The organism is Streptomyces sp. NPDC048172 (assembly GCF_043202595.1).
Taxonomy (GTDB): Bacteria; Actinomycetota; Actinomycetes; order Streptomycetales; family Streptomycetaceae; genus Streptomyces.
This window is the reverse complement of sequence record NZ_JBIDAT010000001.1, coordinates 558,430-615,771: the sequence shown is the minus strand read 5'-3', so window position 1 is coordinate 615,771 and position 57,342 is coordinate 558,430. Positions and strand designations below refer to the sequence as shown.

Annotated in this window: 47 protein-coding genes (1 of these 47 only partly in view); 22 read left to right on the top strand and 25 right to left on the bottom strand. The window is 73.2% G+C overall.

Annotated elements, in window-relative coordinates; translation table 11 throughout:
- A protein-coding gene (locus ACGF3A_RS02910) for a 4'-phosphopantetheinyl transferase family protein (protein ID WP_393725102.1) crosses the window boundary here: on the top strand, positions 1-537 show its 3' portion. The gene continues 147 nt to the left of window position 1, outside the view; the window shows 537 of its 684 coding nt (coding positions 148-684); its start codon lies off the left edge, out of view; the stop codon is at positions 535-537.
- Here the strand turns inward: ACGF3A_RS02910 and ACGF3A_RS02905 are convergent.
- The 5 genes from ACGF3A_RS02905 to ACGF3A_RS02885 form a co-directional block, all read right to left on the bottom strand.
- Positions 534-1,880 carry an NAD(P)/FAD-dependent oxidoreductase gene (locus tag ACGF3A_RS02905; protein WP_393725100.1) on the bottom strand — a complete coding sequence of 449 codons (1,347 nt, stop codon included), beginning with the start codon at positions 1,878-1,880 and terminating at the stop codon, positions 534-536. The two genes, ACGF3A_RS02910 and ACGF3A_RS02905, sit on opposite strands and share 4 nt — an antisense overlap.
- Before the next feature lie 5 nt (positions 1,881-1,885).
- The gene (locus ACGF3A_RS02900) at positions 1,886-2,158 is read right to left on the bottom strand and encodes an acyl carrier protein (protein ID WP_393725098.1); all 273 of its coding nucleotides are present in this window, start codon (positions 2,156-2,158) and stop codon (positions 1,886-1,888) included.
- Positions 2,159-2,232: 74 nt separating this feature from the next.
- Positions 2,233-3,714 carry an amino acid adenylation domain-containing protein gene (locus ACGF3A_RS02895; RefSeq protein WP_393725097.1) on the bottom strand — a complete coding sequence of 494 codons (1,482 nt, stop codon included), beginning with the start codon at positions 3,712-3,714 and terminating at the stop codon, positions 2,233-2,235.
- A complete protein-coding gene (locus tag ACGF3A_RS02890) occupies positions 3,711-4,874 on the bottom strand; it encodes an acyl-CoA dehydrogenase family protein (RefSeq protein ID WP_393725095.1) in 1,164 nt (387 codons plus the stop codon). Before ACGF3A_RS02890 ends, ACGF3A_RS02895 begins: the two co-directional genes overlap by 4 nt.
- Positions 4,875-5,052: 178 nt before the next feature.
- The gene (locus tag ACGF3A_RS02885; protein ID WP_393725094.1) at positions 5,053-5,838 is read right to left on the bottom strand and encodes a thioesterase II family protein; all 786 of its coding nucleotides are present in this window, start codon (positions 5,836-5,838) and stop codon (positions 5,053-5,055) included.
- A gap of 224 nt (positions 5,839-6,062) precedes the next feature.
- Here ACGF3A_RS02885 and ACGF3A_RS02880 point away from each other — a divergent pair, with 224 nt between their 5' ends.
- A complete protein-coding gene (locus tag ACGF3A_RS02880; protein WP_393725092.1) occupies positions 6,063-8,177 on the top strand; it encodes an acyl-CoA dehydrogenase family protein in 2,115 nt (704 codons plus the stop codon).
- Between the two features lie 143 nt (positions 8,178-8,320).
- On the opposite strand, the gene ACGF3A_RS02875 is transcribed toward ACGF3A_RS02880, so the two are convergent.
- Positions 8,321-9,715 (bottom strand): MFS transporter, encoded by a 1,395-nt coding sequence (locus tag ACGF3A_RS02875; RefSeq protein ID WP_393727114.1) that lies wholly within the window; start codon positions 9,713-9,715, stop codon positions 8,321-8,323.
- 172 nt (positions 9,716-9,887) lie between these two features.
- On the opposite strand from ACGF3A_RS02875, the gene ACGF3A_RS02870 reads away from it, so the two are divergent.
- Positions 9,888-10,586, top strand: a complete 699-nt coding sequence (locus tag ACGF3A_RS02870; RefSeq protein ID WP_393725090.1) for a TetR/AcrR family transcriptional regulator C-terminal domain-containing protein — start codon at positions 9,888-9,890, stop codon at positions 10,584-10,586.
- Positions 10,587-10,635: 49 nt separating this feature from the next.
- On the opposite strand, the gene ACGF3A_RS02865 is transcribed toward ACGF3A_RS02870, so the two are convergent.
- Positions 10,636-11,619, bottom strand: coding sequence for an alpha/beta hydrolase (locus ACGF3A_RS02865; protein ID WP_393725088.1), 984 nt, complete (start codon positions 11,617-11,619; stop codon positions 10,636-10,638).
- A 55-nt stretch (positions 11,620-11,674) separates the two neighbouring features.
- Positions 11,675-14,446, bottom strand: a complete 2,772-nt coding sequence (locus ACGF3A_RS02860; protein ID WP_393725086.1) for an AAA family ATPase — start codon at positions 14,444-14,446, stop codon at positions 11,675-11,677.
- Between the two features lie 1,385 nt (positions 14,447-15,831).
- On the opposite strand from ACGF3A_RS02860, the gene ACGF3A_RS02855 reads away from it, so the two are divergent.
- Together ACGF3A_RS02855 and ACGF3A_RS02850 are read left to right on the top strand one after the other, a co-directional pair.
- Complete coding sequence (locus tag ACGF3A_RS02855) at positions 15,832-17,376, top strand: NAD(P)-binding domain-containing protein (RefSeq protein ID WP_393725084.1); 1,545 nt, start codon at positions 15,832-15,834, stop codon at positions 17,374-17,376.
- Entirely contained in the window at positions 17,369-18,811 is a 1,443-nt protein-coding gene (locus tag ACGF3A_RS02850) for a class I adenylate-forming enzyme family protein (RefSeq protein ID WP_393725082.1), read from the top strand. Before ACGF3A_RS02855 ends, ACGF3A_RS02850 begins: the two co-directional genes overlap by 8 nt.
- A 255-nt stretch (positions 18,812-19,066) precedes the next feature.
- Here the strand turns inward: ACGF3A_RS02850 and ACGF3A_RS02845 are convergent, their stop codons facing one another.
- Genes ACGF3A_RS02845 through ACGF3A_RS02830 form a run of 4 tightly spaced genes read right to left on the bottom strand, consistent with a single transcriptional unit; the run spans position 19,067 to position 24,351 of the window.
- Positions 19,067-20,311 (bottom strand): cation:proton antiporter, encoded by a 1,245-nt coding sequence (locus ACGF3A_RS02845; protein ID WP_393725080.1) that lies wholly within the window; start codon positions 20,309-20,311, stop codon positions 19,067-19,069.
- Positions 20,308-21,699 (bottom strand): cytochrome P450, encoded by a 1,392-nt coding sequence (locus ACGF3A_RS02840; RefSeq protein WP_393725078.1) that lies wholly within the window; start codon positions 21,697-21,699, stop codon positions 20,308-20,310. The genes ACGF3A_RS02845 and ACGF3A_RS02840 overlap by 4 nt, the downstream gene beginning before the upstream one ends.
- 7 nt (positions 21,700-21,706) lie before the next feature.
- The gene (locus ACGF3A_RS02835; RefSeq protein WP_393725077.1) at positions 21,707-22,780 is read right to left on the bottom strand and encodes an alpha-hydroxy acid oxidase; all 1,074 of its coding nucleotides are present in this window, start codon (positions 22,778-22,780) and stop codon (positions 21,707-21,709) included.
- Positions 22,777-24,351 carry an FAD-dependent oxidoreductase gene (locus ACGF3A_RS02830; protein WP_393725075.1) on the bottom strand — a complete coding sequence of 525 codons (1,575 nt, stop codon included), beginning with the start codon at positions 24,349-24,351 and terminating at the stop codon, positions 22,777-22,779. Before ACGF3A_RS02830 ends, ACGF3A_RS02835 begins: the two co-directional genes overlap by 4 nt.
- Before the next feature lie 62 nt (positions 24,352-24,413).
- Between ACGF3A_RS02830 and hutH the strand changes: the two genes are divergently transcribed.
- Positions 24,414-25,985, top strand: a complete 1,572-nt coding sequence (gene hutH, locus ACGF3A_RS02825) for a histidine ammonia-lyase (protein WP_393725073.1) — start codon at positions 24,414-24,416, stop codon at positions 25,983-25,985.
- Here the strand turns inward: hutH and ACGF3A_RS02820 are convergent.
- The 4 genes from ACGF3A_RS02820 to ACGF3A_RS02805 all read right to left on the bottom strand — a co-directional run bounded on the left by ACGF3A_RS02820 (position 25,960) and on the right by ACGF3A_RS02805 (position 29,741).
- Positions 25,960-27,189, bottom strand: a complete 1,230-nt coding sequence (locus tag ACGF3A_RS02820) for a sensor histidine kinase (protein ID WP_393725072.1) — start codon at positions 27,187-27,189, stop codon at positions 25,960-25,962. The two genes, hutH and ACGF3A_RS02820, sit on opposite strands and share 26 nt — an antisense overlap.
- A gap of 62 nt (positions 27,190-27,251) precedes the next feature.
- Positions 27,252-27,932, bottom strand: a complete 681-nt coding sequence (locus tag ACGF3A_RS02815) for a response regulator transcription factor (RefSeq protein ID WP_393725070.1) — start codon at positions 27,930-27,932, stop codon at positions 27,252-27,254.
- Between the two features lie 199 nt (positions 27,933-28,131).
- Entirely contained in the window at positions 28,132-28,725 is a 594-nt protein-coding gene (locus ACGF3A_RS02810; protein ID WP_393725069.1) for a TIGR03086 family metal-binding protein, read from the bottom strand.
- A gap of 59 nt (positions 28,726-28,784) precedes the next feature.
- Entirely contained in the window at positions 28,785-29,741 is a 957-nt protein-coding gene (locus tag ACGF3A_RS02805; protein ID WP_393725067.1) for an SDR family NAD(P)-dependent oxidoreductase, read from the bottom strand.
- 62 nt (positions 29,742-29,803) lie between these two features.
- Between ACGF3A_RS02805 and ACGF3A_RS02800 the strand changes: the two genes are divergently transcribed.
- The 6 genes from ACGF3A_RS02800 (at position 29,804) to ACGF3A_RS02775 (ending at position 36,614) form a co-directional block, all read left to right on the top strand.
- A complete protein-coding gene (locus tag ACGF3A_RS02800) occupies positions 29,804-30,229 on the top strand; it encodes a MerR family transcriptional regulator (RefSeq protein ID WP_393725065.1) in 426 nt (141 codons plus the stop codon).
- 105 nt (positions 30,230-30,334) lie between these two features.
- A complete protein-coding gene (locus ACGF3A_RS02795) occupies positions 30,335-30,940 on the top strand; it encodes a hypothetical protein (RefSeq protein ID WP_393725063.1) in 606 nt (201 codons plus the stop codon).
- 5 nt (positions 30,941-30,945) lie between these two features.
- Complete coding sequence (locus ACGF3A_RS02790) at positions 30,946-31,665, top strand: response regulator transcription factor (RefSeq protein ID WP_393725062.1); 720 nt, start codon at positions 30,946-30,948, stop codon at positions 31,663-31,665.
- Positions 31,666-31,668: 3 nt separating this feature from the next.
- Complete coding sequence (locus ACGF3A_RS02785) at positions 31,669-33,054, top strand: sensor histidine kinase (protein ID WP_393725060.1); 1,386 nt, start codon at positions 31,669-31,671, stop codon at positions 33,052-33,054.
- Positions 33,055-33,125: 71 nt separating this feature from the next.
- Positions 33,126-34,889 carry a sulfatase gene (locus ACGF3A_RS02780; RefSeq protein WP_393725059.1) on the top strand — a complete coding sequence of 588 codons (1,764 nt, stop codon included), beginning with the start codon at positions 33,126-33,128 and terminating at the stop codon, positions 34,887-34,889.
- A 126-nt stretch (positions 34,890-35,015) separates the two neighbouring features.
- Positions 35,016-36,614 carry a BCCT family transporter gene (locus ACGF3A_RS02775; protein ID WP_393725057.1) on the top strand — a complete coding sequence of 533 codons (1,599 nt, stop codon included), beginning with the start codon at positions 35,016-35,018 and terminating at the stop codon, positions 36,612-36,614.
- A gap of 43 nt (positions 36,615-36,657) precedes the next feature.
- Here the strand turns inward: ACGF3A_RS02775 and ACGF3A_RS02770 are convergent, their stop codons facing one another.
- The 3 genes from ACGF3A_RS02770 to ACGF3A_RS02760 form a co-directional block, all read right to left on the bottom strand.
- Positions 36,658-37,113 carry a hypothetical protein gene (locus ACGF3A_RS02770; RefSeq protein WP_393725055.1) on the bottom strand — a complete coding sequence of 152 codons (456 nt, stop codon included), beginning with the start codon at positions 37,111-37,113 and terminating at the stop codon, positions 36,658-36,660.
- Between the two features lie 188 nt (positions 37,114-37,301).
- The gene (locus tag ACGF3A_RS02765) at positions 37,302-38,003 is read right to left on the bottom strand and encodes a response regulator (RefSeq protein WP_393725053.1); all 702 of its coding nucleotides are present in this window, start codon (positions 38,001-38,003) and stop codon (positions 37,302-37,304) included.
- Entirely contained in the window at positions 38,000-39,205 is a 1,206-nt protein-coding gene (locus ACGF3A_RS02760; RefSeq protein WP_393725051.1) for a sensor histidine kinase, read from the bottom strand. The genes ACGF3A_RS02765 and ACGF3A_RS02760 overlap by 4 nt, the downstream gene beginning before the upstream one ends.
- A gap of 78 nt (positions 39,206-39,283) precedes the next feature.
- Here ACGF3A_RS02760 and ACGF3A_RS02755 point away from each other — a divergent pair, with 78 nt between their 5' ends.
- On the top strand, positions 39,284-39,724 hold the full coding sequence (locus ACGF3A_RS02755; protein WP_393725049.1) for an Rrf2 family transcriptional regulator: 441 nt from the start codon (positions 39,284-39,286) through the stop codon (positions 39,722-39,724).
- 5 nt (positions 39,725-39,729) lie between these two features.
- On the top strand, positions 39,730-40,977 hold the full coding sequence (locus tag ACGF3A_RS02750) for an amidohydrolase family protein (protein WP_393725047.1): 1,248 nt from the start codon (positions 39,730-39,732) through the stop codon (positions 40,975-40,977).
- Between the two features lie 62 nt (positions 40,978-41,039).
- Here the strand turns inward: ACGF3A_RS02750 and ACGF3A_RS02745 are convergent, their stop codons facing one another.
- A complete protein-coding gene (locus ACGF3A_RS02745; protein WP_393725046.1) occupies positions 41,040-44,255 on the bottom strand; it encodes a BTAD domain-containing putative transcriptional regulator in 3,216 nt (1,071 codons plus the stop codon).
- Between the two features lie 239 nt (positions 44,256-44,494).
- Between ACGF3A_RS02745 and ACGF3A_RS02740 the strand changes: the two genes are divergently transcribed.
- Positions 44,495-46,018, top strand: a complete 1,524-nt coding sequence (locus ACGF3A_RS02740) for an FMN-binding glutamate synthase family protein (RefSeq protein ID WP_393725044.1) — start codon at positions 44,495-44,497, stop codon at positions 46,016-46,018.
- 28 nt (positions 46,019-46,046) lie between these two features.
- Here ACGF3A_RS02740 and ACGF3A_RS02735 read toward each other — a convergent pair whose 3' ends face one another.
- Positions 46,047-46,901, bottom strand: coding sequence for an NAD-dependent epimerase/dehydratase family protein (locus ACGF3A_RS02735; protein WP_393725042.1), 855 nt, complete (start codon positions 46,899-46,901; stop codon positions 46,047-46,049).
- Positions 46,902-47,028: 127 nt separating this feature from the next.
- On the opposite strand from ACGF3A_RS02735, the gene ACGF3A_RS02730 reads away from it, so the two are divergent.
- From ACGF3A_RS02730 to ACGF3A_RS02710, 5 genes are all read left to right on the top strand, one after another.
- Complete coding sequence (locus tag ACGF3A_RS02730) at positions 47,029-47,859, top strand: helix-turn-helix transcriptional regulator (protein ID WP_393725040.1); 831 nt, start codon at positions 47,029-47,031, stop codon at positions 47,857-47,859.
- Positions 47,860-47,929: 70 nt separating this feature from the next.
- Positions 47,930-48,838: a helix-turn-helix domain-containing protein gene (locus ACGF3A_RS02725; RefSeq protein WP_393725038.1), complete on the top strand. Its 909-nt coding sequence runs from the start codon at positions 47,930-47,932 to the stop codon at positions 48,836-48,838.
- Between the two features lie 94 nt (positions 48,839-48,932).
- Entirely contained in the window at positions 48,933-49,481 is a 549-nt protein-coding gene (locus ACGF3A_RS02720) for a TIGR03086 family metal-binding protein (RefSeq protein ID WP_393725036.1), read from the top strand.
- A gap of 35 nt (positions 49,482-49,516) precedes the next feature.
- Entirely contained in the window at positions 49,517-50,608 is a 1,092-nt protein-coding gene (locus ACGF3A_RS02715) for a hypothetical protein (RefSeq protein WP_393725034.1), read from the top strand.
- Positions 50,609-50,767: 159 nt separating this feature from the next.
- Positions 50,768-51,940, top strand: coding sequence for a PP2C family protein-serine/threonine phosphatase (locus ACGF3A_RS02710; RefSeq protein WP_393725033.1), 1,173 nt, complete (start codon positions 50,768-50,770; stop codon positions 51,938-51,940).
- A 4-nt stretch (positions 51,941-51,944) separates the two neighbouring features.
- Here ACGF3A_RS02710 and ACGF3A_RS02705 read toward each other — a convergent pair whose 3' ends face one another.
- Positions 51,945-53,141 carry a hypothetical protein gene (locus tag ACGF3A_RS02705; protein WP_393725031.1) on the bottom strand — a complete coding sequence of 399 codons (1,197 nt, stop codon included), beginning with the start codon at positions 53,139-53,141 and terminating at the stop codon, positions 51,945-51,947.
- A gap of 96 nt (positions 53,142-53,237) precedes the next feature.
- On the opposite strand from ACGF3A_RS02705, the gene ACGF3A_RS02700 reads away from it, so the two are divergent.
- Positions 53,238-54,425 (top strand): cystathionine gamma-synthase, encoded by a 1,188-nt coding sequence (locus tag ACGF3A_RS02700; protein ID WP_393725029.1) that lies wholly within the window; start codon positions 53,238-53,240, stop codon positions 54,423-54,425.
- A 53-nt stretch (positions 54,426-54,478) separates the two neighbouring features.
- On the opposite strand, the gene ACGF3A_RS02695 is transcribed toward ACGF3A_RS02700, so the two are convergent.
- The 3 genes from ACGF3A_RS02695 to ACGF3A_RS02685 are packed head-to-tail and all read right to left on the bottom strand — an operon-like array spanning position 54,479 to position 55,836.
- Positions 54,479-54,724: a hypothetical protein gene (locus tag ACGF3A_RS02695; RefSeq protein ID WP_393725027.1), complete on the bottom strand. Its 246-nt coding sequence runs from the start codon at positions 54,722-54,724 to the stop codon at positions 54,479-54,481.
- Positions 54,725-54,727: 3 nt separating this feature from the next.
- Positions 54,728-55,216 (bottom strand): sigma factor-like helix-turn-helix DNA-binding protein, encoded by a 489-nt coding sequence (locus ACGF3A_RS02690; RefSeq protein ID WP_393725025.1) that lies wholly within the window; start codon positions 55,214-55,216, stop codon positions 54,728-54,730.
- A gap of 47 nt (positions 55,217-55,263) precedes the next feature.
- Positions 55,264-55,836: a MarR family winged helix-turn-helix transcriptional regulator gene (locus ACGF3A_RS02685; RefSeq protein WP_393725023.1), complete on the bottom strand. Its 573-nt coding sequence runs from the start codon at positions 55,834-55,836 to the stop codon at positions 55,264-55,266.
- 203 nt (positions 55,837-56,039) lie between these two features.
- On the opposite strand from ACGF3A_RS02685, the gene ilvA reads away from it, so the two are divergent.
- Complete coding sequence (gene ilvA, locus ACGF3A_RS02680) at positions 56,040-57,290, top strand: threonine ammonia-lyase (RefSeq protein ID WP_393725021.1); 1,251 nt, start codon at positions 56,040-56,042, stop codon at positions 57,288-57,290.
- Positions 57,291-57,342: the final 52 nt, after the last annotated feature.

Genomic DNA, 57,342 nt, shown 5'->3' with positions numbered 1-57,342 from the left:
ACCTCGTGCCCCCCGGACCGGCAGGTCTGGGAGCGCGACGGCCGGGGGCGCCCGCTCGTCGTCCGCCCCGGCGGTCTCCACGTGAGCCTCAGTCACGCCGGGGCGGCGGTGGCCGCGGCGCTCTCGTGGGACGCGCCGCTCGGCGTCGACGTCGAGCGGCTGCGTCCGCTGGACGATCCCGGCGCCCTGGCCCGCGCGGCCCTGTCCGCCACCGAACAGCGCGCCGTGAAGGCGCTGCCGGAGGCGCTCAGGGACGCGCAGCTCCTCCGCTTCTGGACGCGGAAGGAGGCGGTGGCCAAGGCCCTCGGCACCGGCCTCGCCACGCGGCTCGCCGCCGTCGTCACCACGGTGGACGGCACCGTGGTGTCGCTCCCCGAGGAGTGCGGCGACGCCGCCACGTGGTCACTGGCCGACCTGGCCGCCGGGGACGAGGTGATCGCCTCGGTGGCGGTCCGCGTCCCCGGCGTCAGGGTGGAGACACGGACGTTCACGCTCCCCGCCGACGAGGCGCCCGACCAGGACGAGACGCCCGGCTAGAAGGCCGGTGCGAGGACCGGGGCGCGGAGCGTGCCCAGGTGTGGGTGCCACAGGTGGGAGGGGTCCTCCTCGACGGCCGTCACGGTCTCCCGCATGACGCGCAGCACCTCCGGCTCCGACTCGTCGTAGAGGTCGCCCTGGAGGAGCCGGATGATGTCCAGCCGGTGCTTGGGGTCCGCCACGAACGTGGTGAACAGGATGTTCAGCCGGTAGTAGACCGAGATGAACTCGTACCAGTTGCGGGTGCCGTTGCGGAGCTGCTCCTCGTACCTGGCGAAGCTGCTCCGGGAGAAGTCGCCGGTCTCGGCGGCGGCGACGATGTCGCGGCAGGCCAGCCGCGCGCTGTTGAGCGCGACACTCACGCCGCTGGAGAAGATCGGGTCGACGAAGCGCGCGGCGTCGCCGAGCAGCACGAACCGGTCGCCGCAGATCTCCCGCATCGCGTAGCTGTAGTCGCCCTCGACCTTGAGGGGCGTCACCTGCTCCGTCTTCCGCAGCGCCTCGTACAGGTCCGGGCGGCTCTCCACGAACTCCCAGAAGAACGCGTCCCGGTCCTTGTTGGCCTCGGCGAACCGGTGCTTCTGGGTCACCACCCCGACGCTGGTGACGGTGTCGGTGATGGGGATCTGCCAGACCCAGGTGTCGCTGATCGGCAGGAAGTGGACGTAGATGTAGTCGACCTTCTCCGGGTCGTTCGCGACGGAGGAGCGGTCGAGGCCCTCGAACCAGCCGTGGATGGCGTACTGGTTGAAGACCGGGTCGGCCTCCTTGAGCCCGAGCTGGCGGCCCAGCAGGGTCTGGCGGCCCGAGGCGTCGACGATCATCTTCGCGGTGACGTCCACCGAGGCGGGGCCCATCCGGCAGGTCAGGGTGACCTTCTCCGGGTCGTCGAAGTCCACGGCCATCGCCCGGACCCCCTGGAAGACCTTGGCGCCCAGGCTCTCGGCGTGCTTGAGCAGGATCAGGTCGAACTTGCTGCGGTCGACGTGGAAGGTGTAGTCCCGGTCGACGCCCGGCTGGTCGCGCTCGCTGAACAGGATCTCGGCCGCGCCGAGTTCATGGGTGAGGGTGCTGGCCTGCCCGCCGGTGACGTTACGGGTGTGGGACGAGGTCCAGGCCGCGCCGTACTTGCGGGGGAACCCGGCCGCCTCGACCTTCTCCATCACCCCGGTCTCCAGCAGCACCCGGGTGGTGGCCGGTACCAGCGACTCCCCCACGTGCGGCCGGGGGAAGTTCGCGCCCTCGAAGACGGCCACCGACATGCCGGCCTTGGCGAGGTAGGCGGCGGCGCTGGACCCCGCCGGTCCACCGCCGATGATCACGACGTCGTAATCGACACTCATCGTTCTCAGACACCTTCCGTCGGGACGGCCGTCAGACCGGAGACAAGCTTGCTGATGGACGCGACGTCCCTGAAGTTCGCCGCGTTGATCGAGGCCAGCGGCACGTCGACCCGGAGTTCCTCCCGCAGGAAGTTCAGCAGGAGAGCGCTGTTCATCGAGTTGAGCACCTCCCACTCCAGCAGCGGGGTGACCTCGGTGAGTTCGCCTTTCGGGTCCCCGTCGAGAAAGCTCTCGCGGATGAAGTCCGTGATCCGGGGTGTGACCTCGTCGAGGGTCATCGCACCGTCCCTTCGCTTGGGTGGATGTCCGGTCTGCCGCACGGGCTGCTCGTCCTCACGAGCCGCGCGCGTCCTCATGAACCGCGCGTCGCGGCCGCGTCGGCACGCGCCCGCAGCACCGGACGATCGATCTTGCCGTTGCCGTTCCTGGGCAGCGGGGAGAGCATGCGCACCTCGTCCGCCGCCATGGAGCGGGGCAGGTGCCGGGCGAGGTGCTGGCGCAGGGCCAGGACCGACACCTCGCGCCCTGCGCGGGGGGCCACGAAGGCCACCAGCCGGGTGTCGACTCCTTCACCGACCGCCACGGCGGCGGCCTCCGCGATGTCGCCGTGGTTCTCCAGTACGGCCTCGACCTCGCCGAGTTCGACCCGGTGCCCCCGGATCTTGACCATCTGGTCGCGCCGCCCGAGGTAGTCGAACGAGCCGCCGGGCAGGACCCGGACCAGGTCGCCCGTGCGGTACGGCCCGCGCTGCGGCGGACCGCCCCAGTAGCCGGACATCACCGTGGGCCCCTCCACGAGGAGTTCGCCCTCCTCCCCCGCGGCCGCGGGCGCGCCGTCGTCCCGCACCGCCCAGACCCGGTCGCCGCTGGCCGGGGTCCCGATCGGTACGGGCCGGTCGCGGGCCAGGTCCGCCTTGGTGACCTCGTGGAACGTGCACACGTTGGTCTCGGTCGGCCCGTAGAGGTTCAGCATCCGCGCCGGTGTCCACGCGGCCAGGTCGCGCAGCTGCGCGAGCGGGAAGGGCTCCCCCGCGAACAGCACCGTGTGCAGCGACTCCGGCGCGGGACGGTCGAGGAGCCCGCCGTGCCGCATCATCACCGCGAGAGCCGACGGCACCGAGTACCAGACGCTGATCCGCTCGTGGTGCAGGAACTCGGCCAGCCGCATCGGGGCGAAGGACAGCTCGGGGGGAACGAGGTGCACCGAGGCGCCGGCGCGGAACGCCACGTACAGGTCGAACACCGACAGGTCGAAGGCGAGCGGCGCGTGGTTGGCGAACCGGTCGTCCTCCCCCGGCGCCACCAGGTCGTGGGCCCAGTCGACGAACGCCCGCGCGTTGCCGTGGGTCAGGCACACGCCCTTGGGCACGCCGGTCGACCCCGAGGTGTACAGGAGGTAGGCGAGGTCGTCGGGGCCCGTGGCGGTGTCGACGGGCGGCGACGGCTCGTAGGGGCCCGTCATGTCCGCGTAGCCGACGTCCTCCCCCAGTTCGGCGGCGATCCGGGGGATCCACGAGCCGTCCGTCATGACGACGCGTGCCGCGCAGTCGCGCGCGATGGTCGCGACGCGGGCCACCGGGCTGCCGCCGTCGACGGGCACGTAGGCGGCGCCGAGCCGGAGGACGGCCTGGGTCGCCGCCACCGTCTCCGGGCTCTTGGCCGCCCACAGCACGACCCGGTCACCGCGCCGGACGCCCCGCCGGGCGAGCCGGGCCGCGAGCGCGTCGGCCATGGCGTCGAGTTCGCCGTAGGTGAGGGACCCCGAGGGGCCGGACACGGCGAGCGCCTCGGGGCGGCGCGCCGCGGCGTCGGCGGCGAGCTGGTGCAGCGTCACAGCCCGGCCTCCTTCGCGATGAGTTCCAGCTGGATCTCGGTCGTCCCGGAGAAGACGGTGGAGGGCAGGCTGTCGCGCAGCTGCTCCTCGATCCCGGACCCGGCCAGGTACCCGGTCGAGCCGAACAGCTGCATGGCGTCGAGGCTGTTGGCGACCGAGGCCTCGGACACCGCGGTCTTGGCCATGGCGATCGCGCTCACGTCCGCGCTGCCCTGGTCGAGCAGCCAGCAGGCGCGGTAGAGCAGCAGCCGCGCGCTCTCCAGCCGCTGCCGCATCCGGGCCACCCGGTGCGAGACCGCCTGGAAGGCGGAGAGCTTCCGCCCGAACTGCCGTCTCTCGGTGGTACGGGCCACGCACGAGGCGAGCTGCCGCTCCATCAGCCCCAGGTAGGCGGCGAACAGGCAGCCCCGCTCCCACGCCATGGAGTGCTGGAAGACCGCCGCGCCACCGCCCTCGGCCCCGAGCCGGTAGCGGTCCGGGACGACGCAGTCCTCGAACGTCACCCGCGCCGCGAGGCAGGAGTTCAGGCCCACCTTCGGCAGCGGCGGGCCGACATGGACGCCGTCGAGGTCGCGCGGCACCACGAACGCCGAGACGCCCAGGAAGCCCGCGGCCGGGTCCGTGACCGCGTAGGTCACGAACACGTCGGCGATCGGCGCGTTGCTGACGAAGGACTTCTCGCCCCGCAGCACGTACCCGCCGTCCATGCCGTCCGCACCGTCCGCACCGTCCGCGCGGGTGGCGGTGGTCCTGATCCGTCCGACGTCCGAGCCCGCCTCGTCCTCGGTCATGGCGTTGCCCGCGATCAGATCGCCCGCCGCCATGCCCGCCAGCAGCTCCGCCGCGCCGTCGGCGCCGAACTCCCGGACGGGCACGGCGCACGACAGCAGGTGCGCCGCGATGCCGAACACCAGCCCCATGTCGGAGCAGGACCGGCTGAACGCCTCCAGGGCGAGCGCCGTGTCCAGCGCGCCCAGCCCGGCACCGCCGTGCTCCTCGGGCAGACAGAGTCCCGTCAGGCCGATGTTCGCCGCGTCCTTCCACGCCAGCCGCACCGACTCGGGGTCGGTGGGCCTGGGGGTTTCGGCGAACCGCTCGGCCACAGCCGCACTGATACTGTCGCAGCATTCACGTTGAATCGGTGACAGCTCGAAGTCCATCAGAAATTATCCGGTACGTGATCGACCGTTCTCAATTCATCCCCCGTACTGATGGTTCTGCTCAGCAAATACGGATGCCGCAGTAATCAGTGAGTGCTACTCCGGCATTCGCCAACGCTATGTTCCAGCCGACCTCTGCCCCAACCCTTACCGCACCCTTATGACGGGAGTGGGGTGGCTAGGGGTGCGGTAGGGGTTTCCGTCCGGGGGCGGCCGTCGTAAGCGCGGACGAGACCACGTCCAGCACACCGCTCCGGTGGTCGTCCAGGTAGAAGTGGCCGCCCGGGTAGGTGTGCAGGCCGAACGTGCCGCGCGTGTGCCGGGACCAGGCCCGCACGTCCTCCACGGCGGCCTTCGGGTCGCTCTCCCCCGCCAGCGCCGTCACGTCGTACGGCAGGGGCTCCCAGGAGCCGAACCGGTAGGTCTCCACGGCCTCGTAGTCGGCACGGACCGTCGGCAGGACGAAGTCCAGGATCGTGTCGTCCTCCAGCACGCGCGGGTCCGTGCCCCCCAGCGCGCGCATCTCGGCGACGAAGGCCGACCGGCCGGCCCGGTGCAGCTCCTCGTGCCGGACACAGGACGGGGCCCGGCGCCCGGAGACGAACAGGTGCGCAGGTCCGGCCGGTCCTGCACCCTCCTCGCGGGCGATCCGGCAGGCCACCTCGAACGCGACAACCGCTCCCATGCTGTGGCCGAAGAAGGCGTAGGGCCGGTTCAGCCGCGGCCGGATCGCCGCGTGGATCCGGTCGGCCAGCGCGGGCACGCTGCGCACGCAGGGCTCACCGACGCGGTCCTGACGGCCCGGGTACTGCAGGACCTGCAGCTCGATTCCGTCCGGCAGCCGTCCGGCCCACGGATAGAAATAGCTCGCGGCACCGCCCGCGTGCGGGAAGCAGAACAGGCGGACGCCTTCCGGAACTCGGCGGTAAACGCGAAACCACTTCTCGCTGTCGGTCTCTCCCACTGCCCGTCACCTTTCAGAGCTCAGCTTTCAGAGCACAGCCCGAAACAGCCGTTTTCGCAGTCGCGCCCGATGCTATCCCGCACCCCGGTACGGCATACCCCTAACCAGCCCCTATTCTCCGGGACCCGCGTCGCCAGAGACGGCGTGTTTTCTTACGCTCACACCCAACCGCTCACACACGACGCAGTGGCGGCGGACACCGCGGCCGGGACGGGGAATTGCACATGCTCAGCTCGGACGGCATCACTGAACTGCTGGAGAGGCAATGGAACTTTCCGGACCAGGCCGACGAGGCGGCCCTCGGCCGCCTGTGGCGACTCGCGGCGTCCCAGGGCCTGCTGGGCGCCGCCACGGGTCTTGACTCCGCCGTCGCCCGGGTGCGCGCGACCGGAGCCGCCGCGTGCCCGCTGCCCGTCATGGACAGCTTCGTCGCCTCGGAGCTGCTGACGGGGGCCGCACCGGCGGCCGGGGACCTCGCCGCGGGCATCGCGTCCGGCGAGGTCCGGACCCTGGTGGCCGCGGCGGACCCGCGGGCCGCGGCGCTCCCGTTCATGGACTCCGGAGGGGCCGCCTCCCATGTGCTGCTCCTGCCGCCGGGCGGCGGCTCCGCGACCGTACGTCCGGTGGAGTTCGCCGTCCCGCGGCCCGGGCTGGCCTCGCCCTCCTGGACGCGGCTCCATCTGGGCGCGGCGGAGGCCGTCGTCGAGGTCTCCGCCGAGCAGGCCGACCGGGCGCGGTCCCTGCTGCGGCTGGGCCTGGCGGCACGGGCGATGGCCGCCGCGCGGCACAGCCACGACCGGTCGGTCGCCCACGCGAAGACGCGCCGTCAGTTCGGCCGGCCCGTCGGCGGCTTCGGCGCCGTCCAACAGCGCACGGCGGCCCGCGAGATCGAGCTCACCGCGGGCGAACTCCTCCTCCGGGAGGCCGTACGCGGGCACCGGGACGGCGCGCGCGACCGGCTCCTCGCCACGGAGATGGCGGTCTCCCACGCCGCCGAATGCGCGCCGCGCGCCCAGGTCAGCGCCCACCACACGCTCGGCGCCGGCGGGTACTTCGAGGGCCACGAGGCGTCCTGGCTCTTCCGCCGTGTGCACGCCGACGTCGCGCTCCTGCCGTCCTGCCCGCCGCCCGGCGGGTCCGTCGCCGACCTCCTGGCCGGGTCCGCCGAGGGCCTGCCCGCCGCCGCCAGGCCGGAAGCCGCGGCCGTACGCGAGCGGCTCGGCGACTTCTGCGCCCGGCACCGCACCGGCCGACGGCAGTTCGACAAGGGCGACGACCCCACGGCGGTGGCGGAGGCGGCCGCCCAGGGCTGGTTCGGCATGGCCTTCCCCGCCGCGGACGGCGGCCGGGACGCCACGCCCACCGAACAGCTCGCCCTGCACGAGGAGATCGCCTACCACCAGGTGCAGACCGCCAACGCGCTCGCGGCCGCCTCGGTGGTCGGCGGTCCCGTCGTCAGGCACGGCACGGCCGCGCAGAAGGAGACGTACCTGCCCCGCCTCCGGGACGGCAGGCTGACCTTCTGCCTGGGCTACAGCGAGCCCGGGGCGGGCTCCGACCTGGCGTCGCTGACGACGGCCGCGGTCCGTGACGGCGAGGACTGGGTGATCGACGGGACGAAGTCCTGGATCGGCAACGCCCACACGGCGGAGTACATCTGGCTCGCCGTGCGCACGGACCCGGACGCGAAGCTGCCCGTCGCGGGGATCAGCATGTTCATGGTCCCGATGGCGACACCGGGGATCAGGACGGAACCGCACCAGGCGCTGTCCGGGCAGACCTGCTGCACGGTGACGTTCGAGGGCGTACGGGTCCCCGACTCGGCGCGCATCGGCCCGGTCGACCGCGGCTGGGAGGTCATCACGGACACCCTCGGCGGTGAACGGCTGCTCCTCGCCGGTGAGGTGGCCGGACAGTGCCGTCGGCAGTTCGACGAGCTGCTCGCGGCCGTCCGCGCCGATCCGGACGGCCTGGCCGGTCCCGCCGGTCCCGACGGGTCCGCGGGGCCGGACCGGCGGGCCGGGCTGAGCCGCATGGCGGTCCAGGTCCGCGCCGTGACCCTGCTGCTCGCCCACGCGGCGGAGACGGCGGAGGCCCGCCCCGGGCACCGGGCGCGTCTCGTCTCGGCCATGGCCGGTGTGCTGGCCGCCGAGACCGTGGAGCGGATCAGCCTCGAAGCGCTGCGGCTCCTCGGCCCCGGGGCGGCCCTCGGCACACCGGACGCGCCCGGCGCCGGTCTGTTCGAGCAGGGCCTGCGGCTCTCCGTCCTCGCCTTCCTCGGCGGTGGCACCAACGACGTGCAGCGCGGCCTGATCGCCCGCGGTCTCGGCCTCAGCTGAGGGTACGGGCAGCGCCCGTTCGCCCACATGAAAGCCCGTCCGCCGGGTCGGCCCCTTGACGGGGGATGGGCCGACCCGGCGGACGGGGGCATGCGACCGGGTGTGCCGTGCCCGGCCGACGGGTCACGGCACCCGGACTCCGGTCAACTCTCCGTGGCCACGGGCTCGTCCACCGACTCCGCGGGCTGCTCCTGCTGGGCCGCCCCCTTCATCGCGGGCAGCGCCAGGGCGCCCAGCGCGGCGACGAGCATGATCCCGGCGTTCACGAGGAAGGCGGCGCGGTAGCCGTCGACCAGCGCGTCGAGGCGCCCGCTGTCCGGGCCCGCGTTCGAGGTCACCCGCGACGCGATGCTCACGAGCACGGCGAGGCCGACGGCTCCGCCGAGCATCCGGGAGGTGTTGAACAGCCCCGAGGCGGCACCGGCGTTCTCGGGTGCCACGCCCGTGGTGCCGCTGAGCGTGACCGCGAGCAGCATGATGCTGACGCCGAATCCCCCGATCACGTTCGGGAGGAGGATGTGCGTCACGTACGCGGAGTGGGTGGGGATGGTGGCCAGCCAGGCGATGCCCACGGTGGCGATGAGACCGCCGGCCAGCAGCATGTTCCTGGGGCCGACGACGGGCACGAACTGCCGTGCGACGAGGCCGCCGAAGATGAAGATGACGGTGACCGGCAGCATGGCCATGCCGGTGCGCAGCGCGCTGTACCCGAGGACCTGCTGGCAGTACAGCGAGACGAAGAAGAAGAGCGCCGTGAGCGTCACGCCCAGGCAGAACATGATGAGGTTCGCGGCCCGCAGGGTGCCCAGCCGCAGCAGGGCGGGCGGGATGAGCGGGTGGGAGCTCTTGGCCTCGACCACGAGGAAGGCGGCGATGAGGACCGCGGCCACGAGCAGCGTGACCACCACGTTCGCGGAGCCCCAGCCCTTCTCGGAGGCCGTCGAGAGGCCGTAGGTGAGCGCCCCGACCCCGACGGTGACGGTGAGCGCGCCGGGAAGGTCGAGCCGGACGCGCTCGGCCCGGGGGACCCGGAGGAGGAACAGCACGCCCCCGACCAGCAGCGCGAGGCCCGGCGGGATGTTGACGAACAGCACCCATCGCCAGCTGAGTTCGGCGGTGAGCACACCGCCCAGGACCACGCCGACGAGCCCCGCGATGCCGCCCATCATGCTCCACAGCGCGAGGGCGCGTGCCCGCTCGCGGCCCTCGCCGCGGCTGGCGGTGATGAGGCTGAGGCTGGTCGGGCTCATCGCCGCGGCACCGATGCCCTGCGCTATCCGGGCCACGATGAGCACCATCGGATGGGTGGCCAGGCCTCCGGCGGCACTCGCGAGAGTAAAAACACTCACTCCGAACAGGAACACCCATTTATGACCTAAGAGGTCCCCTGCTCTGGCCGCCAATAGGAGCAGACCGCCCAAGGTGATCAAATACCCACTCACGACCCACTGCTGCTGGTCGGGCGACAAATCCAGCCCGGATTTCATGTCCGGCAGAGCGACCGTGACAATGGTGGAGTCGAGCACAACCATGAACATTGCCAGGCACGACATTGCCACCACGGCACCGAATGGCAGGCCGGGCCTGATAATTGAAGGAGTCGACTCGCCTCGCGCCTCAGACATGGAGCCTCCTCGTTGGTGGCCGATCGCGAGTGAACAACGTTCACCATAGGATATCTTCCTGCAGATGCCAGTCAAGGGAGAGTCAGTGTCACTTCACCAGTCCACCGTCGTAGAGGCAGCGCTTCGCTTTCTCGATTCCGAGGGTCTCGACCAGCTCACGATGCGGAGGCTGGGCGCCGCGCTCAACGTCCACGGGGGTGCTCTCTACCGGCACTTCCCCAACAAGGAGACGCTGCTGGACGCCGTAGCGGACAAGATCGTCGAGGACATGGGCGCCCCGCTGCCGGAGGTCCCCTGGCCCGACCAGGTCCAGCTGCTCGCCGAGCGGCTCCGCGCCGCCCTGCTCCGCCACCGCGACGGCGCCCGGGTGGTGGCGGGCACCTTCGCGCCCGGCGCCAACACCATCATCGGCTCGGACCTGACCATCCAGGTGCTGTGCCGCGCCGGGTTTCCCCCCGCCCAGGCGGGCTGGGTCACCTTCTCCCTCTTCTACTACGTCCTCGGCCACGCGATTGAGGAGCAGGCCCAGTTGCGGCTGCCGACCGACGACGACTGGCGGGACCGCACCGAGCGGCTCGACGTCCAGGTGTCGCCGCAGTACGAGGTGGCGCTCGACTCGCTCTCGGGCACCGACCCGGGCGAGCGCTTCGCGTACGGGCTGCAGATCTTCGTCACCGGGCTGCGCCACATCCAGAAGCCGCCCGCCGCGGAGGCGGACACCTCCGGCACCGGCACCTCCGGCACCGAGCCGCTGGAGAGCCCGCGTCAAGAACAGGGCCGGTGACGGGTTCGGCCGGGCCCGAACCCGTCAACCCGTCACCGGACACCGGCCGTCACTCCGCGCGGTCCGCGCCGGACACCACCTCCAGCCCGTCGCCGCCGGGAGCAGCGCCCGCGAGCCGTACGAGCAGCGCGTCCAGCTCTCCCACGACCCGCCGGGCGCAGGCCGCGGCGGCGGGCACGCTGCCCTGCATCAGGAAGTAGCCGTGGACCATCCCGTCCCCGGGCACGTGACGGACCTCGACGCCCGCGGCACGCATCCGCGCCGCCAGCTCCACGCCCTCGTCGTGCAGCGGATCGTATTCGGCGGTGGCGACGACGGCGGGCGGCAGGCCCCGCAGGTCCGCGTTGAGCAGATCGACGGCGGGATCGGTCCGCCGCAGCGGATCGGGCACGTACTGCGCGTAGTTCCAGGCCATGTCCTCGACGCTGAGCAGGTATCCGCTGGCGTTCCCGCCCGCCGAGGCGAGGCTCAGCCCCGGGTCCACCGGCGGGTAGACCAGCAGCAGCGCGGCCACGTCGAGGTCGCGCGCCCCGAGGACGGCGCCGAGGGCCAGGCTGGCGCCCGCGCTGTCGCCCGCGAGCACATGCGTCCTGCCGGGGAAGGTCCGCGCTGTCCACCGGGCGGCGGCCGTCGCGTCGCGCAGGGGCGTGGGGTAGGGGAACTCCGGCGCCAGCCGGTAGTCGGCGGCGACGACGACCGCGTCCAGCGACGCCGCCAGCACCTGGCAGACCATGTCGTGGCTGTCGAGGTCCCCCAGGACCCATCCCCCGCCGTGCAGATAGGTGATCACCCGCTGTCCTGCCGTGCCCGGGGTGTGGACCCGCACGCGGAGCGCTGCCCCGTCCGGTCCCTCGATCAGCCGGTCCTCGGAGGAGACGTCCTGACCGGGGCCGTCCGCGGCCCCGGGCGGGCGGCCCGCCGTCGCCCGGTAGCGCTCGCGGGCCTGCTCGATGGGCAGTTCGCGGTCCGGGACCGGCGGACCGTCGGCACTCTGCCAGGCGATCAGGTGCCGGAGTATGCGGTCCAGTGGCATCGCGGCTCTCCTACAGCTTCGGTGGACAGGCCCGTGCGTGGCGTGTTCCTCGTCGTCACCGCGCGAGTCCGGACAGACGGGACGGCAGTTGGGTCCGGCGGCGGATGCCGAGTTTCCGGTAGGAACGGGTGAGGTGCTGTTCGACGGTGCTGACCGTGATGTAGAGCTGTCGCGCGATCTGCTCGTTCGTGGACCCCTGCGCCGCCAGCTCGGCCACGCGCCACTCGGCCGAGCTGAGCCTGCTGACCGGCAGGGCCGACACCCCCAGCGGCTCCGCCCCCTCCCCCGCGCCGGACGGCGCGGGGGGTGGTTCCGACAGGGGTGCCGCCGCACTGCGCTCGGCCAGCCGCCTGGCCCGTTCGGTATGACACCGGGCCTCGGCCACGTCACCCAGTAACTCGTGGACGCGGCCGAGATCGGCGAGCGTGTACGCCAGGTTCAGCGAATCGCCGCAGCGGTCCAGGATGTCCGCCGCCTTCAGGAGCACCGGCGGACGCTCGTCCAGCCGGAGGGTGGCCGCCAGGGCCCGGTAGGTCAGCCCACGGGTACGGGAGTCCCCGGAGCGGAGCATGGTGTGCTGCTCCACCACGAGGTCCTTCGCCTCGGCGGCGAGTCCCTTGCGCAGATAGGCGCGGGCGGCGTGGAGGCGCCAGGAGACCGCGGACGGGCAGTCGACGCCCCAGATCTTGAGCAGGTGTCCGCCCGCCAGGAAGTCCTGGAGGGCGGCGTCGTCGCAGCCGCGTGCGAGATGGAAGTGCCCCCGGGAGATCAGGTAGAACACCCCGCCCAGGGTCCCGAACGCGGCGCTGGGGATGGGGTAGTCGAGGTGGCTCTCGGCCTCCTCCATGTCCCCCATCGCCGTCGTGACGCCGATGAGGACCGCGAGCGGGACGACGACGGCCACTCCCCAGCTCTCACGCGGCATCAGGGCCAGCGCCGCGTGGGCCTGACGCTTGGCGTTCGCCAGGTCCCCGAGGCGGTGGTGGATCTCCGCGCGGGCCGCGCTGAACAGGGCGTTCCAGACGACCCCGTACCTCTCCCCGATGGAGGCGAGCAGGGCGTCGCACCACACCGCCGCATTGCCGAGGTTGTCGGAGAAGATCAGGGACGCGAGCGCGGCGAGCGTGGCGGCCGGGCTCGCGGCGCCGGGCACGGCCGCGCGCAGGACCACCTCGGCGGCGGGCAGCACCTCCTCCCCCCGCACGCCCCGCAGCGCGGCGGCCAGCGCCGCGGCGGCCTGATCGTCCGGCGTCCCGCGCCCGGCGGCCAGCAGCGGCACGTCCTCCAGCACGGGGGCCGAGGTGATGCCCGGGTACATGAGGGGGAGCCAGCGGCGCAGCTGCTCCACGTGTCCGGCAGTTCCGTCGTCCCCGCGGCCGTCGGCCGCCTTCGCGTGCATGCCGTCGAGGCGTGCCACCACCCGCGTCGCCTGCTCCACGTGACCGTTCCACAGCAGGCTCCGGACCACGGTGACCAACTGCCGGGCGGAGAGCCGCCCCTGCTCGGCGGCCACGCCGAGCTCGGGCAGGTACCGCCCGGCCCCCACGGGGTCGAAGCGGCACATGATGTCGGTGAGCCGTACGGCGATGCCCGTACGCTCCCGCTGGTCCGCGCACTCCTGGAACGCCCTCTCCAGATACCTGATGGCCAGTTCGTGGGAACCGCCCGCGAGGGCCTGGTCGGCGGCGTCGCGGAGCACCTGGGGCGCCCAGGGGACCGACTGGTCGACCCGCATCAGGTGGTCGGCCGTCACCAGCGCCGGAGCGCCCCCGTAGTGCAGCAGGCGGGCGGCGCGGTACCGCATGGCCTTACGGTCCCTGAGCGGCATGTTGCCGAGCACGGCCTCCCGTACGCTCGGCAGGCAGAGCAGCTCCCGGTCCAGCAGCCCGCCGACGCCCGGTGACGCGACGACGCGGCTGACGGTCTCCTGGTCCGTGCCGCAGAGGCGCGCGACGAGGGCCGTCGAGCAGTACTCGTCCAGGGCCGACATCGCCTGCGCGATCTCCAGCACGACGGGCTCGGCCCGGTAGAGGCAGCTCAGGACGGCCCGGCCGAAGGCGGGACCGGCCACGGGACGGTACGGGGCGGACGACAGCGCGACCCGGTCGGCGTTGTCCTCGGCCAGCGCGTGCACCAGCAGCGGCCGGCCGCCGCTGAGACGCCCGCACTCGGGGGCGATCAGGCGCGCCGTCTCGGTGTGGAAATACTCGACGAGCAGCCGCTCGACCCCTGCCTCCGACAGCGGTTCGAGGCCCAGCTGCGTGCACGTCGACCTTCGGAGCACGTCCGCCTGGAGCAGCCGGAGCACGCTCTCCCGGCCCATTCCGGGGCAGTAGGCCAGGGCGAGCAGTATCGGCGAGTCGCCCATGCGGCGCGTGAGCGCGAGGAGGTACTGCAGCGACTCGACGTCCATGAAATGGGCGTCGTCGATGCAGATGACCAGGAGGGGGCCGCTGGTCAGGGTCCGCAACGTGCCGTGCAGCATGTCGAGAACGGGCGAGGAGATCTCGCTGTGCGCGCCCGCGCCACCGGCGCTCTCCACCAGGGCGCGCGCCTCGCGTTGGGCACTGCCCGATAAGTACGTACGGCCGCGGAGCAGTTGGTCCATGGCACCGAGCGGCTGGCAGCTCTCGAAGCTCGTCGCGGTGGCCTCGATCACTGTCGCGCCCGCGTCGGCCGCGGCGTGCCGGAGGGAATCCAGGAGAGCGGTCTTTCCGCTCGCGAGCGGTCCGCCTATGGCGGCTATCCGGACGTGACCCATGGAACTCTCGGTACAGAGCTGGGCCAGCGTCTTCTCTTCATCTTCGCGTTCGAACAGCTTGTCCATCGATTTTCACCATCTCGGACCCAGGGGCAGGGGGGAGTAGTTCAGTGCCTGGAAAACGCACACGTCGTGTGTGTGAGATGTCGGTCAGGGGCCGGTACCCAGGTGGGCGACGCCGGGGAAGGGGGGATCGGCGTCGGCGCACCACTCACCCACGGGCGGCCGCGCGGGCAGGCGGCCAAGTCCCGACCGTCACCTCAGGACTTGGGCACCAGGACCGCACGCGGCCGGCCACGACGGCGTCCGTGCTCGGCACCACGCCGAACACGCCGGAGCCGGGGCAGGATGCGGGTACTCACCGGTCCGCGGAAGAGGGGGATCCGCGGCTACCGGGACTGTTTGACCGCTCGACCGCGGGGGTCGTGGTCCATGGCGTCGTCGCCGCCGGTCACCGGCACGGGTAACACGGACGCGCGACGTCGCGTCGGGGCCGTGTCCCGCCTCGGCCGGCGGGTGAAATCCTCCGTGGCCGCCGTCAATGCCATTGCCCGGCTCCGGCGGTGCGCAACGCGGCAAGGCGGTCACGCGCGCGGAACTGCGCCACCAGGAAGGAGAAGGAATTTCCGACGGCGCAGATTTCTGCGGGTTGCTCGACCAGTGCGAGAGGAGCACTCCGAGACAGTGGGAATCCGCCGGTTAACATCACTCGAATCATCATCAGTCCCCCGTTACAAGGAATGACTCGCAGGCAGTTGAGAGCCGAACCGGATGTATAGCAAGCCCGTTGCGACACGTCCAGCGCCGTGTCATGGCCGCTGGCGCGAACCGCCTCGATGATCAATAAACCCGGCTCCGCCGGAGGCAGATATCAGGACCACAACGGGCGCATTTTGATCAAGCGCCGCCGTCCCGCTCAAGACTCACGTCCCTCACTTGCCCCCTGTCACTCGCGCGACCGAACAGGAAGACGATAAGAAACACGGTTCACTCCGGTCAAGTGTTCACTAAACCTCCACCCTGGAGCTTTACCAGCACTTTAAGCGAAGCTGCATATTGCATTACCTTTCTTGGTCTGGTATTTGATGTTCGCCCGCCGGAGCGACAAAAGAGTCATGGCGCGACCAAGCTCGCATTTCAGGCCCCCGCAACTGCCCAGGAGAGTACAAGGGGACACTCCAGCACCCACCTGCCGTGCGGCACAGGCGGCGGACACCTCTCGCCTGGCCCATACCACTCCGCATTGTTCGCCCGTATTCTTGAAAGCAGAGCGCGGAAAATCGAGGCCATTTCGGCTTTCCTTTCCGCGGGCCTGTCGATGGCAATTCCGCAGGAATTCACCCCCGCGTCACGAGGCTCACCGCCGACGTGCGCCGCGCCCCGGCGGCCGGGCTCCCGGCCGGGCGGCCAGTCTCAGAGCCTTCTGAGATCCCGCGGCTAGCGTCGCGGCCATGGTGCGCGACTATCTGATCATCGGGGCCGGACCGGCCGGACTTCAGCTCGCCGCTTCACTGGACCGCGACGGACGCGACTACGTGGTCCTGGAGCGCGGAAGCGGACCGGGCACGTTCTTCACCACGTTTCCCAGACATCGGCAGTTGATATCGGTCAACAAGGTGCACACGGGCTACGACGATCCGGAGCTGCGGCTGCGGATGGACTGGAACTCGCTGCTCAGCGACGACCCGGAGCTGCTGTTCACCCGGTACAGCGAGGAGTACTTCCCCCGCGCCGAGGACATGGTGCGCTATCTGGCCGACTTCGCGGAACGCACCGGGGTCCGCGTCGAGTACGGCACCGAGGTCGTCCGCGTCTCCCGTACGGACGGCGCCTTCACCGTGCACGACAGCGGTGGCCGCACCTGGCAGGCCCGCCGGATCGTCGTGGCGACCGGCGTCTCCCGGCCCTACGTCCCCGCCGTCCCCGGCATCGGACTCGCCGAGCAGTACGCGGACTTCGACACCGACCCGGCGTCCTTCACCGGGCAGCGGGTGCTGGTCGTCGGCAAGGGCAACTCCGCGTTCGAGACCGCCGACGCGCTGCTGGCCAAGGCGGCGGTCATCCACGTCGCGGGCCCGCACTCGCTGAAGATGGCCTGGCGCACGCACTTCGTCGGCCATCTGCGCGCGGTGAACAACAACTTCCTCGACAGCTACCAGCTCAAGTCGCAGAACGCCGTGCTCGACGGCACCGTCGAGAACATCGAGAAGGACCCCGACGGCGGCTTCCGGGTGCTCTTCCGGTACGCCCGCACCGCGGAACGGCTGCGGGAGCTGCACTACGACCGGATCGTCTCCTGCACCGGCTTCCGCTTCGACGCCGACGTGTTCGACGAGAACTGCCGTCCCGCGCTCGTCATCGACGGCCGGTTCCCCGAGCAGACCCCCGCCTACGAATCGGTCGACGTCCCCGGCCTCCACTTCGCGGGCACGCTCACCCAGCAGCGCGACTTCAAGCAGGGCACCAACGGCTTCATCCACGGCTTCCGTTACGGCGCGCGTGCCCTGCACCGGATCCTCGGCGCCCGTCACCACGGCACGCCCTGGCCGTCGCGGCGGATCGACGCGACGCCGGAGGCCGTCGCCGACGCCGTCGTCGCCCGCGTGAACCGGTCCTCGGGGCTGTGGCAGCAGTTCGGCGTCCTCGGCGACGTGATCGACGTGGACGGCGGACAGGCCCGGTACCAGGAAGAGGTGCCGCTGGAGTACGCCACCGGGGGCGGGCTCGGCCCCGCCGCGCACCGGTTCGTCGTCGACCTGGAGTACGGCGTCGGGCACGACCACGTCGACCCGTTCGACGTCACCGTCCCGCGCGTCACCGAGAACGACGTCGAGCACGCCATGGACTCCAGCTATCTGCACCCCGTCGTCCGGTACTACCGCGACGGTCTCCTCACCGGCACCCACCACCTGGCGGAGAACCTGGAGAACGAGTGGGACATCCCGGCGGTGCACCAGCAACCGCTCGCCGCGTTCGTGAAGGAGAGCCTTGACTGAACAGTTTCCCGGGGACCTGCTCGATCTCCTCGAAGCGGCGGGCGACCGGCCGGTGTTCGAGCACACCGGCCGGTCGGTCACCGGTGCCCAGCTCCTCGCCTCCGTCCGACGGGTCACGGCCGGTCTGCGCGAGCGCGGTGTACGCCGCGGCGACGGGGTCGCCCTGCTGCTGGGCGTGAGCCCGGAGGCGTTCGCCGCCGTGATCGCCGCCCATGTCCTCGGCGCCCGCGTCGTCGGCGTACGGCCGGGCCTGACCGAGCGGCAGCGCGCGCACCTGCTGAGGGACGTCGACCACCGCGTCACGGACCAGGTCCGGGACAGCGGTCCGCCCGGCGCCGTACTCCCGCTCGGCGACCTGCTGTCGGCCCCCGACGACGGTCTCCGGCCGCGGGCCGAGGGCCGCCCCGGGGACGTCGCCCGGCTCCTCCACACCAGCGGCAGCACCGGCCTGCCCAAGGCGTGCGCCCAGACGTACGGGGCGATGACCGCGGCCTGGGCGCTCAGGCCCGCCGCCTGGCCACCGGCCGTCCGCGAACTCGCCGCGCGCCTGGACCGGTTCCTGGTCTTCGGCACCCTGGCGAGCCAGGTCATGATGGAGTACGGGCTGCTCACGCTCGCCGCGGGCGGCACCCTGGTGACCGCAGAGCCGCCCGCCTTCCCCGACGCGTTCGTCACGCACCGGGCGACCGCGAGCGTCATCACGGTGGCCCGCCTGCGGAAACTCGTGGCGAGCCAGCGCGACGCGCCCGTGGACCTCGGCTCGCTGCGCGCGCTGATGGTCTCCGGCTCCCCGCTGGAGCCCAGGGCGCTGACCGAGGCCGCGGAAGTGCTGGGCCCCGTCGTCTTCCACGGGTACGGCCAGACCGAGACCGGCATGATCTCCATGGCCACGCCCGACGCCGAGCCGGGCTCGCTGGGTGTGCCGCCCGTCGAGCTGGAGGTACGCGACGGCACCGGCGGCCCCGTACCGCCCGGCGCCGAGGGCGAGCTCTACGCGCGGACCGCGGCGCAGGCCGTCGGCTACTGGCGCGAACCCGCGCTCACCGCCGAGGTGTTCACCGGCGGCGGCTGGGTACGCACCCGCGATCTCGGCCGGATCGACGCCGAGGGGCGGCTGTGGCTCACCGGGCGGACCCGCGACGTGATCATCGTCAACGCCAACGTGCACTACGCGGGCCCGGTGGAACAGGCGCTCGCCGCGCACCCCTCGGTCGCCGAGGCGTATGTCGTCGCCGTCCCCGACGAGGACACGGGCGAGGCGGTGCACGCCTTCGTGGTGCCCGCCCCTGGTCACGTCCCGGCCCTCGGGGCGCTGCGTGCGGCGGTCGCGGAACGGCTGGGTGAGGCGAGCGCCCCGACCCGCCTCACCCTCATCGAAGAGGTCCCGCTCACCCCCACCGGCAAGCCGGACAAACGGCGCCTCGCCGCGGGGTGAGTCATGCTCGCCCTCACCTCAGGGCTGGGCAGGGGCTGCCCCGTACTGTGCGTTGCAGACTGCGGCTGTTTCGTGGCTGAGCGCGCAGTTCCCCGCGCCCCTGACGGGGCGCTCCGAGGAGCGCCGCGTACCTCTAGGGGCGCGGGGAACTGCGCGACAAGCCACGACGCAGCCGCAGTCTGCAACGAACGGCACGGGGCAGCCCCTGCCCAGTAGCCACCGCAGAGGGCGACCACGAGCCGCCGGACACGGCGTCTAGCTCCGGACCACGACGGACGGGGCCGGAGCCTCCCTCCGGTCGATCCACGCCAGCAGCGGTGTCGCCATGACCGTGGTGACGATGGCGACCACGACCAGGGCGCTGAAGAGCGCCTGTGTCACGATGCCCGCCGCCAGGCCGAGGTTGAGCGCGATCAGCTGCATCAGGCCGCGGGCGTTCATCAGCGCGCCCACCCGCAGCGCCACCGCGCCCGGTTCGCCCGCCGCCCGCGCCGCGAGCCAGCAGGCGCCGAACTTGCCGACGACCGCGACGACCACGCAGCCCGCCGTGAACAGCAGCACCGGGCCGTCGCCCAGCAGCGTGAAGTCGGTGTTCAGCCCCGAGTAGGTGAAGAACAGGGGCAGGAAGAGCGTCCCCACCGGCTTGAGGGTCTCGACCGTGCGGTCCAGCTGCTCCGAGCGCGGGAAGACCAGCCCCAGGCTGAAGGCGCCGAAGACCGCGTACAGCCCGATCTCGTCCGTGTACCAGGCCACCAGGAAGAGCGCCCCGATCAGGACGAGCAGCAGACTCTCCGGCGTGGCCCGGTCGGCGAGGAGCGTGGTGCGGCCGTGCAGGCGTACGACCACCGCCATGGCCACGACGAGACCGAGGCCGCCCACGACGGCCAGCGACACCAGTCCGGCGCTGCCGCTGGCCAGGGCGAACACCCCCGCGAGCAGGATCCACGCGACCACGTCGTCGACCGCGCCCGCGCCCAGCGACAGGGCGCCGTGCCGGGTGTCGGTCAGGCCGCGTTCGGAGATGATCCGGGCCAGCATGGGGAAGGCCGTCACGGCCAGCGCGACCCCGACGAACAGGGCCGACACCGACATCGGCACGTCGTCGGCCAGCGCGCCGGTCCGCTCGCCGACGGTGACGACCAGGAGGACGCCCAGCGCCACCGGCAGCAGCACTCCGGCCGCGGAGACCAGCCCGGCGGACCGGGCGATCCCGGCCAGCCGGTCCACCCGGAACTCCCAGCCGACGCGGAACATGAACGCCACCAGGCCGATCTGCCCCACCACGTACAGGACCGGGCGGAGGTCCTGCGGGAAGAGGCCGGACTCCACGCCCGGCAGCAGGGCGCCGAGCACCGACGGGCCGAGCACCACGCCCGCGAGCATCTCGCCGACGACCGGCGGCTGTCCGACCATGAGCAGGAGGCGGCTCACCGCCTTGCAGACGACCAGGATGACCACGACGGCGAGGAAGAACGCGGGGCCGAGTTCGGCGGGTGTCATCGGGGACCGCCTTCCGTGTGGGCGACCGGGCAGCGCCCGGCCGGACGCTTCTCGAAGTGCCGCCCGGCCAGCCGCAGCCGCCGGGCGTGCAGCACCATGACCGTGCCGAGCACGAGCTGCCGTACGCCCCGGGTGACGTCCTCCACGCCGTCCCGCAGCGCGACGAACCGGCGCAGCGCGGCGAGCCGGGGCACCCGCCCCGCGGGCCCGGGCGTGAGGGCGTGCGGGATCAGCAGGCAGGGCCCGCGGTGCGGGTTGGACCGGGTGTGCGAGGCCGTGGAGTCCAGCCGGTGGCGGCCCAGGACCTCACGGACCGCGGCGCGCAGCACCAGCGGGGAGAGCCGCCAGGCGGGGCAGGGCCGGTTGGCCGCCATGCCGTACGGGATGTGGTGGACGTCCTTGGCGGAGAGGGAGGCCCAGCGGCCCGGGTCGAACTCGTCGGCGCGTTCGTAGCCGGTGGCGTGGTACTCGGGGTAGCTGAAGCACACCACGGAGCCGGACGGCAGCGTCGTCCCCTCGTCGAGCGGGATCTCGCCGGTGGTGATGCGGTGCGCGATGCCGAACAGCGGGTACAGCCGCATCGTCTCGTCGAGCACGTGCGTGAGGTACTGGTCGTCGTCGGGCTCGTCCCGCAGCCGGTCCTGCGTCTCCGGGTGGCGGGCCAGGGCCAGCAGCACGTGCGCGGTCGCCTCGGAGAGCTGCACCACGGCCGTGTTGAAGAACGTGCCCTGGAGGTAGTGGACCCGCTCCGTGAGCGAGAGCGAGGCGGGCAGCTCGTGCGGCACGTCACCGGCGGCGACCCGGTCGCGCAGATACGCCGTCAGCCGCGCGCGGCGCCTCGGGTGCCGCAGTCCGGTGCACTTCAGGGCGTTGATGACATCGGCGGCGTGGTCCGTGATCAGTTTCCGGGCGCGCGGCGGGCACGGCTCCTGGAAGACCGTCTCGTAGCAGAACTCGGCCCAGGCGGGCATCACCAGGTCGCGCAGCCGCACCAGGCTGATCCTGTCCCCGGGCAGCGTGTCCAGGACGCGCGCCATGGCGCGGGCGGCCGCCGCCGCCAGCTCCGTGGAGCCGCCCGCGAGCATCCGCCGCGTCACGGCGGCCACCTCCTCGTACCGTTCGCCCGGTTCGAGGTGCTCCTGGTGCACCTCGGGGCCCGGCGCGAGCCAGTACCAGAACAGGTCGGAGAGACCGGCGCCCTCGCTGCGCCCGTTCGCGGCCGGGTGCGCGTACACCCGCTCGAACACCTCGGGCCCGTACGCGCCTCCGGGCAGCGTCACGACCTGGTCGCCGTTGACCTTCTCGAAGAGGCGGACGCGCAGTGCGACGACACCGCGCGGCAGCCACCAGGTGTCCGAGCCCGCCCGCTTCGTTCCGCTGCTCACCATCCGCCGCTCACCACGTTCCGTCCTCCCGTACGGCCATGTCCCTGGTCAGATCGGTGTTCCGGCGCCCTCCGCAGAGGGCGAGCGTGTGGTCGTACTCCTCGCGCAGGCCCGCCAGTACGGCGCGCACCCCGGCCTCGCCCTCGGCGGCCAGGCCCCACATCACCGGGCGTCCCACGCCGACGGCCGCCGCGCCGAGGGCGAGCGCCACGGCGATGTCGCTGCCGCGGCGCACCCCGCCGTCCATCAGGACCGGCACCCGGCCCGCGACGGCGGCCACCACCGCGGGCAGACAGTCCACGGCGGCGGGGACGGCGTCGCTCTGGCGGCCGCCGTGGTTGGAGACGATCACCCCGGCCGCGCCGTGCTCGACGGCGAGCCGCGCGTCCGCCGGGTGCAGAACTCCCTTGAGCAGCACGGGAAGCGGGGTCCCGCGCACGACGGCCGCCACGTCCGGCCAGGAGAGCGCCGGAGACATGGGGATGTCGGTGAGCGCGCCGGGCGGGGCACCGGGCAGGTCCCGCATGTTCTCGGCGGCGTAGCCCGGCGGCAGGTCGGTGAAGCCGTTGCGCAGGTCCCTGGAGCGACGGCCGAACACCGGGGAGTCGACGGTGAGTACGAGCGCCGTGCACCCGGCGTCCTCGGCCCGCCGCACCAGCGCCGTGGTGACCTCGGCACGGGGGTGCGCGTAGAGCTGGAACCACACGGCCGCCTCCGGTGCCGTCCCGTGCGCCGCCGCGACGACGTCCGCGACCGCCGTGGTCGAGGCGGCGCCCGTGACCAGCACGGCGCCCTCGGCCGCCGCTGCGCGGGCCGTGGCCCGCTCGCCGCCCTCGTGCATCAGCCGGTGGAACGCGGTCGGCGCGGCCACGACCGGCGCCGCGCCCGGCGCGCCCGGCAGGTCGACGCGGGTGTCCCGCGCCGCGGCGCCGGTCAGCACCCTCGGCAGCAGCCGGTAGCGGTCGAAAGCGCGCTCGTTGTCCGCGAGGACCCGTTCCTCTCCGGCGCCGCCCGCCACGTAGTCGTAATGGGCCGGGTCGAGCGTCGCGCGGGCCGCGTCGTGGAGGGCGCGCAGGGCCCTCACGGTGCTGCTGGGGTGGTCCGGTGGGCGGCGAAGAAGGCGCGCAGCGGCGCCCGGTGGACCTCCTCGCTGTCCCACTCGTTCTCCAGGTTCTCCGTGAGGTGGTGCTCGGCTACGCACTCGCCCTCGCCCTCGCGGTACCAGCGCACGACCGGGTGGAGATAGCGGCCGTCCAGGCCGTGCGTGTCCTGCTGGGAGTTGCGGCGTGCCGTGACGTCGAAGGGGTCCACGCGGTCGTGGTCCTCGCCGTACTCCAGGGTGATCACCGCGTGCGCGGCGAGCGCCCCGAAGTCCCCGGCGCGCACCGCGTCCGGCACGTGGCGGACCGGGACCTCCTCGGCGTACCGGGCCGTGCCGTCCGGGGCGAGGAGCAGGACGTCGCCGAGGACGGCGAACTGCTGCCACAGCGCGGAGGAGCGGTTGACGCGGGTGATGACCGCGTCGACGGCCCGCTCAGGGTCGCTCCCGAGCTCCGTCACCGGCCACGGCTCGCCGTGATGGCGCTGCCGCAGCGTGCGGTGCAGGGCGCGGACCGTGTAGCGGAAGCCGTGGATGAAGCCGGTCGTGGACTTCTTGAAGTCGGGGCCCTGCATGAGCGTTCCGGCGAAGTACAGGCCGGGCACGTTCACCGACTCGCTCACGGGGGTCAGGTCGGGGAAGCGGCCGTCGACGATCGTCTCCGGGGCGCAGGTGTCGTCGAAGACCGAGGTGTCCAGCCGGAAGCCGGTCGCGACGATCACCCGGTCGTAGCGCAGCTCCTTGACGACCTCGTCGACCCGCTCGAAGGAGACCGGTACGCGGAAGCCGTCGGTCTCCTTGCGGATCTCCACCACCCGGCCGTCGAGCAGCGCGTTCTGCGACTTGAGCTGGTAGCTGTCGAGGAAGTTGTTGTTGACCGCGCGCAGATGGCCGACGTAGTGGGTCTGCCAGGCCAGCCGCAGCGAACCGGAGCCGACGACATGGATGACGGCCGCCGTCTCCATCAGGCTGTCGGCCGTCTCGAACGCGGAGTTGCCGCGCCCGATGATCAGTACGCGCTGCCCGGTGAAGGACTCCGGGTCGGTGTCGAACGTGTCGTAGCGTTCGGCGAGTTCGATGCCGGGGATCGCGGGGATGTGGGCCCGGGACATGCCGGTGGCGACCACCACGCGGCGGGCCCGCAGCGGGGAGCCGGAGTCGTCGGTGACGGTGAAACCCTCCTCGTCCCGGCTGATCCGCTCGACCTCGGTGCCGTACCGGACGCGCACCCCGGTGCGTGCGGCGTAGTCCGCGAGGTAGCGGAGCAGGTCGTCGGCGGGTGGGAAGTAGCGCGGGCTGTACCGGGTGAACAGCAGCTCCGGGTCGTCGCTGAGGATCGAGTTCCAGTCCATCCGCAGCCGCAGCTCCGGATCGTCGTAACCGGTGTGCACCTTGTTGGTCGAGATGAGTTGGCGGTGCCGGGGGAACCGGGTGAAGAAGGTGCCCGGGCCGCTGCCGCGTTCCAGGACGACGTAGTCCGCGCCGTCACGCTCCAACGAGGCGGCGAGTTGCAGTCCCGCGGGCCCCGCGCCGATGATCACGTAGTCGTGCGCCATGGCCGGGAAGCTATCCACCGGATTTCAGAGGGCTCTGAGATTCCCCGCCTACGTTCCCACCCGTGCCCACCACCACAGGAACCGCCCCGTCCGCCGTTCCGTCCGCCGTCCCGCTCACCGGCCCCCTGAGCGCCGCGGCGCTGCGCCGTGCGGCCACGCCGCTCACCGTCACCGTCGACGACGAGGCCCGGGACCGCGTGGAGCGCGGCCGTCGTCTCTTCACCTCGCTGCGCCACGGCGAGGGCGGCGAGGACCGCGCCATCTACGGCGCCACCACCGGCTTCGGCGCCCTCGTCGGCTACGCGGGCCGCGCCGACGCGGCCGACCAGTGCGACAACACGCTCGCCCACCTCGGCGCCGGGCAGGGCCCGGACCTGCCGCCGGAGATCGTCCGTGCGGCGCTGCTGCTGCGCACCTGGTCGCTGGCGCAGGGCCGCTCGGGGGTGTCGGCCGAGGTCGTCGAGCGGCTCGCCGCGATGTTCGCCACCACCTTCACCCCGGCCGTGCCCCGCTACGGTTCCGTCGGCGCCAGCGGCGACCTCGTCCCGCTCGCCTACGCCACCCAGGCCCTGCGCGGCCGGGGCCACGCCTACCTCGACGGGCGCCGGACACCGGCCGCCGAGGCGCTGGCCGCCGCCGGACTGAGCCCGCTCGCCCTGGACGGGCGGGACGCGCTCGCCCTGGTCAACGGCACCTCGGTGACCACCGCTGCCCTCGCCCTCGCCCTCGACTCCGTACGCGCCGCGCACCGCGCGCTCGGCGATCTCACCTGCCTGCTGGCCGATCTCCTCGGCTGCGACCCCGGCTTCCTCGACGCGGACCTGCTGCGCGCGTACGGCCATGCCGGAGCCGCCGACGTCGGTACGCGCATGCGCGAGGCCCTCGACGGCACCACGCCCTCGGGGAGCAGGCCGCTCCAGGAGCCGTACAGCATCCGCTGCTCCCCGCACCTCCTCGGGGCCGCCGAGGACGCGCTGCGGTACGTGGACGGCGTGGTCGCCGCCGACCTCGGCGGCATCAGCGACAACCCGCTCTTCTTCCCCGGCCCCGGCCCCGGCCCCGACGGCGAAAGCAATGGTGCCGGTACGGGAAAGGTGGTGCACGGCGGCAACTTCTTCGGGCAGCCCGCGGCCTTCGCCGCCGACCTCCTCGCCTCCGTCACAGCCCAGCTCGGCAATCTCGCCGAACGCCAGCTGGACCTGCTGGTGGACCCGGCACGCAACGGCGGGCTGCCACCGATGCTCGCCACCGTGCCCGGCGCCCAGCACGGGCTGCAGGGCGTGCAGCTCGCCACCACCGCGTGCGTCGCGGAGATCCGCCGCACCGCGGCCCCGGCCGCCATGCAGAGCCTGCCGACCAACCTCCACAACCAGGACGTCGTCCCGTTCGGCACCCAGGCGGCGCTGCGCGCCTACGACAACGCCGAACTGCTCGCCCTGCTCGCCGGTTCGCTCGCGGTCGGCCTGCGCCAGGCCGTCCACGTAGGAGCCCGGCGGCCCACGGCGCCGCGCTGCGCGGAACTCCTGGACGCCCTCGCGGAGACGGTCCCGCCGGTCGACCCGGACCGTCCCCTGGACGCGGACGTACGCGCCGCCGCGCGCCTGCTCGTCACGCCCGGCCGGAACCGGCCCTGACCGGGAGCGCCACGTCCTGCGTGGCCGGGGCCGCGCAGCGCGGGAGGCTCATGGTGAAGCGCGCGCCGAGCCCGGGACGGCCCTCGGCGGTGACCGTACCGCCGTGGCCCGTGACCACCTCCCGCAGCAGCGCCAGGCCCAGCCCGTACCGGCCGCCGTCCCCGCCGTGGTGGAACCGCTCGAACAGCCGCTCCGCCTCGGCCGGGCCGAAGCCGGGACCGGTGTCCGCGACCGTCAGCTCCACCGTGGCCCCCGTGGCGCCGACCGTCACCTCGATCGCGCCGCCCTGCGGGGTGTGGCGGATGGCGTTGGACAGCAGCTCGCCGACGGCACGGCGCAGCGCCGTCTCCGCTCCCGCGACGAACACGGCGGGCTCCGGGCCGTCCACGGTGACGGTGAGACCGGCGTCGCCGACCCGCTCGGTCTCCTCGGCGGCCACCGCCCTGGCCAGCTCCGCCAGATCGACGGGGCGGCGCTCCGAGGGCCGCGCCGGACCGGCCGTCAGGCCCGCCGAGAGCAGCAGGTCGTCGAGGACCTCGCCCAACTGCCGCACCGAGCCGACCAGCCGGGCTAGCCCGTCCCGGTGCGCCGGGGGCAGGTCCTGCGCGGCCGCCTGCCGGGACAGCACCTGCGCCCGGGTGTAGGCGCGGGTGACCGGGGTGCGCAGCTCGTGGCTGGCGTCGGCGACGAACCGGCGCTGCCGGGCCAGCGCTTCGGCCAGCGGAGCCACGGACAGCCGTCCGAGGACAGCGCCGGTGACCACCGCCGCGATCAGGCCGAGCAGTTCGGCGACGCCCAGCGCGAACCACAGATGGGTGCGGTCGGCGAGCTGGAACCGCATGTCGAACACGGCCTGCACGACGGTCCCGTCGTCGCGGGCCTGGGTGCGCACCCGGTAGGTCGTGCCGTTGTCGCGCACCGTGCGCTCGACCGGCTCCGCGCCGCCGCGCACCCGCCTCAGGTCGTGCAGGAGGGGGAAGCCCTCGGGTGCGTTGGCGAGCGGCTCCGCACCGCGCGCGAACAGCCAGGCGCAGGCCGGCGGCCTCGCGAGGTCACCGCGCGAGGCGGCGTAGCGCACCTCCCGCGAGACCTGCTCGTCCTGCGCGTGCGCCATCACCGTGTCCGCGACCAGGCCGACGAGGGTGATGAGCAGCGTGATGATCCCGGCGGTGATGACGGCGATGCGCAGCCGCGCCCGGCGCACCGTGTCCTCCTCCGCGCGCTGCCGGGAGCGCCGCGCAGCACCCCACCTCGCAGCGCCCCACCTCACAGCGCCCCCAGCCGGTACCCCAGCCCGCGGACCGTACGCACCACCTGCCGCCCGAGTTTGCGGCGCAGGTAGTACACGTAGGTGTCGACGATGGACGAGGCGGGCGTCTCCTGGAAGACCAGGCGGCGCAGTTCGGCGCGGGAGTACACGGTCTTGGGCCGGGAGGCGAGCGCCCACAGCAGCGCGAACTCCCGCGCCGCGAGCGGGACCCGCTCGCCGTCGGGCAGCTCGACCTCGCGGGGGCCGACGTAGAGGTGGCCCGAGCCGATCCGCAGCACGTCGGTGACGTCGAGGGTCCGGCGGCACAGGGCCCGCAGCCGGGCGCCCAGCTCGTCCAGGTCGAACGGCTTGACCAGATAGTCGTCGGCGCCCGCGTCCAGGCCGTCGACCCGGTCGTGCACGGTGCCCATCGCGGTCAGCATCAGCACCGGCGTGCGCACCGCGCGGGAGCGCAGCTGGCCGAGCAGGTCCAGGCCGTCCAGCACCGGCAGGCGCCGGTCCACGACGAGGACGTCGTAGCGCCGGGTGAGACTGAGGTGCAGGCCCCGCTGCCCGTCGGTCGCGGCGTCCACCGCGTACCCCTCGGCACCGAGCACTCCGGAGAGCATCCCGACCAGCTCCCGGTCGTCCTCGACCAGCAGGAGCCGCCAAGGGTCCTGGGTGTGTCCCTGCGTCACCGTCCGACTCCTCTCACCGCCCAGAGCGCACGCTAGCGTCGGCCGGTCCTCTGGTGTATCGCTCAACAACTCCTGTCCGGTTCTGTATCCACGGCCTCGGCGCCGCCCGAGACCATGGCCGGTGACGGCACCGCGAGCACCGGCCGATGGCCGAAATCAGTCACGCCCGGCCGGCTCTTCATGTCCCCGCTACGCCGAACTACGCCGACCAGTTCGGGTCCCTGCCCAGCATGGCCAGGAGCCGGTCCAGCGGCCGGTCGCCGGCCGGCTCCGGGCGTCCGGGCCCGAAGGAAGCGCCGGGCTCGCGCCGGTTCGGCCCGTCCGGCACCTCCCGCGCGTACGGCAGGACGGCGGCGAGCGTCTCGTCGTCGAAGGGGGCGGGCACGCCCAGGGACGCGGCGACGTCCCAGCCGTGCACGACGTAGTCGACGAAGTGGAAGCCGAGGGCCGTGCGGGCCGGGAACAGCTGGCCGCCGCGCACCTCCGGCAGCCAGAACTCGCCGTCGAGCACGCCCTCGCGGGCGAACGCCTCGGTGACCCGCGCCGACGAGGCCCGGAAGGCCCCCGCCGGATCGTGGTCGATCTCCCGGTCGGCCCAGTGGGAGGCGTCGCTCACCTCGCCGTCGGCGGCGGCCGCGAAGCCGTGGTTCTGACCGGTCATGTGGGCCAGGAGCTGCCGCAGCGACCACTGGGCACAGGGCGTCGGCAGGCCGAGGTGCACGGGCTCGACCTGGTCGACGAGCGTCTCGGTGACCTCCAGGGCACGGCGGTCGAGGGGACGGATGTCTGTCATCGCACTCACTCTCTCTACGAGTTTCTGGTACGGCGTCGGCATCGGCTCCGGCGTCGGCGTCAGGCCGCGAAGGCGTCCGTGCCGGTGAGTTCGGCGGAGAGCGCCCACAGGCGGGCCGCCCGGGCCGGGTCGAGCGCGTAGTCGCGCACCCCGGACCAGCCCTCGTCGCTCGTCGTGAGCTCGGCGAGGTCGCAGTCCTCGCAGTAGGCGCCGCCCAGGTCGGCCAGGAGCGGGGAGGTCGCCGCCCAGACGGAGGTCGCGGCGCCCTGCTCGGGGGTCTTGAAGCCGGGGTGGACGACGTGCCCGTGTGCGTCGGTCCAGCCCTTGGCGACCATGTCCGCCGGGTCGAGGTGACGCTGGAGCGGGGTGAGGACGGCGCCGGGGTGGAGGGAGAAGGCCCGCACCCCGGAGTCCCGGCCCAGCGCGTCGAGGTGCGCGGCGAACAGGACGTTGGCGGTCTTCGCCTGCCCGTAGGCCTGCCACCTGTCGTAACCGCGCGTGAAGTGGAGGTCGTCCCACCGCACGTCGGAGAGTTGGTGACCGGCGGAGGAGACGGCGACGACGCGCGCTCCGGGGGCGAGCGCGGGCCAGAGGCGGTTGACGAGCGCGTGGTGGCCGAGGTGGTTGACGGCGAACTGCGCCTCCCAGCCGGGGCCGACCCGCCGCTCGGGGCAGGCCATGACACCGGCGTTGGTGATGACGAGGTCGACGCGGCGGCCGGTGCCGAGGAAGCGCTCGGTGAAGCCGCGCACGCTGTCCAGGTCGGCGAGGTCGAGCGCGTCGACCTCCACGCCGTCGACACCGGCGACAGCCTCCCGCGCCGCGGCGCGGCGCCGGGCGGGGACGACGACGTGTGCCCCGGCGCGGGCGAGCGCGCGCGTGACCTCCAGGCCGAGGCCCGAGTATCCGCCGGTGACGAGGGCGAGCTTGCCCGAGAGATCGATCCCGTCCAGGACGTCGTCGGCCGTGCTGCGGGCGCCGAACCCCGAACTGATCCTGCGCTGAGGTGTTTCCATGGCGCGCACGCTAGGACCTGGACCGCGGTCTAGGTCCAGGTCAACGCCGTAACCTGGGCGCCATGGTTCACCGCGAGCAGGAGCTGGGCATCGGCGACGTCGCGGAACGCACCGGCCTGAGCGTGCACACACTGCGGCTCTACGAACGCGAGGGGCTCCTCATCGAGCCGGTACGGCGGAGCTCGGGCGGCCACCGCGTGTACACCGAGCCGGACGTGGAGTGGCTGATCAACTGCACCAGGTTCCGGGCCTCCGGGATGCCGCTCGCCACCATCCGGCGCTACGTCGAACTCGCCCGCCAGGGCCCGGGGAACGAGGCCGAGCGGCTGGAGATCCTGCGTCGGCACGAGCGGCGGATCGCCGAGCGCGTCGACGAACTCACCGCGTGCCTGGGCCTGATCAGGCGGAAGGTCGGGGTGTACGAGGAACTCGTGGCGGACGGCGTCACCGAGGACCCGTGGACCCCCCGCCCACCACGCGCCACGTAGGGCTCCGCGCCCCGGACAAGACGGCGGCCGACGACGACGGCGGCGGCGGCGGCGGAAACCGCGGCCCGTGGTCCCGCCGTCCCTGGGGCAGGGGAGGTGAGACGTGTGCCGGAGGTGGAGGGCGAGGGCGAGGACGAGGTCGTCGCGCCCGGGCGGCGGACGCTCGGCGTGGTCCTGCCCGCCGTCGCCGCGGGGGCGGTGTACGGGTGGGCCGCCTGGTCGTTCGGGAGTGCGTCCGCGCCGTCCGGCGCGGTCGCGGTGGGCGGTGCGGCGGCCCTGCTGGGCTGCGCCCTGGTGGCGTACCTCCGGCTCGTCCGCGGAGCGGCGGGGTGCTTCGGGGCGCTGGCGCTGGGCGCCGCGCTGCTGCTGTCCGTGGCCGCCGCGGACCGTACGGCCGTCCGCGACGACGTCGTCACCTGCGTCATCCGCGAGGTCAGGGACGAGAAGCAGAAGGGGTTCGGCGACGGCGACGTGGAGATCACCGTCCACCACCACACGCTGCGCTGCCCCGGGGGCGCCCCGGAGACCCTGACGCGGCGCGAACGGCTCGGCTCCGAGGGCGAGAAGGTCGAGGTGGCCCTCGACTCCGCGCGCCGGGTGGCCCCCGTGGTGGACGGCGAGTCCTCTCCGTGGCCGTTCGCCGTGCCCGCCGTGCTCCTCCTGGCCGCCGCGACGGCGGGGGCGGCACGGCCACGGCGGCTGGCAGGATGACCGGCATGGCGGAGGGAACGGGCAGGCGGCTGCTGGTGGTCGACGACGAACCGGCGATCGTGGACGTGCTGGCGACGTCGCTGCGTTTCCTCGGTTACGAGGTGGACGAGGCCACCGACGGCCGCGCGGCGCTGGCGGCGGTGCGCGCGCACGAGCACGACCTGGTGCTGCTCGACGTGATGCTCCCCGACGTGGACGGCTTCGAGGTCGTGCGGCGGCTGCGCGCGGGCGGGGCGCGGGTGCCGGTGGTGTTCCTGACGGCGCGGGAGAGCGGCGAGGACGTGGTCGGCGGGCTGGACCTGGGCGCGGACGACTACATCACCAAGCCGTTCCGGCTGGCGGAGGTCGCGGCCAGGGTGCGCGCCGTGCTGCGCCGCGCCGACGGCCCCGGAGCGTACGGCCGCGGCGCGCACGGGGACGGTGCGGTGCTGCGCTGCGCGGACCTGGAGATGGACACCGGGACGTACGAGGTGCGGCGGGCCGGGCGGCTGGTGGAGCTGTCGCCGACCGAGTACCGGCTGCTGCGGCACCTGCTGTCCAACGCCGGGCAGGTGCTCACGCGTGAGCAGCTGCTGGAGCACGTGTGGGACTACGGCGAGGGCGACGCCGCCGTGCTGAAGTCCTACATCTCCTACCTGCGCCGGAAGGTCGACTCCCTCGGCCCGCCGCTGATCCACACCCGTCGCGGCATCGGCTACCTGCTGCGCGCCCCGGACGGGGACTGAGCGGTGCCGGTCCCGGTCCCCCTGCCCCGCTCGCTGCGCGGACGGCTGCTGCTCGCGCTGCTGGCGCTGGCCGCCGTGGTGCTGGTGGCGCTGGCCGCCGTCGTCCACTCGGCGCTGCGCGGCTATCTCGTGGACCGTACGGACACCGCGCTGAAGGGCGTGCGGGGGCGCGTGGTCACGCAGGTGCAGGGCGGGCTGCCGCCCGCGCGGGGGCTGGCGGCGGACGCGCGGATGCTGGGCACCTCGGAGTACTTCATCGAGATCCGGCGGCCCGGCGGCACCGTCACGCCGCTGGTGCCGGGGCTGCGCGACCCGGACGACGCGCCGCCGCGGCTTCCCGTGCCGCTGCGGGAGGCGGCGGGCTCGCCCGTCACCGTCCCCGCCGTCGGCGGGGGCGGCCCCGACTACCGGCTGCTCACCCGCCCGCTGCCGGGCCCGCGCGGCACCCTGGTGGTCGCCGTGCCGCTGACGTCCGTCGACGCGACGCTCCGACGGCTGCTGCTCGTCGAGGGCGCCGCCACGGCGGGGAGCCTGGCGCTGCTCGCCGGGGCCGGGCTGTGGATCGTACGGCGCGGGCTCAGGCCGCTGGAGTCCATGGCGCGCGACGCCGACGCCATCGCGGCGGGGCAGAGCGCGCACCGGGTGCGGCCCGCCGACGAGGCGAGCGAGGTGGGGCGGCTGGGCCTGGCGCTCAACACGATGCTGGACGGTCAGGAGGCCACCCAGCTGCGGCTGCGGCAGTTCGTCGCGGACGCCTCGCACGAGCTGCGGACGCCGGTCACCGTGATCCTCGGCTACGCCGACCTGCACCACCAGGGCGCGCTCACCGGGGACGAGCAGCGCGGCAGGGCGATGGACGGCATCACCGGCGAGGCCCTGCGGATGCGCGCGCTCGTCGACGACCTGCTGCTCCTGGCGCGGCTCGACACGGCCCGCGCGCCCGAGCGCGACCGCGTCGATCTGGGCGAGGTCGCGCGGACGGCGGTGGAGGCCGCCCGCGCCGTGGACCCGGCACGCGCGCTCGCGCTGGAGGCGGAGCCGGGCGCGGTGGTGGAGGGGGACGGCGAGCAGCTGAGGCAGGTGGTGGACAACCTGCTGGCGAACGTACGGGCGCACACGCCGGAGGGCACGGGAGCGCGCGTACGGGTGGCGGTGCGCGAGGGCGTGGCCGTGCTGGAGGTCGCGGACGAGGGACCGGGGATCCCCGCCGCCTCCCTGCCGAAGGTCTTCGACCGCTTCTACCGCGCGGACCGCTCGCGCAGCGGCGACGGCAGCGGCCTGGGGCTCGCGATCGTCGCGGCGGTGGCGGCGGCGCACCGCGGCCGGGTGGAGATGCGGAGCGCCCCGGGGCAGGGCACCTCGGTCACGGTGCTGCTGCCGCTGGTCTAGGTTCTGCCGACTTTGCGGAGTTCCCATGCGACGCCCACCGAACTCCAACCTTCGCCTGTGAGCCTCTCCGGATGGACATGGGAAGCAGGATGCCGGGGGAGCGCTTTCCGCGGGGGACGCGGGGCCGGGCGGCGATCGGGGTGGCGCTGGTCGCCGTCCTCGCGCTGGTGGCCTGCGGGCTCGCCGCCGAGCGGTACGGATGGGCCGGGTTCGGGGCCGACGGGGACGGCGCGGGCACCGGGGGGAAGCGGAAGCCCAACGTCGTGATGATCATGACGGACGACCAGTGGCTGGAGTCCGTGCGCGTGATGGACCGCACGCGCGAGATCTTCGGGGACGAGGGAGTGACGTTCGAGAACTACTACCCCTCGATGCCGATCTGCTGCCCCTCCCGCTCGACCTTCCTGACCGGCCAGTTCGCCCACAACAACGGAGTGCGGCACAACTCGACGCCGCTGGGCGGCTACGCGAAGCTCAAGACCGAGGAGACCCTGCCGGTCTGGATGCGGCGGGCCGGGTACGCGACCTCGCACATCGGCAAGTACCCGAACGGCTACGGCAAGAAGGACCCCGAGGAGGTGCCGCCCGGCTGGGACGAGTGGCGCGGCTCGGTGGACCCGACCACGTACCGGATGTGGGGGTACCGGCTCAACGAGAACGGCAAGCTCAAGACGTACGGGAACCCGCGCGACGAGGACCCGGACCTCTACCAGACGGACGTGTACCGCGACAAAGCCGCGGACTTCATCAAGCGCAAGTCGGCGCAGGACAAGCCGTTCTTCCTGGACGTGGCGTTCCTGGCGCCGCACGGCGAGCTGCTCGGGAAGAAGGGTGGCAAGAAGAAGGGGCCCGGCAAGGGGCCCAGGGGTGGCGAGGCCGACAGGCCGCAGGTCGGGCCCGCCCCGCGGCCCGCGCCGCGGCACAAGGGAAAGTTCGCCGACGAGCCGCTGCCCAGGATGCCCGCGTACGGCGAGGAGGACATGAGCGACAAGCCCGCCTTCCTCCGCGACTACCCGAAGCTGGGCGACGACGCGGAGACGCGGCGGGAGATCACCGCGAGCTACCGGGGCCGCCTGGAGTCCCTGCTCGCCGTGGACGAGGCCGTCGGGAAGCTCGTGTCGACACTGCGCGAGGCGGGACAGCTCGACAACACCTACCTGGTCTTCGCCGCCGACAACGGCTTCTTCTTCGGCCAGCACAACGTCCCCACCGGCAAGTTCCTCCCGCACGAGGCCTCCGGGCACGTGCCGATGATGATCCGCGGGCCGGGGATCGAGGGGGGCACGCCCTCGCGCGCGATGAGCAGCAACGTCGACCTCGCCGCGACCATCACCGACATCGGCGGCGCGAAACCGGGGCTCACGCTCGACGGGCGGTCCCTGCTGCCGTACGCGCGCGATCCGCGCCGCACCACCGACCGGCCGGTACTCCACGAGGGGGCCGAGGGCGCGCGGCCCACGCCGATCCCCGAGAAGGGCGGCCCGGCGAAGGGGGCCGACGCCTGGTCCGGCAGGCGCGCGGCGGCGGGCGACCTGGACCAGGACGGCGAGGCGTCGCCCCGCAGGACCCGGAAGCGGAAGCCGAAGCACGGCGAGCCGTACACCGCCGCGTACGAGTCCCTCCGTACGGAGCGCTATCTGTACGTGCGCTACACCAGGGGCGGCAGGGAGCTCTACGACCTCAAGACCGATCCGTACGAGCTGGACTCGAAGCACGACGACCCCGCGTACGCGGACGTGCGGAAGGGGCTGGAGAAGGCGCTCGGCACGCTCCAGGGGTGCAAGGGTGACGCGTGCAACAAGGACCTCGGCGAGCTGCCCGAGCCCAAGGGGTGAGCGCCCTGGTCCCGCTGTCCGGAATTTGACGACACCGGCGTCCGGATAGCACCCTTCCCTGCTGATCTGCGCACCGAGCGGCCCACCGGCCGCGGTCCCGCGCGTCCCCCCTCAGCAAGGAACCTCATGCCGACTTCCCCTGCCCGTACCGCCGTGCCCACGGACGGCGAGCACGCCGCGGACGACGACGAAGGGGGCCATACGGCGCCCGGGAAACGGGAGCGCACCGACATACCGGTGCTCGCCGTGAGCGGCGGGCTGCTCACCGTGTTCGTCCTGGCCGCGCTGATCGCGCCCACGGCGACGGGTGACGCCGTGAACACGGTCTTCACCTTCGCCGCGCGGTGGTTCGGCCCGATGTGGCAGGTGCTGCTGCTCGCGACGTTCGCCGTCGCGCTGTGGCTGGGCTTCTCCCGGTACGGGAAGGTACGGCTCGGGGGCGCCGGGGCGCGCCCGGAGTACGGCAGGTTCCAGTGGGTCGCGATGATCATGTCGACGCTGCTCGCGGGCGGCGGCGTCTTCTTCGCGGCGGGCGAGCCCGTCCAGCACTACGTCGACACGCCGCCCTTCTACGACGGCGTGAAGGGCGGCACCCAGGAGGCGGCGAACGCGGCGCTCTCCCAGAGCTTCGCGCACTGGGGCTTCCTCGCCTGGGCCGTCCTCGGCACGCTCGCCTCGATCGTGATGATCCGGGGCCAGGAGCGCGGCATGCCGCTGCGCCCGCGGACGCTGCTGTACCCGTTCCTCGGCGAGCGCGTCCGGCACTCCAAGCTGGGCGCGGCGGTGGACATCGTCTGCGTCATCGCCGTGGTCGCCGGGACCGTCGGCCCGATCGGCTTCCTCGGCCTCCAGGTCTCCTACGGGCTCTCCGAGGTGTTCGGCATCTCCGGCGGCTACCCGGTGCAGCTCGGCGTCATCGTCCTGCTGACCGTCGTCGCCGTCCTCTCCGTCGCCAGCGGCGTCGACCGCGGCATCCAGTTCTTCAGCAAGGCCAACGTCTGGCTCGCGGTCGCCCTGATGGCCGTCTTCCTGGTGCTGGGCTCGCTCGGCTTCGTGCTCGACTCGTTCCTCGGCGGCTTCGGCCAGTACGTGCGCGACTTCGTGCCGCTGGCCCTCAACCGGGGCGACCACGGCTGGCTCGGCTCCTGGACCGTCTTCTTCTTCGGCTGGTTCCTCGGCTACGGGCCGCTGATGTCCATCTTCGTGGCCCGCATCTCCAAGGGCCGCACCCTGCGCGACCTCGTGGTTTCCACGGCGCTCATCCCGCCGCTGGCCACCATGTTCTGGTTCACCGTGTTCGGCGGCACCGGCATCTTCCTGGAGCAGCGCAGCCCCGGCGCGATCTCGGGCCCGCTCAAGTCCGTCGGCATGGACGCCGCGGTCATCTCCATGGCGCAGCGCCTCCCGATGGGCGCGGTGGTCGCCGTCGCGCTGCTCCTGCTGACGATCACGTTCGTGGTGACGACCACCGACTCGATGTCGTACAGCATCGCCGCCGCGGGCACGAAGTCCGGCGAGCCGACGCGCGCCGTACGGTCGTTCTGGGCCCTGCTGATGGGCTCGGCCGCCGCGGTACTGATCCTGGTCGGCGACGGCGGCATCACCGCCCTGCAGTCCTTCATCGTCGTCACGGCGGTCCCGGTGGGCTTCATCATGCTCCCCACCCTGTGGACGGCACCCCGCGTGGCCCGCGAGATGGCCCTGGAACAGGGCGTCGTCACCTGAGCCCTGGCCGGCCGGCGGGGGCGCGCGGCCACGCGGGCGTTCGTCAGGAACCGATCGGCGGGAAGCGGAGCGTGCGGTCGGCGTCCGCGCAGTGCGAGTTGGCCGTGTCGGCCGTCTCCTTCTGCTTCGCCTCGCTGGGCGCCGCGCCCTCGCCCCTGGCGTGCGCGACGGCCCAGCCCTCGTACTTCGCGATCTGCAGACCGAGGTAGCCGTCCTCCATCTTCGAGCGGCGCAGGTCCTGCGTGTCCTTCTGCCACTTCGTGACGGCGTCCTCGTCCTTGTCCTCGGGCAGCTGCCCCGCCTGGTCGACGATCTTCTGGGCCAGGGCGCAGTCGGCCGCCGACGCCTGGCTCGCCCCGTCGCGCTGCTGCCACACGTAGGCGCCGCCCGCGACGGCCGCCGCGAGGACCACTGCCGCGACGACGCCCAGCACCCGGACGTACCGGCCGCCGCGCGGTGCCTTCGGTCCGTTCTCGGCCTCGGTGGGGATGGCGGGCATCGGGATCCTCCGGAGAATCGTCGGTGAGCGCCGGTCGGCGCCCTCGGCAATCCTTGCCGCGGAGGGTGTTCCGGCGCGTCGCACGCGGACACGACTCCCGCGCCGGGGCCCGTACGACCGGGGTCGTACGGGGAGCGGCGTCCGGGTCCTCCACCGGTACAACGGCGCGGCGGGGCCGCCGCGCCGCGTCAGTCGGCGGCGCGGACCAGCCCCGTCTCGTACGCCAGCACCACGGCCTGCACCCGGTCGCGCAGCTCCAGCTTGGCGAGGATCCGTCCCAGGTGCGTCTTCACGGTCGTCTCGGCGACGTACAGGTGGGCGGCGATCTCGGAGTTCGACATCCCCCGCGCGACCAGCTCCAGCACGTCCCGCTCGCGCTCGGTCAGTACGGCGAGCCGGGCGTCCCGGCGCGTCGGTTCCGGGGTCAGCTGCCCGGCGAACCGGTCGAGGAGCCGCCGGGTCACGCGCGGCGCCACCACCGAATCGCCCGTCGCCACCACGCGGATCGCGGAGAGGAAGTCCTGCGGCGGCACGTTCTTGAGCAGGAATCCGCTCGCGCCCGCCCGCAGCGCGGCGAACGCGTCCTCGTCGGTGTCGAAGGTCGTGAGCACCAGCACCTTCGGCGGGTCCGGCCGCTCGCCGAGCCGCCGGGTGGCCTCGACCCCGTCCATGACGGGCATCCGGACGTCCATGACGACGACGTCGGCCGTGACGGTGTCCAGCAGCGCGAGGGCCTCGGCGCCGTCGTCCGCCTCGCCGACGACGTCGATGTCGGCCTGCGCGTCCAGGACCATCACGAACCCCGCGCGCACCAGCGGCTGGTCGTCCACGACGACCACCCGGACCGGCCCGCCGCCGCCCGGCCCGCTGCTCGTACCGCTCCCGCTCATGTCGCCGTCCTCACCGGAAGTTCCGCTCTGACCTGCCAGCCGGGGCCCGGCCGGGGCCCCGCGCTGAACCGGCCGCCGTGCACGTCGATCTGCTCTCGCATGCCCACCAGCCCGTTGCCGCCGGAGCCGCGCGCCGTCTCCTCGCCCGGGGCCGCGCGCTTCCCGGCCCCGTCGTCGACGACCTCCAGGGCCGCCGTCTCCTCGTCGAAGGTGAGGGTGACGGCGACGTGGGCGCCGGGACCGGCGTGCCGCAGCGTGTTCGTCATGCCCTCCTGGAGGATCCGGAAGAGCGCCAGTTCACCGGCGTTCGAGAGTCCGGCGGGCTTCTCGGCGATGCTCAGGTCCACCTTCAGCCCGGCGGCGCGGGCCCGCTCCACCAGCGGTTCGAGGTGGTCCAGGCCGACCCGGCGGCGGTCCCCGTCCTCTTCGTCGCCGTGCGCCTTCCCGCCGCGCAGCACCTTCACGATGTGGTGCATGTCCTCCATCGCGTCCCGCCCGGTGGCCGCGATGGTGCGCAGCGCCTCCTGCGCCCTGTCCCGGTCCTGCTCGATCACGTAACTCGCCCCGTCCGCCTGCGCGGTCATCACCGACAGGCTGTGCGCCACCACGTCGTGCAGCTCGCGGGCGATCGCGGCGCGCTCCTCGGCGGCGGCGAGCCGGGCGAGGTGCGCGCGCTCCCGTTCCGCGGTGAGGGCTCGCTCCTCCAGGGCCGCCACGTAGAGCCGCCGGGTCCGCAGCACGTACGCCGTGAGCCACACCCCCGCGCAGACCGCGGCGACCGACAGCCCCTCGTTGAGGGCGTCCCGGCCGCTCGGCGAGGCGGCGGAGAGGCTGTCCCGGTAGACGAGCGCGACGCCCAGCAGGACGACGCCTCCGGCGGCGTACGCCATCCACATCCGCTCGGCGTGGCTCACCACCGTCACCATCGCGATGAGCAGGGCGCCGTCGTACATCGTGACGTTCCCCGCCAAGGGCTCCCCGGGGAGCGTCGCCAGGAGGTTCTGCGTCAGGGCGAGGGCGGAGACGACCGCCATCACGGTCAGCGGAACGCGTCGGCGGAACACCACGGCCACCGCCATCGACACGCCGAGGAGCCGGTCGGCGCCCGTGTCGAAGAACAGCGTCGAATAGGCGACGGCCCCGGCCAGGGCCAGGTCGTACGCCCGGTGCATACCTGGCTTCGGCGATGTCCGGCCCAGCATGGGCGTCACTGTACAACGGTGATCCAAACTGCAACTATGGCGGTTACAGTTCTACGGTTCATCGACCAGGAGCGGAAGATGGCAGGACTCAGCAGCAGGAGCGCGGTCGCGATCCACGCGCTCACCATGCTGGCGTTCCGGGACGGGGGTTCACTGACCTCCGGGGAGATCGCGGACAGCCTGGCGAGCAATCCGGTCCTCGTGCGGCGCGTGCTCGGGCGGCTGCGCGACACCGGGCTGGTGCGGTCCACCGAGGGCCGCGGCGGCGGTTGGTCCCTCGCCCGCGCCCCGCGCGACATCACGTTGCGCGACGCGTACGCCGCCGTCGAGGACGGACCGGTCCTCGCGCGGCACGCGCATCCGCCCAGCGACGCGTGCGCGGTCGGACGCCACATCGGCGACCTGCTCGACGTGGAGTTCCAGCACGCGGAACGGGCCTTGGAGGAACGGCTCGCCCGGACCACCGTCGCGGACCTGCTCCGACGGGTGCGAACCGCCGAGCACGCACGCGAGGAGTGAGAACGGTGACCCAGGAACCCACGGCACCGGCGTACGACCTCGTCATCCGCCGTGCCCACGTCTTCGACGGCCACAGGGCGCTCACCGGGCTCCACGACATCGCCGTCGAGGACGGAGAGATCGCCGCCGTCTCGGCCGCCCCGGCGGAGCCGCTGAGGGGCGCCTCGGAGATGGACGCGGCCGGAGGGTGGGTGATGCCGGGCCTGATCGACACGCACATCCACTTCTACGACGTGCTCGCGGTGTCGGACCACGCGTCGATGCGGTCGTTCGAGGAGAACGAACTCCCCGGCAGGCTCGGCCTCTTCCTCCGGCACGGGGTCACCACCATCAAGTCCGTGGGCGATCCGACCGAGGGCATCCTCCAGACGCGGTCCAGAATCGCCGCGGGCACGCTGCGGGGCCCGCGGCTCCTGGCGACCGGCTGCGGCATCACCGGCCCGGACGGGCACCCCGCGGCCACGGTCTTCGGCGCCAACCCCTGGGCACGCGCCCGGTTCACGGGCGAGGTCGGCAGCGTGCGGGAGATGCGCGAACTGGTGCACCGGCTCGCCGACCTCGGGGTGGACGCCGTCAAGCTCCTCTCGGAAGGCGCGTGCGCGCACCACGGCTCGCCCCCGTACGTCTGGCGGCTTCCGGCCTTCCCGGAGGCCGTCGAACTGGTGCGGCTCCCCCGCGACCTCCTCCGCGCGGGCGTCGAGGCCGGGCACGGGCGAGGACTCCGGGTGACCGTCCACACGACCCAGCAGGCCGCGGCGCGCGAGGCGGTCGAGGCCGGGGCCGACGGCCTGGAGCACGGCGTCACGGTCGAACCCCTCACCGACGACACGCTCGTCGCCCTGATGCGGGAGCGCGACGTCACCTGGACGCCGACGCTCTGGGCCCACGACGCGGGCCATCCGGACATCCGGGCCAACGTCAGGAAGGTCGCCGACGCCGGGGTGCGTACCGTCCTGGGCAGCGACACCTTCAGCGGCCGGGGCCTGTTCGGGGCGAACACGCTGGAGGAGGCCGAGCTGATGGTCGCGGCGGGGATGACGCCTCTCCAGGCGCTCGTCGCGGGCACCAGCGGCGCCGCGCTGCAGTGCGCCCGCCCCGACCTCGGCACGGTGACGCCCGGCGGCCGGGCCGACCTGCTAGTCCTGGCCGCCGATCCCACCGAGGACATCGGCAACCTCCGCGCGCTGCGCACGACGATCCTGAACGGCGAGATCGTCCACACCCGGGACAGGTCTCGGCCTTCGCCGGGGTGACGGCCAACCGGCGGCTGACCGATCGCTGACCGGATCATCCGCGGCCGCGGACGCCGGGGCGGTCAGACGCGGACCGGGGCCGGTTCCTGGTGGCCGTCCAGGCGGCGGAGACCGGCGCGGATCTTCTCGGTGTCGGGGTGGTCGGACTCCTCGAAGACGGCCAGCGCCTCCGTCCACCGGGCGCGGGCCTCCTCGGGCCTGCCCGCGTCCAGCAGCGCCTCGCCGAGGTGGCCGAGGGTGTCGCCCTCGCCCCAGCGGTTGCCGACCTCCCGGTGGGCCCGGAGCGCCTCGTGGTAGTGCTCGATCGCGTCGTCGTGGTGGTGCCGCCGGTGCTGGACGGCGCCGAGCACGTCGAGGGTGACGCCCTCGACCCAGAGGTTGCCGGTGGCGTGCAGCATCTTCAGCCCCTGCCGCAGATGGCCGAGGGCCTCGTCGAACCGGCCCAGCCGCTGCAGGGCGTCGCCCAGGTTCGCCAGGCTGATGCCCTCCGCCCAGGGGTCCTCCCGTACGCGTTCGGACACCAGCACGCGTTCGAAGCAGTCGACGGCCTCCTCCAGCCGCCCCGACTGCAGATACACGTTGCCCAGGTTGCCCTCGGCCTGGGAGCTGCCCCAGCCGTCGCCGAGCTGCTCGCAGAGCGCCCTCGCCTCCCGGAGGTGCGCGGCGGCCTCGTCGAAGCGGCGCATGATCGTCAGCGCGGCGGCCACGTCACCGAGGCTCCACGCCTCGCCCTCCCGGTCACCGTCCGTACGGGCGCCCTCCAGCGAGGTCCGCGCGGTGCCGAGCCAGTCGCGCAGATGGCTGCGGACGTAGAAGAAGCCCCACAGGACGGCGGTCAGCCGCCACGCGAGGCCGTGCCGTCCGGTCGCGGCGGCCTGGTGCACGGCGGCGACGAGGTTGGGGCGCTCGGTCTCGCACCAGCACAGGGCCTCGGCGCGCGAGGCGAACTCCAGCGGAGGGGCGAAGGGGTACGAGGGGTCGAGCGGGACCCGGCGGCGGCGCGGGGTGAGGTGGGGGTAGGTCGCGTCGGCCGCGTGCAGGTACCAGCGCAGCAGCCGCTCCACGGCCCGCTCCCGCTCCCGGGGCGGCTCCTCCGCGGCGGCGCGCTCGGCGGCGTAGACGCGCAGCAGGTCGTGGAGGGTGTAGCGGCCGGGCGAGGGCTCGTTGAGGAGATGGGCGCGGGTGATCTCCGCGAGGAGCAGGCGGGTCTCGCGCAGCGGGAGCCCGGCCAGCGCCGCTGCCGCGTGCGCGGAGATGTCCGGCCCGGAGGGCAGGCCCAGCAGGCGGAACAGCCGCGCGGCCGGGGCGGAGAGGGCCTGGTAGGACCAGGAGAAGACGGTGCGTACGTCCGTGGTGGGGTCGCCCCCGGTGAGCGCGTCGAGGTTGCCGCGGCTCTCGCGCAGCTCCCTGGCGACGGTGTCGAGCGCGAACGTCGGATTGGTCGCGGCCCGTGCCGCGACGACGGCGAGGGCCAGGGGCAGACGGCCGCAGCACTCAATGATCTCGTCCGTCACCCGAGGCCCGGCCGTCATCCAGGCGGCACCGATGCGGCGTTCGAGGAAGCCGTGCGCCTCGGCGGGCGTCAGCGGGCTCAGCGTCAGCGGCTGCGCCCCCTCGTTGGCGATGAGGCCGGTGAGCTGGCTGCGGGTGGTGACGATCACCAGGCAGGCGGCGGAGCCGGGCAGCAGCGGGCGTACCTGCTCGGTGTCGCGGGCGTTGTCGAGGACGATCAGCATGCGGCGCCGGGAGAGGAGGCTGCGGAAGAGCGCGGCCTGGGCGTCCAGCGTGCCGGGGACGCTCTCCGGGGGGACGCCGAGCGCGTCGAGGAAGGCCCGGGCGGCCTCCGCCGGGGGGACGGCCTCGCCGGTGGGGTCGAAGCCGCGCAGATTGATGTAGAGCTGCCCGTCGGGGTAACGGTGGGCGATCCGGTGGGCCCAGTGCACGGCCAGGGTGGTCTTGCCGATGCCGCCCATGCCCCCGATCAGCATGATCGGCGACGCCGCCGCGGAGTCCGGCGTGAGGGCCTGGACCTGCCGCAGTTCGTCCTCGCGCCCGGCGAACGCGGGCAGGTCGGCGGGGAGCTGCGCGGGCTTGGCCGAGTGCCGTACGGGCGCGGGCCCGGGCGGCTGACCGGGCGAACCCGGCGCGGAACCCGAGGCGCGGCCGGGCGCGGACGGGGCGCCCGGCCCTGCGCCCGGCCCGGCGTCCGACACGGAGCCGGGCGTGGAGCCCGACGCGGAGCCGGGCGTGGAGCCCGACGCGGAACCCGGCGTGGAGCCCGGCGCCTCGTCCGGCGTACGGCCAGGGGCGGAGCCCGGTGCACGGCCCCGCGCGGCGTACGGAGCGGCGTACGGAGCGGCGTACGGAGCGGCGTACAGGGTGGCGTCCGCCGTACGATCCGACGCTGCGCCCGGCATGGGGTCCCCGGACCGCGCGGGTCCCGTCGGGCGCGGGGGGTCCAGGGAGGCGTCGGCGGCCAGGATGCGGTGGTGCAACTCCCGCAGCGGCGCCGCGGGTTCGATGCCCAGCTCGTCGACCAGGGTGGTGCGCGTCCTGCGGTAGGCGGCCAGGGCCTCGGCCTGCCGTCCCGACCGGTACAGCGCGAGCATCAGCAGCCGGCACAGCCCCTCGCGCAGCGGATGCTCGCCGGTCAGCGTGATCAGCGCGGGCACCACCTCGCTGTGCCGCCCGAGTTCGAGATCGACCTCCGTGCGGGTCTCCAGCGCGGCGAGCCGCTCCTCGGCCAGCCGGTCCCGCTCGATCCGGGCCAGCGGTCCGGGGAGCCCGGCGAGCGGCGTCCCCTCCCACTCCTCCAGCGCGGCGTGCAGCAGCTCGCCCGCGGCCCGCACCTCGCCCGCCGCGCGCAGCAACTGCGCCTCGTTGACCCGCCGCTCGAACACCCCCAGGTCCACGGAGTCCTCGGGGACGCGGGCCAGGTAGCCGTCCGTCGCCGAGACCACCACCTGCGGGGCGTCGGCTCCGGCGCCGGACCGCAGCACCTTGCGCAGCCGCGAGACGTACGTACGGAGCACGGAGACGGCGGCGGACGGCGGCTCCTCGCCCCAGACGGCGTCGACGAGTTCGCCCACCGTGACCGGCCGTCCCCGCCGCAGCAGCAGCGCCGCCAGCACCACGCGCTGCTGCGGCGACCCCAGGTCCAGCTCCGCGGCACCGCGCCACGCTCTGACCCGGCCCAGCACCGCGAACCGTAGGGGACGGGAGCCGGCGTCCGCCCTGGAGTGCTCCGCTGAGAAGGTGCGCCCGGTCGAGGTATCCATACGTCTCAGGCTCCTTGGCGTCGGGCCCCGAAAGGAATGACAGCCCGTGCACAACCCGGTGACACTTGTCACGGGTTCTGTCACACACGGCAGGCTACGGACCCGGCGGCCCGGAATCGTCCCCGTACGGAGGGCACTCGCGGATGGCTCTCGCGGGGGACCGCCCGCCCCGCCGCGCGCTCTCCACTATCGTGGCGCGCTTGATCGTCGGACGTACGGTCGAGGAGAGGAACACACTCATGCGCGCTCGGAGCATCGGCGCCGCCGCCGCGACAGCATTGGCGCTGGTGGCTGCCCGCGACCTCGTGCAGAAGAAGCACGCGCTGCTCAGGAACTTCCCCGTGATCGGGCACGCCCGGTACCTGCTGGAGACGATCGGCCCCGAGCTGCGGCAGTACGTCGTGACGTCCAACGAGGAGGAGCGCCCGTTCAGCCGCGACCAGCGCACCTGGATCTACGCGTCGGCGAAGGAGGAGAACAACTACTTCGGCTTCGGCACCGACGTGGACGTCGAGCATGTGCAGGGCCACGCGTACGTGAAGCAGCGGACGTTCGCGGGCACGCTGCCCGATCTGCGCGATCCGCAGGCCCCGCTGCCCTCCGCCAAGGTGCTGGGCGGCCCGCGCGGGCGGGCCGGGGCGTTCCGGCCCGCGAGCGTCGTGAACATCTCGGCGATGAGCTTCGGTTCGCTCTCCAGCGCGGCGATCACCGCGCTCAACAAGGGCGCGTCGCTGGCCGGGACGATGCAGAACACGGGCGAGGGCGGTCTCTCGCAGTACCACCGCAACGGCGGTGACCTCGTCCTCCAGATCGGGACGTCGTACTTCGGCTGCCGCGACGAGGACGGGAACTTCGACCTCGGCAGGCTCAAGGACGTGGTCGCGGGCGCCCCGGTCAAGGCGATAGAGATCAAGCTCTCCCAGGGCGCCAAGCCGGGGCTGGGCGGGATGCTGCCGGGCGCGAAGGTCACCCCGGAGATCGCCGAGGTGCGGGGCATCCCGGCCGGGAAGGACTGCGCCTCGCCCTCCCGGCACACCGCGTTCCACGACGTCGACTCGATGCTCGACTTCGTGGAGCTGCTCGCCACCGAGACCGGCCTGCCCGTCGGGATCAAGAGCGCCGTGGGCGAGATGGGCTTCTGGGAGGAGCTGGCCACGCTGATGGCGCGGGGCGACCGCGGGGTCGACTTCGTGACCGTCGACGGCGGCGAGGGCGGCACGGGCGCCGCTCCGCTGATCTTCACCGACTCGGTGTCGCTGCCGTTCCGCGTGGGCTTCTCCCGCGTCTACGGCGCGTTCGCCGAGCAGGGCCTCACGGACGACGTCACCTTCATCGGCTCCGGCAAGCTCGGCCTGCCCGAGAACGCCGCCGTCGCCTTCGCGCTCGGCGTCGACATGATCAACGTCGGCCGCGAGGCCATGCTCTCCATCGGCTGCATCCAGGCCCAGAAGTGCCACACCGACAAGTGCCCGACCGGCATCGCCACCCAGGACCCGTGGCTGGTGCGCGGCATCGACGCGCCCTCGAAGGCCACCCGGGCAGCGGTCTACCTGCGCACCCTGCGCAAGGAGCTGCTGAAGGTCTCGGGTGCCGTCGGCGTCGCCCACCCGGCGCTCATCACCACGAACGACATCGAGATCATGAACGGCGACTACGAGGCCCGCTCGCTGGCGAGCGTCTACGGCTACAAGGACGGCTGGGGCGAACTCGGCCCGGAACTGGCCCGAGAGATCACCGGATTGCTCACCACCACCGAGCAGTGACGCCGGACGGCACGGACGGCACGGACGGCTACAGGAGGCCCGCCTCCTGGGCCGTCCACACCGACGGCACCATCGGGCGGTACCCGAGCTCGCGGCGGATGCGGGCCGTCGACATCACGCCGTGCCACGGGTCCGCGGTCTCCCGCTCGTAGACCTCCGGCGGCACCGGGAGGCCGTGGATCCCGAAGAGGTCCACGGTGGTGACCGGCGCGTCGTCGGCGATGTTGTAGACGCCGTGCGCGCCGGGCGCGTACAGCAGTCGCCTCAACGCCTGCGCCACGTCCACGTGGTGGCCCATGTGGAGGCGCTGCATGGCGGGCCAGTGCGGCGCCCACTCCATGACGTTGTCCAGGTGCGGGTCCCCGTCCCCGTAGACGAACGGCAGCCGTCCGATACGGAGGTCGTCGAGGCCGTCCAGCTCCCCCAGCGCGCGCTCCGCCTCCCACTTGGACTCGGGGTACGCGCCCCACATGTGGGAGCCCGGCACGGTCTCGTCGTCCTCGACCAGCGCCCTGCCCCGCCCCTCGCCGTACACGAGACCGGTGCTGACCTGCACGAACCTCCGGACCCCCGAGGCGACCGCGGCCCGGCCCAGCTCGATGGCCGCGTCCCGGTTGACGGCCCGCGCCTCCTCGTCCGGCACCCCCCGGAACGCGGCGGCGACGTTCACCACCGCGTCCGCCCCGGCCGTCGCCTTGGCGAGCGCCTCCGTGTCCCGCAGATCGCCCACCAGCACCTCGGCGCCCAGCCCGGCGAACCGCTCGCCGCGCGCCGCGTCCCGCACCAGGACCCGCACCTGTTCGCCGGGCGCCGCGCTCCGCAGCAGCCTCGGTACGAACCTCCGGCCGACCTGCCCCGTCGCGCCCGTCACCAGTGTCAGCATGGCCGCCTCCTCGTCGTCGTCGCCATGCCCCGAGCGTGCGCGGCCGGGAGCGGCGGCGGGAGAGACGCCGTCATCCAGGGACCGGCGCTCCCTGGATACGGGCCCGGGCCCGGGGGACCCTGGTCCCATGGACCGAACCGGCCTCGCCGACTTCCTGCGCCGCTCCCGCGCCCGCCTCGCCCCCGGCGACGTGGGCCTGGTCGCGGGCCCCCGGCGCCGCACCCCCGGCCTGCGCCGGGAGGAGGTGGCGCAGCTCGCCGGGATGTCCCCGGACTACTACACGCGGCTGGAGCAGCGCCGCGGCTCCCACCCCTCGCGGCAGATGCTCACCGCCCTCGCCCGCGCCCTGCGGCTGACCGACGCCGAGCGCGACCACCTGTTCCGGCTCGCGGGCGAGGAGCCGCCCCGGCCCGGCGGCTCCTCGGACCACGTACGTCCGGGGCTGCTGCTAATCCTGGACCGGCTGCACGACCTCCCCGCCTCGGTGATCAGCGACTGGGGCCAGATGCTCGCGCAGAACACCATGTCCGTGGCCCTGACGGGGGACCACACCGGGACGAACCTCATCCGCCACTGGTTCACGGTGCCGGGCGCCCGGGACCTGGCGCCGCCCGAGAGCCACGCGCAGCACGCCCGCGCGCACGTGGCGAGCCTCCGGGCGGTCACCACGGCCCGTCCCGACGACCCGGGTCCCGCCGCGCTGCTGACCGAACTCCTGGGCGTATCGCGGGAGTTCAGGGAGGTGTGGGACGAGCACGACGTCGTCGTACGCCGTCCGTCGCCCAAGACGTTCCTGCACCCGGTGGTCGGCGCGCTCGACCTCGACTGCGAGGTGCTGCTCGGCGACGGCCACAGCCAGCAGCTCGTCGTGCACTCGGCGCGCCCCGGGACACCGGCGTACGAGCGGCTCGAACTGCTCCGTGTCATCGGCCTCCAGGACCTCACCCACAGCTCATAGGAGACTGCCCGCGGTGTCTGCTACTCGCAGGGGCAGGCTAGATCCGGAGAGCCTGTCCATACTCGTTCGCATGGACGAGACAGCACACGGCAGCAGGCCCTCCCTCGGTGAGTTCCTGGCCACGCGGCGGGCGCAGTTGAAGCCGGCGGACGTGGACCTGCCGGACTACGGCGAGCGGCGGCGGGTGCCGGGGCTGCGGCGGGAGGAGCTGGCCCAGCTCGCGGGCGTCAGCGTCGCCTACTACATCCGGCTGGAGCAGGGGCTGTCGCTCAACGCCTCGCCGCAGGTGCTCGACGCGCTGGCCACGGCGCTGCGGCTGGACGACGCGGAGCGGCACCATCTGCACACCCTGTCGGGGGACGCCAGGAAGGGCCGCCGACGGCTCCCCGCCGAGCGGGTCACCCCCGCGGTGCGCCAGCTCGTGGAGTCCTTCGGGGAGTCGCCCGTGGTCGTCGTCGGGCGCCGCTCGGACGTCCTGGCGTGGAACCGCGCCGGGCACGCGCTCTTCGCCGGGCACCTGGACCCGGACAGCCCGGCCCGGGCGGCCACCCGGCCCAACACGGCGCGGCTGGTGTTCCTGGACGCCCATACGCGGGACCTGTACGTGGACTGGCACCGGAAGGCGCGGGACGTCGTCGGCAAGCTGCGGCAGGCGGTCGGCGAGTATCCGGACGACCGCCAGCTGGCCTCCCTCATCGGGGAGTTGTCCATGGGCAGCCCGCACTTCGCCCAGCTGTGGGCCGAACACCGGGTACGGGCCTGGGACATGGCCGAATACCGGATGCGCCACCCCACGGTCGGCGAGCTGGACGTCCTGCAGCACTCGCTCCCCGTGCCGCGCGCGCAGGGCATCCGGGTGGTGGTGACGACGGCGGCACCCGGCTCGGCCGACCAGGCCGCGCTGCGGCTGCTCACCCAGTCCCTCTCACAGTCCGCTTCCCCCACCGCCGAGCACACCGCCCCCTCCCCCCGCTCCTGATCCACACGTAACTCCCCGCGTAACTCCCCCCTGTCTCCGCCCACGCCACGGGCTCATGCACGCATGCCGCTTTCACGCCAACTGGAGGTTTCTCATGCCCGATTCGCCGGTAAAGTCCCTGACCGAGGTCGTCGACACCGTCGCCTACATGGTCGAGGCCGTGGACGGGGAGCGGTGGAACGCGCCGACGCCCTGCTCCGAGTGGAACGTCCGGCAGCTGGTCGACCATCTGATGGCGGGGCAGCACACGTTCGCCGTGGTGATGGGGTCGGAGCCGCCCGTTCCCGCGTCCGACGGGAAGGCGTTCCGTGCCTCGGCGGCGGCGCTGGTGACCGCGTTCGAGGCGCCGGGAGCGCTGGAGCGCACGGTGCAGGCCCCGGTCGGCGAGGTGCCCGGCCTGGTGGCGCTGCGGCTGCAGACCGTCGAGCACCTGGTGCACGGCTGGGACCTGGCCCGGGCGACCGGCCAGAAGGCCCTGTTCGACGAGGCCACGGTCGAACGGGAGACCGAGTTCGCCCGCGGCCTCCTGGAGCAGGTGCCGTCCGGCCCCGGCGCCCCGTTCGCCCCCTCCCGCACCGCCCCCGACGGCGCCCCCGCGATCGACCGGCTGGCCGCCCTGCTCGGCCGCGACGTCTCCCACTGACTCCGACTCCCACTCCACTTCCCCGAGGACCAGAGATGATGAACAAGAAGACCAAGCTTCGGATCGCCCTCGCGGGCGCGGTGCTCGTCGCCGCCGCTGCCACCGGGACGGCGATAGCCGCCAACGGATCGGACTCCGGCTCCGACTCCGCCTCCGGTTCCGGCGCCGGGATCGAGAGCAAGAGCGGCGGCGCGGGGAAGACACCCGGCGTCATCAAGGCCGACGGCGCGAACGTCTTCCCGCACTCGCTCGACTACGACGCGCGGTCCAAGACCTTCTTCGCCGGTTCGCTGAAGCACGGCACGGTCTCCGCCGTGGGTCAGGACGGAAAGGTCCGCACCCACATCAAGGACCCGGAGCTGGTCTCGGCGCAGTCCGTCCTCACCGACCGCAAGCGGGACCGCATCCTGGTCAGCAACGTGGACTACGGCACCGCCGACCGTTCCGACAAGAAGAACCCCTTCCGCGTCGCCGGTGTCGGCAGCTACGACCTGAAGACCGGCAAGCAGGACTGGTGCGTCGACCTGACCGCGGTCTCCCTCGACGGCAAGAAGCACCTGATCTCCGATGTGACGGTGGCCCCGGACGGCACCGCGTACGCCGTGGACGAGCTGACCCCGACGGTCTACCGCATCGACAAGAAGGGCAAGGCCTCGGTCCTCACGCGCAGCGACCTGCTCAAGGGCACGCTGGACATCCCCGACTTCCTCGACAATGTCGGCGCCGCGGCGGTGGAGTGGGTCAAGGGCAACCAGCTGGTCATCGCCATGGCCGACGGCAACCTCGTACGGGTGCCCATCGACGACCCGGAGAAGGCGCAGAAGGTGAAGCTCTCCAAGCCGCTGGCGGCGCCCACGGCCGGGATGGAGCTCAACAAGGACGGCTCGCTCACGGCCGTCAGCAGCGGCCTGCTCTCCGGCAAGCCCGCCAAGATCCAGCACGTGAAGCCGGGCCAGGGCTGGAAGACGGCCACGGTGAAGGTCACCGACCAGGTCAAGGACCCCGTCACCAGCGACGTGACCGCCGGTCCCGCCGGTTCGGCGTACGCGCTCAGCGGCGGCCTGGCCGACCTCCTCGCGGGCAAGCCCAACGACGGCTTCACCCTGTCGCCGGTCAAGACCGGCTGACACCGGACGCCGGACGCCGGACCCGGCATCGACCAGGCTCCCAGGCCCCTCGGGGTCCGGGAGCCTGTTTCGTCCCCGCGCCCCGGCGGGGCGGGGACGGGCGGCGGCCGGGCCTGCCTAGTGTGCGGGGAGGAGCTTCCCGAGCGCCCCGGAGACCCCGTGCCCGACATCCGTCGCAGAAGATCCAGCAGCCGCAACCGCAACCGCAGCACCAGCCGCAACGCCGGCCGCAGCAGCCCCTTCGAAACGTTCGCCCCGCCCCGCGACACCACTCTCGCCCTCGCGGTGGTCTCGGCCACGGCCCTGGTCATCCTGCTCGGGCTGCTGTCCGCGTCCGCGGTGTGGCTGCTGGGGCTGCTGGTGTTCATGCCGGGCACGGCCTCCGCGCTGTGCACCGTACGCCAGACGCGGTTCGTCGCCGCGTGGACCGTGCTCGTCGTCACCGCGACCGTGCTGGTCCGGCATGCCGAGGGCCAGACCTGGCTCGACAGCGTCCTGATGGTGCTGTTCACGCTCGCCCTCGCCGCGGCCTCCGTCTACGCCTGCGGGCGGCGCATCCAGCGCGAGACCGAGATGCTGCGGCTGCGTTCCACGGCGGCGGCCATGCAGCGGCACATCCTGCACCCCCTCCCGCTGCTCACCGACGACGTCCTCGTCAACGGCGTCTACGAGCCCGTGCAGGAGGACCGGCTCATCGGCGGCGACATCTACGACGTGGTCGAGTCCCCCTGGGGCACCCGGGTGCTGATCGGCGACGTCCAGGGCAAGGGCCTGGCGGCGGTCGGCGCCGCGTTCGCCGTCATCGGGGCGCTGCGCGAGGCCGCGTACCGGGAGCCGACCCTGACCGCGCTCGCCGACGCGCTGGACTCCGCCGTCGCGCGGCACAACTCGTACGCCGAGCAGACCGGGGACGACGAGCGGTTCGTCACCGCCCTCCTCCTCAACATCGACGCGCACGACCAGGTCCAGGCCGCCAACTGCGGCCACGTCCTGCCCCAGGTCCTGCACGACGGCGCCCTCACCACGCCCCCGCTGGGCTCCGGCGTGCCGCTCGGCCTCGCCGAACTCGCGACCGAGCCGCTGACCGTGGACTGGTTCCCCTTCCCGCCCGGCGCGACGCTGCTGCTCACCACCGACGGCCTGACCGAGACCCGGTCCCCCGACGGCGCCTTCTACCCCCTCGCCGAACGCCTCGCCGAGAGGGCCGCGCTCTCCCCCACCGACCTGCCCCGCTCGCTCCACGACGACGCCCGCCACTTCGCGGGCCCCGGCAGCCCGCACGACGACGTGGCCATCCTGACGGTCCGCCGCTCCCCCGGCCGCGGGGTGTGAGCGGTCAGCGCGGCGCCTTCGCCCCGCCCGTCGACTCCCAGCCCGCGATGGCCAGCGCCCGGTAGGCCGCGTACGCCTGGCCCGGGTCGCCCTCGTCGACCCACGGCACGGCGCCCACATGGCCGTCGACGACCGCGAGCGCCTCCATCGCCTCGCCGTACCGTTCGGCGCGCACCAGGAACCAGATCAGCAGGTGCAGCACGTGCGGGCGTACCGGGTGGTCCTCGTCGACCTGGTCGACGGCGAACTCGGCGGCCTCGATCGCGTCCCGGATCTCGGCGCTCTGGTAGAGGCCCCGCACGAGGTTGACCTCGGGCAGGTGCGTGTACGCGGCGAAGAGCGGGAGCGCGGCCAGCAGCGTCCCCTCGGCCGCCTTGCCCGCCGCCGCCCGTGCGAAGGCGTCGGCCTTCTCCTTGGAGCCGCTGCCCTTCTCCGACCAGTACGGCAGCGCGGCCAGGTGGGCGCCCATGTGGTGCGGCGCGAGACGGCGCACCGTGGACCACAGGGACTCGAAGTCGGCCTCGCGGTAGCTCAGATGACGGGCGATCATCAGCTCGACGAGGTACGGCGTCGGGTCCTCGGCGGCGAGCTTCGCCGCGTCCTGCGCGACGTTCCGCGCCTCCTCCAGGATGATGCGGAAGTCGCTGGAGGCGGGGTCGGCCAGCGCCTGCCAGACCAGGAACTGCGCGTACACCTGCGCGCCGCCCGCGTCGCCCGGCCGCTGGGAGCGCCACTCGCGCAGCCAGCGCGCGTCCTGCCGCCGGGGGCCCTTGGCGAACGAGACCGCGTCGGAGGGCCCGTCGGCCGCCGCCGCACCTTCCTTGCCGGCCTTGCCCGCCGTCCCCGCCACCTCGTCGGCCTCCCTGGCGCGGGCCAGCTCCATGGCGGCGGCGCCCGCCAGGGACTGCACGCGCTGCCAGCGCAGCTCGTACTCGTCGCCGGTGAACGCGAGCAGCCGCGCGACGGGCTCCCACTCCTGGGTGCGCTGCGTCTCCTCCAGCGCCTCGACCAGCTCCCGGTCGGGCCCCGGCAGCCGCACGTCGAGCTGGTCGGCGGGCACGAAGCCGTACCCCGACGAGGGGTCGGAGAGCTGCGCCGTCCCGTGGGCCGCGTCCCGGCGGAGCTGTCTGCGGCGCATGGCGGGAACGGCCAGCACGCCGATGATGGCGGTGAGGGCGATCAGGAGAAGCAGGGCTTCCATGACGTCGGTACTCCACGGAGCGGTACGGGCAGGGGGCGGGGCACCGCTCGGCCGAGCGCGCCCACCCTCCACCGTACGGCCCACTACCCTCGCCTCATGAGTGAGCAGCGTGAGAACGCAACCGACAGCGACAGCACGGGCAGCGCCCCGGGCGGTTTCGAGACCCTCGCCATCCACGCGGGCCAGACGGCCGATCCCGCGACGGGGGCCGTCGTGCCGCCCATCTACCAGGTGTCCACGTACAAGCAGGACGGCGTCGGCGGCCTGCGCGGCGGCTACGAGTACAGCCGCTCGGCCAACCCGACGCGCACCGCGCTGGAGGAGAACCTCGCGGCGCTGGAGGGCGGCAGGCGCGGGCTCGCCTTCGCCTCGGGGCTGGCGGCGGAGGACTGCCTGCTGCGTACGCTCCTGGTCCCCGGCGACCATGTGGTGATCCCGAACGACGCGTACGGCGGCACGTTCCGCCTCTTCTCCAAGGTCGCCGAGCGGTGGGGCGTGGAGTGGTCGGTGGCCGACACCTCCGACCCCGCGGCCGTCCAGGCCGCGCTGCGCGACCGTACGAAGGCGGTGTGGGTCGAGACGCCCTCGAACCCGCTGCTGGGCATCACCGACATCGCGGCCCTCGCCGGGATCGCGCACGGCGCGGGGGCCCGGCTGGTCGTGGACAACACCTTCGCGAGCCCGTACCTCCAGCAGCCGCTGGCGCTGGGCGCGGACGTCGTCGTGCACTCCACGACGAAGTACATGGGCGGCCACTCCGACGTGGTCGGCGGCGCGCTGGTGGTGAGCGACCCGGCGCTCGGCGACGACCTCGCCTTCCACCAGAACTCGATGGGCGCCGTCGCGGGCCCGTTCGACGCCTGGCTGGTGATGCGCGGCATCAAGACGCTGGCGGTACGGATGGACCGGCACTGCGCGAACGCCTCCCGCGTCGCCCAGCTCCTGGAGGCGCACCCGAAGGTGACCCAGGTCTTCTACCCGGGCCTCCCCTCCCACCAGGGGCACGAGGTCGCGGCGAAGCAGATGCGGGCCTTCGGCGGCATGGTCTCGTTCCGCGTCGCGGGCGGCGAGAAGGCGGCCGTCGCGGTCTGCGACCGGGCCAAGCTGTTCACGCTGGGTGAGTCCCTGGGCGGCGTGGAGTCGCTGATCGAGCACCCGGGCCTGATGACGCACGCCTCGGCGGCGGGCTCGGCCCTGGAGGTCCCGGACGACCTGGTCCGCCTCTCGGTCGGCATCGAGTCCCAGGACGACCTGCTGGCGGACCTGACGCAGGCCTTGGCGTAACGGCGCAGCCCCGTGACCCTGAGACGCCCCTTCGGGGCGTCTCCCGGGGCGTTCTACCAGCCCACCGTCGGTGACGTCTCCGGCGGCGCCGCCGTCCACGGGTCGTACGCGAGTGCCCACACCGCGAGGGCCAGGACGGTGAGCACGAGGACCAACCAGGCGCCGTTGCGCAGCCGACGGCGGCGGCGGGCGATCCGGGTGCCCAGCGTCAGGGCGCGCTCGGCGAGGTCGGGCGGGAGGGGCTCCACCCCGTCCAGCAGGCGGCGCACCTCCCGTTCCTTACGGTCCGGCAGCCTCACGCGTCACGTCACCCCCTCGGCGACCACGGGCCCGGGTCTCTCGCGGGGCGCGCTGAGGACCGTGGCCATGCCGCGTACGCACAGCGCGCGGACGCGCTCGACGGGCAGGCCGAGCCCGGCTGCGGTCTGTTCCTCGGCGACGCCCTCGAAGAGCCGCAGCACCAGCACGAGGCGCTCCTGCGGCGGCAGCGCGCCGAGCAGCCCGCCGCGGTCGCGGCGGTAGCGCCAGGCGGTGTGGGAGAAGCGCGCGGCCAGCTCCTGGCGCGTGTACTCGTACGGATCCTCGCCGCGCAGCCGGTCCCAGTCGGCGCAGGTGCGGGCGAGCGCGCCGACGAGCAGCCGCTCGGCCTCGGGCGTCGAACCGGGCGTCGCGCCCGGCGTCTCGGTGGTGAGGAGGGTGGCGGCATGCAGCAGCCTGCCGCCCGCACCCGCGACGAACGCGTCGAACTCCCGGGCGCGGCGGCGCTCCTGCCGTGCCCGCCGCTCTCGCACTGTGCGCGCCTCCTGCCGCCTATAGGACGGCAGCGACGCTGATCAAATCAAGAGGCGGGAACGTCGTGACCTGGCGGAGTGCCCGCCGGGCCACCGGGGTTGACGCCGAGCAGCGAGGTGTTGAAACGGGTGAGGAGGGTGCAGAACTGCTCCCGCTCCTCCTCGCTCCAGCCGTCGGTGACAAGCTCCATCAGCTCACGGCGCGAGGAGCGCACCTCCTCCAGCCTGGCCTCGCCGCGCGGCGAGAGCTGGAGCACGACGGCACGGCCGTCCTCCGGGTGCGAGGTCCGCTTGACCAGGCCGGACTCGACGAGCGGGGCGACCTGCCGGGTCACGGTCGAGGAGTCGATGCCCATGCCGGCCGCGAGCGCCTTGACGCCCATCGGACCTTCCTGGTCGAGCCTGTTGAGCAGGAGGTAGGCGGCACGGTCCATCGAGTTGCGGGCCTGTCCGACGCCGCCGAGCCGGGTCTGCTCGGCGCGCCGCGCGAAGACGGCGATCTGGTGCTGCATCGCGTCGAAGACGGAGGAGCCGGAGGAGCCGGTGGAGACGGTCCGGTCCTCGGCAGGCACCGCGTGGTCGTCGGTGATGTCTGTCGTCATGTCCGGGTGCGTGGGCATGGCCGGGGTGCTCGCTTCTTTGGTCTGCGGAAGGGTTCCAGCGTTCCGGTACGTGCGGGTACGGGGGTGGTGGGGCACAGAGTACGCGGACCGGCCGCCGGGCGTACCGTCGCTGCACGAACCGGTGACCTGGGAGTGACGATACGGAGTCCTCGCCGGTTCCGGCCGGGCAGGGGCGGCCCCCGTGCTGCGAGACTGGCGACATGGTCACCAGCACAGCCGGAGGCCGCGGGGAGGCACCGCCCACCCTCCCCCGCGTCTCCGTGGACGACGTTCGCATGGCGCGCAAGACCCTTGAGGGGGTCGCCCGTACGACCGCGATGGAGGGGAGCAGGCACCTCACCTCCCTGGTCGGCTCCCCCGTCCATCTCAAGTGCGAGAACCTGCAGCGCACCGGCTCGTTCAAGCTGCGGGGCGCGTACGTGCGCATCGCGGGGCTCCCGCCCGCGGAGCGCGCGCGGGGCGTCGTCGCGGCCAGCGCGGGCAACCACGCGCAGGGCGTCGCGCTCGCGGCCTCGCTGCTGGGGGTGCGCTCCACCGTGTTCATGCCGGTGGGGGCGCCGCTGCCGAAGGTCGCGGCGACCCGGGAGTACGGGGCCACGGTGCGGATGCACGGGCATGTGGTGGACGAGACGCTGGAGGCGGCCCAGGAGTACGCGGCGCGTACGGGCGCCGTCTTCATCCACCCCTTCGACCACCCGGACGTGGTGGCGGGGCAGGGCACGCTGGGCCTGGAGATCCTGGAGCAGTGCCCGGAGGTGCGCACGATCGTCGTGGGGATCGGCGGCGGTGGACTGGCGGCGGGCATCGCGGTGGCCGTGAAGGCGCTGCGGCCCGACGTCCACGTGATCGGCGTGCAGGCCGAGGGCGCCGCGGCGTATCCGCCCTCGCTGGCGGCGGGGCGTCCGGTCGCGCTGGAGTCGGTCGCGACGATGGCGGACGGGATCAAGGTGGGCCGCCCCGGGGACATCCCCTTCGAAATCGTTGGTGATCTCGTGGACGAGGTCCGTACGGTGTCCGAAGACGCCCTCTCCAGCGGGCTGTTGCTCTGCCTGGAGCGGGCCAAGCTCGTGGTGGAACCGGCGGGGGCTTCTCCGGTGGCCGCGCTGCTGGCGTCGCCGGGGAGCTTCGCGGGGCCGGTGGTCGCGGTGCTGTCCGGGGGGAACGTCGATCCACTGGTCCTGCAGCGCACGCTGCGGCACGGCATGGCGGCGGCGGGGCGCTACCTGTCGCTGCGGCTGCGGATCCACGACCGCCCGGGGGCCCTGGCCGCACTCCTCCGGGAATTGTCAGTGGTGGACGCTAACGTCCTGGATGTGAGCCACGTCCGGACCGATCCCCGGCTCGGGCTCGACGAAGCGGAGGTGGAGCTGCATTTGGAGACGAAGGGCCCGGAGCACTGCGTCGACGTCGCCTCGTCGCTCCGCGCCGCGGGTTACACGGTCATGAGCTGACCTGAGCACACCGGTCACTGAACGCGAACTATCGCGTATTGCTTGACGCGAT

Coding starts and splice junctions, on each gene's coding strand:
- ACGF3A_RS02745 (WP_393725046.1), bottom strand. CDS start 44,255: ATGGATACCTCGACCGGGCGCACCTTCTCAGCGGAGCACTCCAGGGCG.
- ACGF3A_RS02760 (WP_393725051.1), bottom strand. CDS start 39,205: ATGCTGGGCCGGACATCGCCGAAGCCAGGTATGCACCGGGCGTACGAC.
- ACGF3A_RS02830 (WP_393725075.1), bottom strand. CDS start 24,351: ATGGCGCACGACTACGTGATCATCGGCGCGGGGCCCGCGGGACTGCAA.
- ACGF3A_RS02725 (WP_393725038.1), top strand. CDS start 47,930: ATGGACGAGACAGCACACGGCAGCAGGCCCTCCCTCGGTGAGTTCCTG.
- ACGF3A_RS02740 (WP_393725044.1), top strand. CDS start 44,495: ATGCGCGCTCGGAGCATCGGCGCCGCCGCCGCGACAGCATTGGCGCTG.
- ACGF3A_RS02730 (WP_393725040.1), top strand. CDS start 47,029: ATGGACCGAACCGGCCTCGCCGACTTCCTGCGCCGCTCCCGCGCCCGC.
- ACGF3A_RS02860 (WP_393725086.1), bottom strand. CDS start 14,446: ATGGACAAGCTGTTCGAACGCGAAGATGAAGAGAAGACGCTGGCCCAG.
- ACGF3A_RS02780 (WP_393725059.1), top strand. CDS start 33,126: ATGGACATGGGAAGCAGGATGCCGGGGGAGCGCTTTCCGCGGGGGACG.
- ACGF3A_RS02810 (WP_393725069.1), bottom strand. CDS start 28,725: ATGACAGACATCCGTCCCCTCGACCGCCGTGCCCTGGAGGTCACCGAG.
- ACGF3A_RS02705 (WP_393725031.1), bottom strand. CDS start 53,141: ATGGAAGCCCTGCTTCTCCTGATCGCCCTCACCGCCATCATCGGCGTG.
- ACGF3A_RS02755 (WP_393725049.1), top strand. CDS start 39,284: ATGGCAGGACTCAGCAGCAGGAGCGCGGTCGCGATCCACGCGCTCACC.
- ACGF3A_RS02905 (WP_393725100.1), bottom strand. CDS start 1,880: ATGAGTGTCGATTACGACGTCGTGATCATCGGCGGTGGACCGGCGGGG.
- ACGF3A_RS02765 (WP_393725053.1), bottom strand. CDS start 38,003: ATGAGCGGGAGCGGTACGAGCAGCGGGCCGGGCGGCGGCGGGCCGGTC.
- ACGF3A_RS02720 (WP_393725036.1), top strand. CDS start 48,933: ATGCCCGATTCGCCGGTAAAGTCCCTGACCGAGGTCGTCGACACCGTC.
- ACGF3A_RS02840 (WP_393725078.1), bottom strand. CDS start 21,699: ATGGTGAGCAGCGGAACGAAGCGGGCGGGCTCGGACACCTGGTGGCTG.
- ilvA (WP_393725021.1), top strand. CDS start 56,040: ATGGTCACCAGCACAGCCGGAGGCCGCGGGGAGGCACCGCCCACCCTC.
- ACGF3A_RS02800 (WP_393725065.1), top strand. CDS start 29,804: ATGGTTCACCGCGAGCAGGAGCTGGGCATCGGCGACGTCGCGGAACGC.
- ACGF3A_RS02770 (WP_393725055.1), bottom strand. CDS start 37,113: ATGCCCGCCATCCCCACCGAGGCCGAGAACGGACCGAAGGCACCGCGC.
- ACGF3A_RS02715 (WP_393725034.1), top strand. CDS start 49,517: ATGATGAACAAGAAGACCAAGCTTCGGATCGCCCTCGCGGGCGCGGTG.
- ACGF3A_RS02790 (WP_393725062.1), top strand. CDS start 30,946: ATGGCGGAGGGAACGGGCAGGCGGCTGCTGGTGGTCGACGACGAACCG.
- ACGF3A_RS02735 (WP_393725042.1), bottom strand. CDS start 46,901: ATGCTGACACTGGTGACGGGCGCGACGGGGCAGGTCGGCCGGAGGTTC.
- ACGF3A_RS02880 (WP_393725092.1), top strand. CDS start 6,063: ATGCTCAGCTCGGACGGCATCACTGAACTGCTGGAGAGGCAATGGAAC.
- ACGF3A_RS02855 (WP_393725084.1), top strand. CDS start 15,832: ATGGTGCGCGACTATCTGATCATCGGGGCCGGACCGGCCGGACTTCAG.
- ACGF3A_RS02775 (WP_393725057.1), top strand. CDS start 35,016: ATGCCGACTTCCCCTGCCCGTACCGCCGTGCCCACGGACGGCGAGCAC.
- ACGF3A_RS02805 (WP_393725067.1), bottom strand. CDS start 29,741: ATGGAAACACCTCAGCGCAGGATCAGTTCGGGGTTCGGCGCCCGCAGC.
- ACGF3A_RS02890 (WP_393725095.1), bottom strand. CDS start 4,874: ATGGACTTCGAGCTGTCACCGATTCAACGTGAATGCTGCGACAGTATC.
- ACGF3A_RS02685 (WP_393725023.1), bottom strand. CDS start 55,836: ATGCCCACGCACCCGGACATGACGACAGACATCACCGACGACCACGCG.
- ACGF3A_RS02700 (WP_393725029.1), top strand. CDS start 53,238: ATGAGTGAGCAGCGTGAGAACGCAACCGACAGCGACAGCACGGGCAGC.
- ACGF3A_RS02875 (WP_393727114.1), bottom strand. CDS start 9,715: ATGTTCATGGTTGTGCTCGACTCCACCATTGTCACGGTCGCTCTGCCG.
- ACGF3A_RS02845 (WP_393725080.1), bottom strand. CDS start 20,311: ATGACACCCGCCGAACTCGGCCCCGCGTTCTTCCTCGCCGTCGTGGTC.
- ACGF3A_RS02900 (WP_393725098.1), bottom strand. CDS start 2,158: ATGACCCTCGACGAGGTCACACCCCGGATCACGGACTTCATCCGCGAG.
- ACGF3A_RS02865 (WP_393725088.1), bottom strand. CDS start 11,619: ATGCCACTGGACCGCATACTCCGGCACCTGATCGCCTGGCAGAGTGCC.